The 57,084-nt window shown below is 73.7% G+C and carries 50 protein-coding genes and 3 pseudogenes (1 of these 53 only partly in view); 37 read left to right on the top strand and 16 right to left on the bottom strand.

The features are described from left to right. Together BFL37_RS04800 and BFL37_RS04805 are read right to left on the bottom strand one after the other, a co-directional pair. A pseudogene (locus tag BFL37_RS04800) lies at positions 1–208 on the bottom strand (hypothetical protein); the annotation flags it as partial. Positions 209–410: 202 nt separating this feature from the next. Further along, the gene (locus tag BFL37_RS04805) at positions 411–1,874 is read right to left on the bottom strand and encodes a PLP-dependent aminotransferase family protein (protein ID WP_086514022.1); all 1,464 of its coding nucleotides are present in this window, start codon (positions 1,872–1,874) and stop codon (positions 411–413) included. Between the two features lie 62 nt (positions 1,875–1,936). Here BFL37_RS04805 and BFL37_RS04810 point away from each other — a divergent pair, with 62 nt between their 5' ends. From BFL37_RS04810 to BFL37_RS04830, 5 genes are all read left to right on the top strand, one after another. Beyond that, positions 1,937–2,602 (top strand): YczE/YyaS/YitT family protein, encoded by a 666-nt coding sequence (locus BFL37_RS04810; RefSeq protein WP_086514023.1) that lies wholly within the window; start codon positions 1,937–1,939, stop codon positions 2,600–2,602. 88 nt (positions 2,603–2,690) lie between these two features. After that, positions 2,691–4,751, top strand: a complete 2,061-nt coding sequence (locus BFL37_RS04815) for an APC family permease (protein WP_086514024.1) — start codon at positions 2,691–2,693, stop codon at positions 4,749–4,751. A 157-nt stretch (positions 4,752–4,908) separates the two neighbouring features. After that, complete coding sequence (locus BFL37_RS04820) at positions 4,909–5,793, top strand: hypothetical protein (RefSeq protein ID WP_086514025.1); 885 nt, start codon at positions 4,909–4,911, stop codon at positions 5,791–5,793. Then, a complete protein-coding gene (locus tag BFL37_RS04825) occupies positions 5,790–6,209 on the top strand; it encodes a phage holin family protein (RefSeq protein ID WP_086514026.1) in 420 nt (139 codons plus the stop codon). The genes BFL37_RS04820 and BFL37_RS04825 overlap by 4 nt, the downstream gene beginning before the upstream one ends. After that, the gene (locus BFL37_RS04830; protein ID WP_086514027.1) at positions 6,206–6,769 is read left to right on the top strand and encodes a DUF3618 domain-containing protein; all 564 of its coding nucleotides are present in this window, start codon (positions 6,206–6,208) and stop codon (positions 6,767–6,769) included. The genes BFL37_RS04825 and BFL37_RS04830 overlap by 4 nt, the downstream gene beginning before the upstream one ends. Positions 6,770–7,075: 306 nt before the next feature. Here the strand turns inward: BFL37_RS04830 and BFL37_RS04835 are convergent, their stop codons facing one another. Next, positions 7,076–8,206, bottom strand: coding sequence for an FAD-dependent oxidoreductase (locus tag BFL37_RS04835; protein WP_086514028.1), 1,131 nt, complete (start codon positions 8,204–8,206; stop codon positions 7,076–7,078). 210 nt (positions 8,207–8,416) lie between these two features. On the opposite strand from BFL37_RS04835, the gene BFL37_RS04840 reads away from it, so the two are divergent. Next, on the top strand, positions 8,417–8,626 hold the full coding sequence (locus BFL37_RS04840) for a DUF3073 domain-containing protein (protein WP_086514029.1): 210 nt from the start codon (positions 8,417–8,419) through the stop codon (positions 8,624–8,626). 126 nt (positions 8,627–8,752) lie between these two features. On the opposite strand, the gene purM is transcribed toward BFL37_RS04840, so the two are convergent. Further along, a complete protein-coding gene (gene purM / locus BFL37_RS04845; RefSeq protein WP_086514030.1) occupies positions 8,753–9,862 on the bottom strand; it encodes a phosphoribosylformylglycinamidine cyclo-ligase in 1,110 nt (369 codons plus the stop codon). An 89-nt stretch (positions 9,863–9,951) separates the two neighbouring features. Between purM and purF the strand changes: the two genes are divergently transcribed. Further along, the gene (purF, locus tag BFL37_RS04850; protein WP_086514031.1) at positions 9,952–11,412 is read left to right on the top strand and encodes an amidophosphoribosyltransferase; all 1,461 of its coding nucleotides are present in this window, start codon (positions 9,952–9,954) and stop codon (positions 11,410–11,412) included. 42 nt (positions 11,413–11,454) lie between these two features. Here purF and BFL37_RS04855 read toward each other — a convergent pair whose 3' ends face one another. Both BFL37_RS04855 and BFL37_RS04860 read right to left on the bottom strand, forming a co-directional pair. After that, positions 11,455–11,763, bottom strand: a complete 309-nt coding sequence (locus tag BFL37_RS04855; protein WP_086514032.1) for a hypothetical protein — start codon at positions 11,761–11,763, stop codon at positions 11,455–11,457. A gap of 58 nt (positions 11,764–11,821) precedes the next feature. Next, positions 11,822–12,202: a sterol carrier family protein gene (locus BFL37_RS04860; RefSeq protein ID WP_086514033.1), complete on the bottom strand. Its 381-nt coding sequence runs from the start codon at positions 12,200–12,202 to the stop codon at positions 11,822–11,824. A gap of 388 nt (positions 12,203–12,590) precedes the next feature. On the opposite strand from BFL37_RS04860, the gene purD reads away from it, so the two are divergent. Both purD and BFL37_RS04870 read left to right on the top strand, forming a co-directional pair. Next, positions 12,591–13,841, top strand: a complete 1,251-nt coding sequence (gene purD / locus BFL37_RS04865; RefSeq protein ID WP_086514034.1) for a phosphoribosylamine--glycine ligase — start codon at positions 12,591–12,593, stop codon at positions 13,839–13,841. Further along, a complete protein-coding gene (locus tag BFL37_RS04870; RefSeq protein ID WP_086514035.1) occupies positions 13,838–14,758 on the top strand; it encodes a phosphoribosylaminoimidazolesuccinocarboxamide synthase in 921 nt (306 codons plus the stop codon). Before purD ends, BFL37_RS04870 begins: the two co-directional genes overlap by 4 nt. Before the next feature lie 76 nt (positions 14,759–14,834). On the opposite strand, the gene BFL37_RS04875 is transcribed toward BFL37_RS04870, so the two are convergent. Beyond that, positions 14,835–15,053, bottom strand: a complete 219-nt coding sequence (locus BFL37_RS04875) for a hypothetical protein (protein ID WP_086514036.1) — start codon at positions 15,051–15,053, stop codon at positions 14,835–14,837. Between the two features lie 345 nt (positions 15,054–15,398). Here BFL37_RS04875 and BFL37_RS04880 point away from each other — a divergent pair, with 345 nt between their 5' ends. From BFL37_RS04880 to BFL37_RS04895, 4 genes are all read left to right on the top strand, one after another. Then, the gene (locus BFL37_RS04880; protein WP_241533860.1) at positions 15,399–17,978 is read left to right on the top strand and encodes a PIG-L family deacetylase; all 2,580 of its coding nucleotides are present in this window, start codon (positions 15,399–15,401) and stop codon (positions 17,976–17,978) included. After that, positions 17,975–18,760, top strand: a complete 786-nt coding sequence (locus BFL37_RS04885; RefSeq protein WP_086514037.1) for a glycosyltransferase — start codon at positions 17,975–17,977, stop codon at positions 18,758–18,760. The genes BFL37_RS04880 and BFL37_RS04885 overlap by 4 nt, the downstream gene beginning before the upstream one ends. Positions 18,761–18,804: 44 nt before the next feature. Beyond that, complete coding sequence (locus BFL37_RS04890; protein ID WP_241533861.1) at positions 18,805–19,401, top strand: uridine kinase family protein; 597 nt, start codon at positions 18,805–18,807, stop codon at positions 19,399–19,401. 198 nt (positions 19,402–19,599) lie between these two features. Then, entirely contained in the window at positions 19,600–20,913 is a 1,314-nt protein-coding gene (locus BFL37_RS04895) for a hemolysin family protein (protein WP_086514038.1), read from the top strand. Between the two features lie 39 nt (positions 20,914–20,952). Here the strand turns inward: BFL37_RS04895 and BFL37_RS04900 are convergent, their stop codons facing one another. From BFL37_RS04900 to BFL37_RS04910, 3 genes are read right to left on the bottom strand one after another with little or no spacing between them, the layout of a single operon-like run. Beyond that, positions 20,953–21,693 carry a PhzF family phenazine biosynthesis protein gene (locus BFL37_RS04900; protein WP_241533862.1) on the bottom strand — a complete coding sequence of 247 codons (741 nt, stop codon included), beginning with the start codon at positions 21,691–21,693 and terminating at the stop codon, positions 20,953–20,955. Next, positions 21,690–22,487 (bottom strand): DUF1206 domain-containing protein, encoded by a 798-nt coding sequence (locus tag BFL37_RS04905; RefSeq protein ID WP_086514039.1) that lies wholly within the window; start codon positions 22,485–22,487, stop codon positions 21,690–21,692. Before BFL37_RS04905 ends, BFL37_RS04900 begins: the two co-directional genes overlap by 4 nt. After that, a complete protein-coding gene (locus BFL37_RS04910; protein ID WP_086514040.1) occupies positions 22,484–23,641 on the bottom strand; it encodes an AI-2E family transporter in 1,158 nt (385 codons plus the stop codon). Before BFL37_RS04910 ends, BFL37_RS04905 begins: the two co-directional genes overlap by 4 nt. 97 nt (positions 23,642–23,738) lie before the next feature. Here BFL37_RS04910 and BFL37_RS04915 point away from each other — a divergent pair, with 97 nt between their 5' ends. Then, positions 23,739–24,314 (top strand): GNAT family N-acetyltransferase, encoded by a 576-nt coding sequence (locus tag BFL37_RS04915; protein WP_086514041.1) that lies wholly within the window; start codon positions 23,739–23,741, stop codon positions 24,312–24,314. Then, positions 24,311–24,832 carry a GNAT family N-acetyltransferase gene (locus tag BFL37_RS04920; RefSeq protein WP_241533863.1) on the top strand — a complete coding sequence of 174 codons (522 nt, stop codon included), beginning with the start codon at positions 24,311–24,313 and terminating at the stop codon, positions 24,830–24,832. Before BFL37_RS04915 ends, BFL37_RS04920 begins: the two co-directional genes overlap by 4 nt. Before the next feature lie 43 nt (positions 24,833–24,875). On the opposite strand, the gene BFL37_RS04925 is transcribed toward BFL37_RS04920, so the two are convergent. From BFL37_RS04925 to BFL37_RS04935, 3 genes are all read right to left on the bottom strand, one after another. Further along, complete coding sequence (locus BFL37_RS04925) at positions 24,876–25,499, bottom strand: hypothetical protein (RefSeq protein WP_086514042.1); 624 nt, start codon at positions 25,497–25,499, stop codon at positions 24,876–24,878. Positions 25,500–25,666: 167 nt separating this feature from the next. Next, positions 25,667–27,196, bottom strand: a complete 1,530-nt coding sequence (locus tag BFL37_RS04930; protein ID WP_086514043.1) for a catalase — start codon at positions 27,194–27,196, stop codon at positions 25,667–25,669. Positions 27,197–27,273: 77 nt separating this feature from the next. Next, positions 27,274–27,759: a Fur family transcriptional regulator gene (locus BFL37_RS04935; protein ID WP_086514044.1), complete on the bottom strand. Its 486-nt coding sequence runs from the start codon at positions 27,757–27,759 to the stop codon at positions 27,274–27,276. 124 nt (positions 27,760–27,883) lie between these two features. On the opposite strand from BFL37_RS04935, the gene BFL37_RS04940 reads away from it, so the two are divergent. Together BFL37_RS04940 and BFL37_RS04945 are read left to right on the top strand one after the other, a co-directional pair. After that, on the top strand, positions 27,884–28,873 hold the full coding sequence (locus BFL37_RS04940; protein WP_086514045.1) for an aldo/keto reductase: 990 nt from the start codon (positions 27,884–27,886) through the stop codon (positions 28,871–28,873). Positions 28,874–29,025: 152 nt separating this feature from the next. Next, a complete protein-coding gene (locus BFL37_RS04945) occupies positions 29,026–29,502 on the top strand; it encodes a DUF2975 domain-containing protein (RefSeq protein WP_086514046.1) in 477 nt (158 codons plus the stop codon). 32 nt (positions 29,503–29,534) lie between these two features. Here BFL37_RS04945 and BFL37_RS04950 read toward each other — a convergent pair whose 3' ends face one another. Next, positions 29,535–30,374 (bottom strand): carbon-nitrogen hydrolase family protein, encoded by an 840-nt coding sequence (locus BFL37_RS04950; RefSeq protein WP_086514047.1) that lies wholly within the window; start codon positions 30,372–30,374, stop codon positions 29,535–29,537. Between the two features lie 27 nt (positions 30,375–30,401). Between BFL37_RS04950 and BFL37_RS04955 the strand changes: the two genes are divergently transcribed. Then, positions 30,402–31,076, top strand: a complete 675-nt coding sequence (locus BFL37_RS04955) for a GntR family transcriptional regulator (RefSeq protein ID WP_086514048.1) — start codon at positions 30,402–30,404, stop codon at positions 31,074–31,076. 83 nt (positions 31,077–31,159) lie between these two features. On the opposite strand, the gene BFL37_RS04960 is transcribed toward BFL37_RS04955, so the two are convergent. Beyond that, on the bottom strand, positions 31,160–32,557 hold the full coding sequence (locus BFL37_RS04960) for an MFS transporter (RefSeq protein WP_086514049.1): 1,398 nt from the start codon (positions 32,555–32,557) through the stop codon (positions 31,160–31,162). Between the two features lie 164 nt (positions 32,558–32,721). Between BFL37_RS04960 and BFL37_RS04965 the strand changes: the two genes are divergently transcribed. The 8 genes and pseudogenes from BFL37_RS04965 (at position 32,722) to BFL37_RS05000 (ending at position 41,127) form a co-directional block, all read left to right on the top strand. Further along, positions 32,722–33,405 carry a DUF2848 domain-containing protein gene (locus tag BFL37_RS04965; RefSeq protein ID WP_086514050.1) on the top strand — a complete coding sequence of 228 codons (684 nt, stop codon included), beginning with the start codon at positions 32,722–32,724 and terminating at the stop codon, positions 33,403–33,405. 134 nt (positions 33,406–33,539) lie between these two features. Beyond that, a pseudogene (gene purS / locus BFL37_RS14840) lies at positions 33,540–33,779 on the top strand (phosphoribosylformylglycinamidine synthase subunit PurS); the annotation flags it as partial. Between the two features lie 152 nt (positions 33,780–33,931). Then, the gene (gene purQ / locus BFL37_RS04975; RefSeq protein ID WP_086514052.1) at positions 33,932–34,627 is read left to right on the top strand and encodes a phosphoribosylformylglycinamidine synthase subunit PurQ; all 696 of its coding nucleotides are present in this window, start codon (positions 33,932–33,934) and stop codon (positions 34,625–34,627) included. Further along, positions 34,624–36,987, top strand: a complete 2,364-nt coding sequence (purL, locus tag BFL37_RS04980) for a phosphoribosylformylglycinamidine synthase subunit PurL (RefSeq protein ID WP_086514053.1) — start codon at positions 34,624–34,626, stop codon at positions 36,985–36,987. Before purQ ends, purL begins: the two co-directional genes overlap by 4 nt. Positions 36,988–36,989: 2 nt before the next feature. Continuing rightward, positions 36,990–37,787, top strand: coding sequence for a dienelactone hydrolase family protein (locus BFL37_RS04985; RefSeq protein ID WP_241533864.1), 798 nt, complete (start codon positions 36,990–36,992; stop codon positions 37,785–37,787). A 251-nt stretch (positions 37,788–38,038) separates the two neighbouring features. Beyond that, positions 38,039–39,091, top strand: coding sequence for an endonuclease/exonuclease/phosphatase family protein (locus BFL37_RS04990; protein WP_086514055.1), 1,053 nt, complete (start codon positions 38,039–38,041; stop codon positions 39,089–39,091). Between the two features lie 199 nt (positions 39,092–39,290). Further along, positions 39,291–40,001 (top strand): SGNH/GDSL hydrolase family protein, encoded by a 711-nt coding sequence (locus BFL37_RS04995; protein ID WP_086514056.1) that lies wholly within the window; start codon positions 39,291–39,293, stop codon positions 39,999–40,001. Between the two features lie 91 nt (positions 40,002–40,092). Beyond that, the gene (locus BFL37_RS05000; protein ID WP_086514057.1) at positions 40,093–41,127 is read left to right on the top strand and encodes an acyltransferase family protein; all 1,035 of its coding nucleotides are present in this window, start codon (positions 40,093–40,095) and stop codon (positions 41,125–41,127) included. A gap of 375 nt (positions 41,128–41,502) precedes the next feature. Here the strand turns inward: BFL37_RS05000 and BFL37_RS05005 are convergent, their stop codons facing one another. After that, a complete protein-coding gene (locus BFL37_RS05005; protein ID WP_241533865.1) occupies positions 41,503–43,671 on the bottom strand; it encodes an acyltransferase family protein in 2,169 nt (722 codons plus the stop codon). A 325-nt stretch (positions 43,672–43,996) separates the two neighbouring features. On the opposite strand from BFL37_RS05005, the gene BFL37_RS05010 reads away from it, so the two are divergent. The 11 genes and pseudogenes from BFL37_RS05010 to BFL37_RS05060 form a co-directional block, all read left to right on the top strand. Further along, complete coding sequence (locus BFL37_RS05010) at positions 43,997–45,409, top strand: polysaccharide biosynthesis tyrosine autokinase (RefSeq protein WP_086514059.1); 1,413 nt, start codon at positions 43,997–43,999, stop codon at positions 45,407–45,409. A 9-nt stretch (positions 45,410–45,418) separates the two neighbouring features. After that, the gene (locus tag BFL37_RS05015) at positions 45,419–46,138 is read left to right on the top strand and encodes a low molecular weight phosphatase family protein (RefSeq protein ID WP_086514060.1); all 720 of its coding nucleotides are present in this window, start codon (positions 45,419–45,421) and stop codon (positions 46,136–46,138) included. An 87-nt stretch (positions 46,139–46,225) separates the two neighbouring features. Next, positions 46,226–47,702: pseudogene (locus tag BFL37_RS14870) on the top strand (sugar transferase). Beyond that, a complete protein-coding gene (locus tag BFL37_RS05025) occupies positions 47,702–48,832 on the top strand; it encodes a glycosyltransferase (RefSeq protein WP_086514061.1) in 1,131 nt (376 codons plus the stop codon). The pseudogene BFL37_RS14870 and the gene BFL37_RS05025 overlap by 1 nt, the downstream one beginning before the upstream one ends. Continuing rightward, positions 48,832–49,878 carry a glycosyltransferase family 4 protein gene (locus BFL37_RS05030; protein ID WP_241533868.1) on the top strand — a complete coding sequence of 349 codons (1,047 nt, stop codon included), beginning with the start codon at positions 48,832–48,834 and terminating at the stop codon, positions 49,876–49,878. The genes BFL37_RS05025 and BFL37_RS05030 overlap by 1 nt, the downstream gene beginning before the upstream one ends. Continuing rightward, entirely contained in the window at positions 49,875–51,053 is a 1,179-nt protein-coding gene (locus BFL37_RS05035; protein WP_086514062.1) for a polysaccharide transporter, read from the top strand. The genes BFL37_RS05030 and BFL37_RS05035 overlap by 4 nt, the downstream gene beginning before the upstream one ends. Next, positions 51,050–52,099 (top strand): polysaccharide pyruvyl transferase family protein, encoded by a 1,050-nt coding sequence (locus BFL37_RS05040; RefSeq protein ID WP_086514063.1) that lies wholly within the window; start codon positions 51,050–51,052, stop codon positions 52,097–52,099. Before BFL37_RS05035 ends, BFL37_RS05040 begins: the two co-directional genes overlap by 4 nt. After that, on the top strand, positions 52,078–53,787 hold the full coding sequence (locus tag BFL37_RS05045) for an O-antigen polymerase (protein WP_086514064.1): 1,710 nt from the start codon (positions 52,078–52,080) through the stop codon (positions 53,785–53,787). Before BFL37_RS05040 ends, BFL37_RS05045 begins: the two co-directional genes overlap by 22 nt. Beyond that, entirely contained in the window at positions 53,784–55,646 is a 1,863-nt protein-coding gene (locus BFL37_RS05050) for a DUF4012 domain-containing protein (RefSeq protein WP_086514065.1), read from the top strand. The genes BFL37_RS05045 and BFL37_RS05050 overlap by 4 nt, the downstream gene beginning before the upstream one ends. A 155-nt stretch (positions 55,647–55,801) precedes the next feature. Continuing rightward, positions 55,802–56,389, top strand: coding sequence for a YdcF family protein (locus BFL37_RS05055; protein WP_086514066.1), 588 nt, complete (start codon positions 55,802–55,804; stop codon positions 56,387–56,389). A gap of 67 nt (positions 56,390–56,456) precedes the next feature. Next, positions 56,457–57,084, top strand: partial view of an endonuclease/exonuclease/phosphatase family protein gene (locus tag BFL37_RS05060; RefSeq protein WP_241533869.1) — the 5' portion only. 194 nt of this gene lie beyond the right edge of the window; 628 of the gene's 822 nt are visible here — the first part of the coding sequence; it begins with the start codon at positions 56,457–56,459; the stop codon falls past the right edge of the window.

A 57,084-nucleotide genomic window follows, 5' to 3' on the forward strand; every position in this document is an offset into this window, starting at 1 on the left:
GAATATGGTCGTCGGGCGCGGGCGCGACCACGACGCTGGCGCCAGCGTCACCCGCCGGCGCGGTGGCGGCGGACGCCGAGGCGGGCACGGCGAGCGCCGCCGAGGCGAGGCCGCCGGCGAGCGCCATCGCGGCGAGCGCGCGCCGACGGCGGGAGGCGGCGGGGGTCGAGGGGGTCGCGGCGGGGGTGGTTCGCGGATGGATGCGCATGGTCGTTCCTCCAGGCTCGTGCGGCTGGCGACCCCCGCAGGGACGGCGCTCGCGGGACGGACGGGAGCCCGGGCGGACAGCCCACCTGGAGGGGACGCGCGGATGCAGGGACGGTAGCGGGGTGCGGCGCACCGCCGTCGGCCGCGTCCCCAGGCGGCGGAGCGGTCGGGACCGGCGCCGGCCCGCGGGACCGGCGCCCGCCTCAGACCAGGATCGACCGGTCCACGACGTCGTGCTCCCGGCCCGCGACCGGCCGGCCCGCGTCGGGCGCGAGGCCGCGCCACGCGTCCTCCAGGATGTCGAGCGCGCGGTCGGTGGCGGCGGGCGGCGCGGTGATGGGGATCCGCAGGAACCGCTCGAACGCGCCGTCGTGCCCGAAGCGGCTCCCGCCGGAGATGGCGAGCCCCCGCGACCGGGCGGCGAGCGCGAGCTCGGTGCTCACGGGCGCGCCGATCCCGACCCACACCGCGAGCCCGCCGTCGACGTGCGGCACCTCCCACCCGGGGAAGCGCCGGGCGAGCGCCTCCTCGACGTGGTCGCGGGTCTCGCGCAGGCGCGCGCGGCGCTCGGCGAGGATCCCGTCCATCCCGCCCAGCACCTCCGCCACCACCAGCTGCTCGAGCACGGGCGTGCCGAGGTCCCGTGCCGAGCGCGCCCGGGCGAGCTCGCGGAGGAGCGGCCGGCCGGCGCGGATCCACCCGACCCGCAGCCCGCCCCACACCGTCTTCCCCACCGACCCGATGAGCACCACCGCGCCCGGCGACCCGTGCACGGCGAGCGGCGGATGCGCGGTCGCCCGGTCGATGTCGAGCTCGGCCGTCGTCTCGTCGGCGACCACGGTCACGCCGTGCGCCTCGGCGAGCGCGACGATCCGGGCACGCTGGTCCTCGGGCATCGTGCGGCCCGTCGGGTTGTGGAAGTCGGGCATGAGGTAGGCGAGCGCGGGCCGGGTCCGCCGGATGGTCTGCTCCAGCACGTCCTCGTCCCAGCCGTCGACGCCGACGCCCGCCCCGACCAGGCGCGCGCCCGCGTCGCGCAGCGCCTGGATCGCGTGCGGGTAGCTCGGCTGCTCGACGAGCGCGCGGTCGCCCCGGTGCACGAGGACGGAGGCGAGGAGTCCGATCGCGTGCTGCGCGCCGACCGTCACCATCACGTCCTCGGCCTCGGTCGGCAGGCCGCGCGCGCGGTAGCGGGCGGCGATCGCCTCGCGGAGCGCCGGCAGCCCGTCGACGTCGTAGCCGTGCCCGTCGAGGTGCGCGGGCAGCCGGGCGGCCGCGCGCATCGCCGCCTCCGCGAGCGCGGGCGCCGCGGGGACGGCGGCGCGGCTCATGTCCGCCACCTCGCGGCCGTCGCCCTCCGCGTGCGGGGCGCCGCGGGGGATCCGCGTCACGCTGCCCGAGCCGCGGCGGCTCGCGAGGTGGCCGGTCCCGCGGAGGGCCGCGAACGCCGCCGCGACCGTGGTGCGGCTGAGGCCGAGCGCGGCGGCGAGCTCCCGCTCGGCGGGGAGCCGCGCCCCCACGGGCACGCGGCCGTCGAGCACGAGCCGCCGGATCCCGTCGGCGAGCGCGGCGTACGCGGGGCTGCCCGGGCGGGTCCACTCCCCCAGCAGCGCCGTGAGCGCGGTCGGGCCGAGCACGGCGGAGGGAGCGGATCCTGCGGGGGTCATGAGGCCACAGCCTGGCGATTGGCCTCTTGTCCCGCAACCCCGACCGCGATTGGATCTCCCCCATGCTCCGTCGCTCAGTCCAGTTCGCCATCGGCATCTTCCTCTACGGCTTCGCGATCGGGATGATGCTGCAGGCCGCCGTCGGCGTCTCCCCGTGGGACGTCCTCAGCCAGGGCGTCACGCTGCGCACGGGACTCCCGTTCGGGCTGGTGACGAACATCATCGGCGCGCTCGTGCTGCTGCTCTGGATCCCCATCCGCCAGCGACCCGGCTGGGGCACCGTCCTCAACGTCCTCTTCGTCGGCTACAGCGCGCAGGTCGCTCTGGCGGTCGTGCCCGCCGTCGAGACGCTCTGGATCCGCGTCCCCCTCTTCGCCGCCGGCCTCGTGCTGCTCGGCATCGCGACGGGCCTCTACATCGGCGCGCACTTCGGGCCGGGCCCGCGCGACGGGCTGATGACCGGGATCCACCGCCGCACGGGCTGGCCGGTCTGGCGCGTGCGCGTCGGCATCGAGCTGGTCGTGCTCGCGATCGGCTGGGCCCTCGGCGGGGACGTGGGCCTCGGGACGCTCGCGTTCGCCCTGCTGATCGGGCCGATCGTGCAGCGCACGCTCCCCCTGTTCGACCTGCCCGTCCCCGCCCGCGCCCCCCGTCGTCGGGGACGCGCGGCCACCCCCGACGACGCACCGGGCACCCTCCCCACGGGCCCGGTCGCCACGGTCGGGTAGTCCGCGGGACGACGCGGATCCAGCCGCCGTACGGCCGGCTCCCGGGACCGTCGCGGCCCGGGCGCGTCGCCATGTATCGTGGCCGCTCGTGACTCCGGACCCCCAGGCTCCCGAGAGCAGTCCCGCCAAGCGGCTGCTCATCGGCGAGAAGCTCGCCAGCGACAAGCTCGAGGGCCAGCTGCTCCCCAAGCACCTCGCGCTCCCCATCTTCGCGAGCGACCCGCTCAGCTCCGTCGCCTACGCGCCGCAGGAGCTGCTGCTCATCCTCACGCTCGGCGGCCTCGCGTTCCTCAGCTTCGCGCCGTGGGTCGCGGCCTGCGTCGTGATCCTGCTGGTCGTCGTGGTGCTCAGCTACCGCCAGCTCATCAAGGCCTACCCGTCCGGCGGCGGCGACTACGAGGTCGCCCACAGGAACCTCGGCGAGAAGGCCGGCCTCGTCGTCGCGTCCGCCCTCCTCGTCGACTACATCCTCACGGTCGCCGTGTCGGTCGCGTCGGGCGTCGACAACATCATCAGCGCGGTCCCCGAGATCGCCCCGTTCCGCGTGGAGATCGCGGTCTTCTTCGTCGCGCTCCTCGCCGCCGTCAACCTCCGCGGCGTGCGCGAGTCGAGCAAGGCGTTCGCGGTCCCGACGTACCTCTTCATCGCCAGCGTCGGCGTGATGATCGTCGTGGGCCTCGCCCGCACGGCGCTCGGCGACCCGCCCGTCGCCGAGTCCGCGGCCTACACGGTCGACACCCCGAGCCTGTCGCAGGTCGCGTTCATCCTCCTGCTGCTGCGCGCCTTCTCGAGCGGCTGCTCCGCGCTCACGGGCGTCGAGGCCATCTCCAACGGCGTCCCGGCGTTCCGCACGCCCAAGGTCAAGAACGCGCAGGCGACCCTCGTGATCATGGGCGGCACCGCCATCGTGCTGTTCGTCGGCCTCACCACCCTCGCGCTCATCGCGCGCGTGCACTACGGCGAGCACCCGTGCGACCTCATCGGCTGGGCGGAGTGCGCCACCGAGCCGCAGAAGAGCCTCATGGCGCAGGTCGCGGCGGCCACCTTCGGGAACGGCAGCCTGATGTTCTACCTGCTGCAGGCCACCACGGCGGCCGTCCTCCTGCTCGCGGCCAACACCGCCTTCAACGGGTTCCCGCTGCTCGGATCCGTGCTCGCCAAGGACGCCTACGCGCCGAAGTCGCTGCTCACGCGCGGCGACCGCCTCGTGTACAGCAACGGCATGCTGCTCCTCGCGCTCGGCGCGACGCTGATCCTCGTCGTCTACCAGGCGAACCTCACGCAGCTCATCCAGCTCTACATCATCGGCGTCTTCGTCTCGTTCACCCTCGGGCAGACCGGCATGGTCGTGCACTGGACCCGCATGCTCCGCGAGGGCTGCGCCAACCGCGGCGAGGTGATCCGCGGCCTCTCGATCAACGCGTTCGGCGCGCTGCTCACGGCGCTCGTCCTCGTCGTCGTCACCATCACGAAGTTCACGCACGGCGCCTGGCTCGTGTTCGCGATCATGCCGGTGCTCTTCCTCCTCATGCTCGGCGTGAACCGCTACTACCGCGACGTCGAGAAGGAGATCGAGGTCGATCCCGTGACCGTCTTCGGCTCCACGGGCGACCACGCGGTCGTGCTCGTCGGCCGGATGCAGAAGCCCGTCCTCAAGGCCCTCGACTACGCCATCGCCGCCGACCACGACAGCATCGAGGCCGTGCACGTCTCCATCGACGACGAGGCGACGAAGCTGCTCGAGCGGCAGTGGATCGAGATGGAGATCGACATGCCGCTGCGCATCGTCGCGTCGCCGTACCGCGACATCAGCTTCCCGCTCATCAAGTACCTGAAGTCGCGGCGCGAGGAGCACGGCAGCGAGATCATCACGGTCTACACGCCCGTCTACATCGTCGGCCACTGGTGGGAGACGTTGCTGCACAACCACAAGGCCCGCCGGATCCGCCAGAAGCTCCTCCTCGTGCACGGCGTCACGCTCGCCCTGGTGCCGTGGCTGCTCGACTCGTCGGAGCTCATCTACGGCCGCCGGTCGCGCCCGGTGCCCGGACAGGACCGCCGCGGCGAGCCCGTGCGCCCCGTCTCGCGGCGCCCCGGCCCGCCGCCGACGACGCCCGTGAAGCACACGAGCGGCCGACGGACGCCGTAGCAGGCGTGCGCGCATAGCGCATCTGCGCGCGAATAGTTAGGGCCCCCCCTTTTTCGACGGGGGGCTATGCACTGCCCTCCACTCGGAGTTGCGTATGGATCCCCGGGGCCCCAGCCCTGCGGGAACTCGACCACCACGAGCACCGAGAGGGAACCACATGTCGAACGACCCCACACCGGCGACGCCCGCGGGCGGATCCATCGCCGACGACGCCTACGCCGCCGCCCCCGTGCCGGCCTCCACCGGCACGACCGGCGGCAGCACGACCAGCGGCAGCACGAAGGACACCGCGAAGGAGCAGGCCGCCGGCGTCGCGGGCGACGCGAAGGCCGGCACCCAGCACGTCGCCGGCGTCACGAAGGACGAGGCCTCGAAGGTCGCGTCCGAGGCGAAGGCGCAGGCGCAGGACCTCATCGCGCAGACCCGCGACCAGCTCCGCGAGCAGACGGGCGTCCAGCAGGAGCGGGCCGCGGGCAGCCTCCGCACGCTCAGCGACGAGCTGCGCGACATGGGCGACAGCTCGGAGAGCACGGGCCTCGCGAGCGAGCTCGTCGCGCAGGTCTCCCAGCGCGCCGGCAGCGCCGCCTCGTACCTCGAGGGCCGCGACCCGGGGACGCTCCTCCGCGACGTCACGGACTTCGCGCGCCGTCGACCGGGCCTGTTCGTCGGGCTCGCCGTCGTCGCGGGCGTCGCCGCGGGCCGCCTGACGCGCTCGCTCACGAGCGAGGCGCACGACGCGAAGGAGGCGGAGGAGGCCCCGGCCGCCACGACGACCGCCACGCCGTCCACCCCGACGACCACGGGCGGCACCGCGTCCGGGTACGTGGCGCCCGCCGCCCCGGCCGCGGCGGCCAGTGGCCTCCCGTCGACGCAGCTCGGCGCGGACGACCCGATGGGCGTCGGCCCCTACGACGACGCGGACGACACCGCGGCCGCCACCCGGACCACCGCGTCCACGCCGCTGTACGACCAGACGCGCCCCGTCGACCCGCTGACCGAGACCTTCGGCGCGGGCGGCACGTCCGACGGATCGCGCGCATGACCGACGGGCGCACCCCCTCCGAGGAGAAGGCCGCGACCACGAGTCTCGGCGACCTGCTCGGGAACGTGACGAAGGACGTCTCCACGCTCATGCGCCAGGAGATCGCCCTCGCCAAGGCCGAGATCGGCGACTCGGCGAAGAAGGCCGGGAAGGGCGCCGGCCTCCTGGGCGGCGCGGGATACGCGGGCCTCATGGCCGTGTTCTTCCTCTCCGTCGCCCTCATGGTCGGACTGTCCTACTGGTTCGACAACCTGGCCTGGGCCGCGGTCGTCGTGGCCGTGATCTGGGCCGTCATCGGCCTGGTCATGTACCTGCAGGGCCGCAAGCAGCTGAAGACCGTGCAGGGCGCGCCCCGCACGGCCGAGAGCGTCAAGAAGATCCCCGAAGCGATGAAGAGGAACGAGGCAGACCGATGAGCGACAACCCCGAGCAGATCCGTGCGGAGATCGAGCGCACGCGCAACGAGCTGAGCGTCGACGTGGATGCGGTGGCCGACAAGGTCACCCCCGCGAAGGTGGCCCAGCGCCAGACTGACAAGGTGCGCGGCGCCTTCTCGAACGTCAAGGACAGCGTCCTGGGCTCGGCGAGCGACGCGCGCGCGAACGTGGGCGACGCCGTCTCCGGCACCGCGGGCGGCGCGAAGGCGAAGGCGCAGGGCAACCCGCTGGGCCTCGGCCTCGTGGCCTTCGGCGCAGGGCTCCTGATCGCCTCGCTGATCCCGGCGAGCGACAAGGAGAAGGAGCTCGCCTCGACCGTGAAGGACAAGGCGCAGCCCCTCGTCGAGAAGGCGACCGACGCGGCCAAGGACGTGACGAGCGAGCTGAAGGAGCCGGCGCAGCAGGCCGCCGCCGCGGTCAAGGACACCGCGACGGACTCCGCGGGCACCGTGCGATCCGAGGCGCAGTCGACCGCGCAGGACGTCTCGACCTCCGCGCAGGACGCGAAGCAGGCCGTGCAGGACGACGCGCGGAGCTGATCCGCCCACCCCGGAGGGGAGCCGTGCCATGTGGCGCGGCTCCCCTCCGCCGTGCCGCCGGTCGACGCACCCGTGTCCTCGGAAAGGGGGACACGGCTGTAGACTCGTTTGCGCACGAACTCTTCCCCCGAGAGTCCGTGCAGGTCGACCAGGTCGCGGGGTGCGCCAGAGTCGGCCCACCCCGCGCCGGTCGGATCACGTCCGGACCGACCCGCAGGGTCCGGATGGACGTGGGGGCCCGCCGCGAGTTCCCGCGGACGGCGCCGGCCCCCACGCCCCCTCCCTACGCGCCGCGGCGCGACGCCCTCAGCCGAGGGCCGCGACGACCTGCCGGGCGACGCGGCGTCCCGCGCGGTTCGCGCCGATCGTCGACGCCTGCGGACCGTAGCCCGCGAGGAACACCCGCGGATCCCTGGCCGACACCCCCGACTCGACGCGCACCCCGCCCTCCTTCTCCCGGAGGCCGAGCGGCGCGAGGTGCCGGATCTCGGGGCGGAAGCCGGTGGCCCAGATCACCGCGTCCACCTGGTCGCGCCCGCCGTCCGCCCAGACGACGCCGTCCTCCTCGAAGCGCGCGATGGCGCCGCGGCTCTCGAGCACGCCGCGCCGGATCCCCGCCACGATGCGGCGCGTGCGCGGCACGCCCGTGCCGCTGACGATGCTCGGCAGCGCCTCGCCCGCGCGCGCGGCCTGGTCCTGCAGGTCCACCGCGCGCACCGCGGCCTCGACGTCGAGCTCGCCCGCCTCGAGGAAGTCGACGGGACGCCGCGTCGACCACATGGTGCGCACGGCCACCCCCTCCAGCTCGAGGAGGAAGCCGATGGCGGAGGTGCCGCCCCCCACCACGAGCACGCGGAGCCCGCGGAGGTCGGCGGCCGCCCGGTAGCCGGAGGTGTGCAGCTGCCTGCCGCGGAACGTGCCGAGGCCGGGGTACGACGGGATGAACGGCGATCCCCACGTGCCGGTGGCGTTGACGACCAGCCGGGCGACGCGGTCGCCGTCGGTGGCGCGCACCTGGAGCGGGCGCGCGGATTCGGAGGGGTGCGCGGCCCGGCGGCGCGACGCGGCGGGCGGCGGCACGTCCGCGTCGAGCACCGCGCGCACCTCGACGGGGCGCGCGACCCGCAGGTCGAAGTGCTCCTCGTACCTGGCGTAGTGGTCGCGGACGACGTCTCGGGCCGGGAGCCGCCGGTCCGCCGTCTCGAACGAGATGCCGAGCTGGGCCATGCCGGGGAGGTCGGCGACGCGGTGCGCGGATCCCAGCCGGAGCGCCGCCCACCGGTGCTGCCAGGCGCCGCCCGTCGAGGGCCCGCGGTCGAGCACGACGGCGTCGGTGCCCATGCGGAGGCCGAGTCGCTGCAGGTGGTACGCGACGGAGAGCCCGGCCTGTCCGGCACCGATGACCACGACCTGGGTCTCTGCCGGCTCGGAGGTCATGGGACGACCAGGCTAGCGCCCGCTCCCGGCCAGCAGGGGGATCCCCGGGGGAGGCCGTACGATGCGGATGCGCGCTCTCCGGACGGGGAGGACACGCCCGGGACGACGAGGGCCCCATGTTAGGGTAGCCCCTAGGTTTTCTCCAATCCCTGTCCGCTGCATCCAGCGTTGTCACCGCCCGTCGGGGCCTGAGTCGTGAGGGGGTCTCGCATGGGGCGCGGCCGTCAAAAAGCTAAGCACACCAAGATCGCGCGAGAGCTGAAGTCGTTCAGTCCCAATGTGGACTACACGCAGCTGGAGCGTGAGCTGACCGCACATGAGGCGGTCGACGAGCAGTACGCGGCGGAGGCCGCGAAGTGGGACGAGTACGCCGACGAGCCGGACGCCTACGTCCCGGGCGACGAGCAGAAGCGCGCCTGATCCCGCCGCCGGCCCCGGCCGGATGGGCATCGGACCCGTCTCCTCGTGAGGCGGGTCCGCTCATGTGCGCCCGCATCCCGCGCGGCGGACAGGGCACGGCATCCGCCGCGCGGGGCGCGACGCGGATCAGTCGCGGTAGCGGCCGGTGAGGCGCACGGCCCCGCCGTCGACGCCCTTGGCGCCCTGCTCGAAGCCGGCGCCCGCGGGAGCCTCGCCGACCGTCACGCGGCCCGCCTCCCACGTCGGGATGCCCGCGGCGGTGAGCGCGCGCGCGATGCCGTCCGCGGCGGCGGCGTCGACCACGGCGATCATGCCGATGCCGAGGTTCCAGGTGCCCTCCGCGCTCTCGAGCGTGGACCCGGCGATGCCGGCGAGCGCCCGGAACACCGCGGGCGGCGACCACGTGGAGCGCTCGAGCTCGCTGAAGGCCCCGCGGGGCAGCACGCGCGCGAGGTTCGCCGCGATGCCGCCGCCCGTGACGTGGCTGATGGAGTGCACGCCCGGGCCGAGGTCCGGCTGGCCGAGCACGTCGAGCAGCGGCGTCGTGTAGAGGCGGGTCGGCTCGAGGAGCACCTCGCCGACCACGCCGCCGAGCTCGGCCGACGTGTCGCCGAAGCCGATGCCGGCGACGCTCAGGATGTGGCGGACGAGCGAGAAGCCGTTGCTGTGCAGGCCGCTGGAGGCGAGGGCCAGCACGACGTCGCCGTCGCGCACGCGCTCGGATCCGAGCACGGAGTCGGCCTCGACCGCGCCGACCGCGGCGCCGGCCACGTCGTAGTCGTCGGGCCCGAGGAGGCCGGGGTGCTCGGCCGTCTCGCCGCCGACCAGCGCGGTGCCGGTGTCGGAGCAGGCGCGGGCGATGCCGGCGACGATGTCGGCGATGCGCACCGGCACGACCTTGCCGCAGGCGATGTAGTCGGTCATGAAGAGGGGACGCGCGCCCACCACGACGATGTCGTCGACGACCATGCCGACGAGGTCCTGGCCGATGGTGTCGTGCTTGTCGATCGCCTGCGCGATGGCGACCTTGGTGCCCACGCCGTCGGTGGAGGTGGCGAGCAGCGGGTGGCGGAACCGGGTGAGGGCGCTCGCGTCGAACAGGCCCGCGAACCCGCCGAAGCCGCCGATGACCTCGGGGCCGTGCGTGCGGGACACGGCCTCCTTCATCAGCTGGACCGCGAGATCGCCGGCCTCCGTGTCGACGCCGGCCTCTGCATACGAGCTCTTGGTGGTCACGCGTACAGGGTAGCGGCCGGGCGCGTCGCTCCCGTGTGGGAGACTGGCCGCTCCCCCACCTCTTCTACTCTTCAGGAGTCAGCCGAAGCATGTGCGGCATCGTCGGCGTCGTATCGTCCGAACCCGTCAACCAACTCGTCTACGACAGCCTCCTGCTCCTGCAGCACCGCGGTCAGGACTCCACCGGCATCGCCACCGCCGAGGGCAACACCTTCCACGTGAAGAAGCTCAGCGGCCAGGTCCGCGAGGCCTTCCGCACCCGGGACATGCGCTCGCTGCTCGGCACCATGGGCCTCGGCCACGTGCGGTACGCGACCCGCGGCAGCGCCGCCGACGAGGACGAGGCGCAGCCGTTCTACGTGAACGCGCCCTACGGCATCGTGCTGGTGCACAACGGCAACCTCACGAACACGCGGGAGCTCGCGCAGGAGCTCTTCCACGTGGATCGCCGCCACACCAACACGAGCTCCGACACCGAGCTGCTCGTCAACGTGCTGGCGCACGAGCTGCAGTCGCAGGTGTCGGGCCTGGCGCTCGATCCCGAGCAGGTCTTCACCGCCGTCGAGCGGGTGCACGAGCGCGTGCAGGGCTCGTACGCGTCCATCGCGATGATCGCCGGGCACGGGATGCTCGCGTTCCGCGACCCGTTCGGGATCCGCCCGCTCACCCTCGGCCGCCGCGAGCTCGCCGGGGGCCGCATGGAGTGGGTCGTGGCGAGCGAGTCGCTCGTGATGGAGTCGCTCGGCTACGAGATCGTGCGCGACGTCCGCCCCGGCGAGGCCGTCTTCATCACGATGGACGGCGAGATGCACTCGCGCCAGTGCCACCCGGCGCCGCGCCTCATCCCCTGCGCGTTCGAGTTCGTGTACCTGGCGCGGCCCGACTCGGTCATGTCCGGCATCGGCGTCTACGACGCGCGGCTGCGCATGGGCAACCGGCTCGCGGCCACCATCGCGGAGCACAGCCCCGCGGGCGACATCGACGTGGTCATGCCGATCCCCGACTCCTCCCGCCCGTCGGCCATGCAGGTCGCGCAGACGCTCGGCATCGAGTACCGCGAGGGGTTCTACAAGAACCGCTACGTCGGCCGGACGTTCATCATGCCGGGGCAGGCGCAGCGCAAGAAGTCGGTGCGCCAGAAGCTCAACGCCATGAGCTCCGAGTTCAAGGGCAAGAACATCCTCATCGTCGACGACTCCATCGTGCGCGGCACGACGAGCCGCGAGATCGTCGACATGGCCCGACAGGCCGGCGCCAACAAGGTGACGTTCACCTCGGCGGCTCCCCCCGTGCGCTACCCGCACGTGTACGGGATCAACATGCCGTCGCGGCAGGAGCTCATCGCGCACGGGCGGAAGATCCCGGAGATCGCGCAGGAGCTCGGGGCGGACCACCTCATCTACCAGGAGGTGGCGGACATGCGCGACGCGATCCTCGAGGGATCCACCGGCGTGGAGGACCTCGAGATGAGCTGCTTCACGGGCGAGTACATCACCGGCAACGTGACGCCGGAGTACCTGTCCTGGCTGGAGCGCACGCAGCTGAGCTGACCGGGCGGCGGGGCCGGGGCGACGCGGTCCGCGGGGCGCGGATCAGGCGCCCGGCTCGCCCCGCTCGCGCTCGGCCGTCAGCACGCGGGAGCGGCGCGAGGCCGCGCGGTCGAGCACGAGCGCGAGCAGGGCCGCCAGCCCGCCGAAGAGCACGACCGCGAACAGCGCGAGGAACGCCAGCACCTGGGCCTCCGAGAACTCGGGGTTCGACGGGAAGGTGAGCGTGAGGACCATCGCCACGATGATCCCGAGGACCGCTCCGACGCCCATGAAGCGGAAGTAGCGGGGGGACCGCCGCACGAGGACCTCGGTGCGGCGCTCGTCGTCGGGCTGGGGTCGGGCGTCGGTCATGCCTCCATCATCCCCCGCCCCACCGTCACGGGGCGAACCGCGGCCCGGGTCGTCCGGCTCAGCGGTCGGCGGGGAGCTCCCACGGCACGGGGAGGAGTCCGCGGAGGTCGGCGCGCAGGCCGGAGGCGCGCACGGCGCCCGCCTCGACGCCCGCCTCCCAGCTCGTGCCGCCCGTGGCGAGGGCGATCCACGTGGCCGGGTCGGTCTCGATGACGTTCGGCGGCGTGCCGCGCGTGTGACCCGGGCCCTCGATGCACTGCACGGCGCCGAACGGCGGCACGCGCACCTCCACGGTGCCGCCGGGCGCGAGGTCCGCCAGCGCCTGCAGCAGGAAGCGGACCGCGGTGGCCCGCGTCTCCCGGTCGGCGTCCGCGCCCCGGGCGAGCGCGGCGCGCACGGCGGGCTGTCCGACGGTGGGGTGGATGCGCGCCTTGGCCATCGCCCCAGGATGCCAGAGCGGCGCCGTCCGGGCGTCCGCCGCCGGCCGCCGCACCCCTCCTACTGGGGCGTCGCGACGTGTCCGTCCTTTGGGGGACATCCATTACCGTGTATGGAAGTGCCCCGCGGTGACGCGACCCGCCCGGCACCGCACGACGTCCTCCCTCCCACCGTCTCCCCGGGCGACGGGAGGGGCCGGACGACATGCCCGTCGGCGGACCCGAAGAACGCCGGCGAGGCAGGGGGCCGACCCATCCCGTTCCCGCGGCGGGTCGGCTCCCGCCCTCCGCTCCCCCTCGCCGGGGCGCGGATCCGGCGCGTCCGGCGGCGCGCCCGGCAGCCCTCCACGGGCCCCCGTCCGGCGGGGTCCGCGTCGATAGGGTGGGGGCGTGAAGATCCTGGTACTCGGTTCCGGTGCGCGCGAGCACGCCATCGTCACGGCCCTGCTCCGGGAGGACGCGGGTCACATGATCGTCGCGGCCCCGGGCAACGCCGGGATCGCGCGCGTCGTGCCCGTCGTCAAGATGGACATCGACGACCCGGTCGTGGTCGCGGAGCACGCGCTCGCGGAGGGCTTCGAGCTGGTCGTCGTGGGGCCCGAGGCGCCGCTCGTCGCCGGGGTCGCGGACGCGCTGCGCACGCGCGGCGTCCCGGTGTTCGGGCCGGGCCGGGCGGCCGCCGCGCTCGAGGGATCCAAGACCTTCGCCAAGCGCATCATGGAGGAGGCGGGCGTCCCCACGGGCCGCGCCGCCCAGGCCGGCACCGTCGAGGAGGTCGAGGCCGCGCTCGACGAGTACGGCGCCCCCTACGTCATCAAGGCCGACGGCCTCGCCGCGGGCAAGGGCGTGCTGGTCACGGCCGATCGCACGCTCGCGCTCGCGCACGCGCGGCACTACCTCGGCCAGGGCACGGTGCTCGTCGAGGAGTTCCTCGCCGGGCAGGAGGTGTCCCTCTTCCTCCTCTCCGACGGCCACGACGTGGTGCCCCTCTCCCCCGCGCAGGACTACAAGCGCCTGGGCGACGGCGACGCGGGGCCGAACACGGGCGGCATGGGGGCGTACTCGCCGCTGCCCTGGCTCCCGGCCGGCTTCGTCGACGAGGTCATCGACACCATCGCGCTGCCCACCGTGCGGAAGCTCGCGGAGGAGCAGACGCCGTTCATCGGGCTGCTGTACTGCGGGCTCATCCTCACCGCGGACGGGATCCGCGTCATCGAGTTCAACGCGCGCTTCGGGGATCCGGAGACGCAGGTCGTGCTGCCCCGCCTCGTCACGCCGCTCTCGCAGCTGCTGCTCGCCGCCGCGTCCGGCGAGCTCGGCGGCGTCGCGCGGCCGGAGTTCTCGGACGACGTCGCCGTAACCGTGGTCGTCGCGAGCGAGGGCTACCCGGAGGCGCCGCGCACGGGACGCCTCATCTCGGGCGTCGAGGAGGCCGAGGCCGTCGCGGGCGTGAGCATCGCGCACGCCGCCACCGCGGAGTCGGACGCCGGCCTGGTCGCCACGGGCGGTCGGGTGCTGAGCGTCGTCGCCACGGGCCACGGGTTCGAGGAGGCGAGGTCGCGCGTGTACGAGGCCGTGGGGCGGCTGTCGCTCGACGGGTCGCAGCACCGCACGGACATCGCCGCGCAGGTCATCCGATGAGCGCGCCCGTCCCCGCGGGCCACGCGGCCGAGTGGGACCTGCCCGGCTGGGACCACGCGTACTCGGGCAAGGTGCGCGAGCTCTTCAGTCCCGCCGTCGACGACACCGACGACCGCGCCCTCGAGGGAGAGCCGCACGTGCTCGTGGTGGCGACCGACCGCGTCAGCGCCTACGACTTCGCGCTCGAGCCGGGGATCCCGCAGAAGGGCGAGCTCCTCACGCGGCTGAGCCTGTGGTGGTTCGACCGCCTCGAGGTGCCGAACCACCTCGTCGACGGCGCGACCCTCGAGCGCATCGGGATCCCCGAGGCCGTCGCCGGGCGCGCGATGCTCTGCCGGGTGCTCGAGATGCTGCCCATCGAGTGCGTAGTGCGCGGCTACCTCGCGGGATCCGGCTGGGAGGAGTACCGCGAGCACGGCACGGTGTGCGGCATCCCGTTGCCGGCCGGCCTCCAGCAGGGCGACCGCCTCCCCGAGCCGATCTACACGCCCGCCTGGAAGGCGCCGCAGGGCGAGCACGACGAGAACATCACCTTCGCGCGCACCGAGAAGCTCGTGGGCCACGAGGAGGCGGCCCGGCTGCGCGACCTCTCGCTCGACGTGTACCGCCGCGCGTCGGCCATCGCCGAGGAGCGCGGCGTGATCCTCGCGGACACCAAGTTCGAGTTCGGGATCGACCCGCGGACGGGGATCACGACGCTGGCGGACGAGGTGCTCACCAGCGACTCGTCCAGGTACTGGGACGCGGAGGCGTACGCGACGGGCAACCGCACGGACAGCTTCGACAAGCAGATCGTGCGCGACTGGCTGGCGGCGAACTGGGATCGCACCGGCACCCCGCCCGTGCTGCCGCAGGAGATCGTGGAGCGGACGGCGGAGCGCTACCGGGAGCTCATCGCCCGGCTCACGGGGCGGTAGGCGCGAGGGACCGGTCCTCGTCGCCGGGCGGCCGGGTGACGGCCCCGTCCTGCTGACGGGGGCTGGCGCGGATCGGCTAGAGGTTCTCGTAGCCGCGGACGACGCGGTCGATGGCCACCTCGGCCACGTCGCGTGCGTCCGTCTCGGGCAGCTCGTCGATCGCGCCCTCGATGTCGTGGCCGCCCATGCGCAGGACGGCGAGGCGCTCGAACTCCTCGACGGCCTCGGGCGCGGGCTGGTCGGCCGGGCCCTGGGCGGCGGCCTCGTCGGCGTGCTGGTCGGCGTGCTGGTCCATGTGGATCCCCTCTGTCGTGCGTGGGCGGTGCGGATCGCGCCCCAGCCCTGTCGTCAGGGTCCCACACCCGCGTGGCCGGGGGATCCGAGGCGGCCAGACTGCCACAATCGCGCGCGGACACGCCCGCACGGATCCGGCACGAGAGCGGCACCCGCATGCACGCCGGGGCGGATCGCCGGGCCCGGGTGCCACGGGCCCCGGACGCTTGTAGGTTCGGAGGACGGCCCCGCCTCGCCCGGCCGTACCCTCGACGATTTGGCGCCCCTCCCCGTGACATCCGGTCCCCTGCCCGCTTCCCCCCTCGACGCGAACGCCCCGGCGCGCGTCCGACTGACATCCGGCGCCGTGCCGCCAGGCGACGACGCTCCCGGTGCGGCCGTCTCGCTCGTGCGCGCGACGCTCGCGGCGACGCCCGCGGGGTCCGGCTGGACGACGGAGCGCGCGCTGGCCCTGGGCGTGCGGCTCGGCGACGCCGGGGCGCGTCCCGGCACCGGCGCGACCGCGGACCTCTGGGAGGCGCTCGCGACGCTCGCCGCGGCCGACCTCGGGATCGCCCGCGCGGTCGAGCCGCACCTCGACGCGCTCGCCATCCTCGACCAGGAGCGCGCCGCCGCGGGCGCCGGCGGGCTGCCCGCCGGCTCGGGCGTCGACGACGGGGCCGAGCCGCGCACGTGGGGCGTCTTCGCGGCGGAGGGCGGCGGGGATCCGCTCGTGGCCGCCGCCGCTCCCGGCTCCGACGCCGTGCGCCTGTCCGGGACGAAGCCGTGGTGCTCGCTCGCCGGATCGCTGACGGACGCGCTCATCACCGCCGCCGACCCCGACGGCACGCGCGGGCTGTTCGCGGTGGACCTCCGGCATCCCGGCGTCGAGGTCGTGCCCGGCGCCTGGGTCGCCCGCGGGCTCGTGGAGGTCCCGAGCGGGCCGCTGCGCATGCGGGACGTGCCGGCGCGGCGCGTGGGCGAGCCCGGCTGGTACCTCGAGCGGCCCGGGTTCCACTGGGGCGGGATCCAGGTCGCGGCCTGCTGGTACGGCGGCGCGGTCGGGCTGGCGCGCACGCTGATCCGGGCCGCGTCCCGCGAGGGCGCCGACCGCCTGCTCCTCATGCACCTGGGCGCCGTGGACGCGGCGCTCGACGGCGCCCGCGCCTCCCTCGCCGAGGCCGCCGCCCTGGTCGACCGCGGGCGAGCCTCGGGCGAGCAGGGTCGCCTGCTCGCGAAGCGGGTGCGGGCCGTCGTCGCCCGGGCGGTGGAGGAGACGCTGACGCACGTCGCGCACGCGCTCGGGCCGGCCCCGCTCGCGCAGGACGCGGATCACGCCAAGCGCGTCGCCGACCTCGGCCTCTACGTGCGGCAGCACCACGCCGAGCGCGACGACGCGTCGCTCGGCGGGGCGCTCGCGGAGGCGGCCAGGCGGCGGGCGGCGGATGCGGAGGCCGCGGTCTCGGCCGCGGCGGACGCCGACGTGACCACGGCGGCCGCGGATCCGGCGACCCCGACGGATCCGGCTGCTCCGACGGATCCGGCTGCTCCGACGGATCCGGCTGCTCCTACGCGCGTCGCCTTCGACGCGCGCGAGCCCGGCACCGACGCGGATGCGTGGGACGCGGATCCGCGCTGGGACGCGCTCGCCGCCCCCGACCTCACGGGACTGGCAGGGCTCCTCGTGGTGTCCGCGCACGCCGACGACGAGTCGATCGGCGCCGCGGGGCTGATGGCGACGGCGGCCGCGCGCGGCGTGCCGGTGACCCTCGTGATCGTGACGGACGGCGCCGCCTCGCACCCCGGATCCCCGACGCGCACGCCGGACGAGCTCGTCGCCGTCCGCCGCGACGAGGCCCGCGCGGCCCTCGACGCGGTCGCGCCCGACGCCCGGCTCGTGCTCCTCGGCCACCCCGACGGCGGCGTCCGCGAGCGGCGCGACGCCGTGCGCGACGACCTCGCCGCGCTCCTCGCCGACGCCGCCCCGGGCACCTGGGTCGCGGCGCCCTGGCGCGGCGACGGGCACCGCGACCACCGCGTCACGGGCGAGGTGGTCGCCGAGCTGGTGGGCGCGCTGCCGGCCGAGCGCGGGATCCGGCTCGTCGAGTACCCGGTCTGGATGTGGCACTGGGCGACGCCCGACGACCCGCGCGTGCCGTGGTCCGCGATGCGCGCGCTGCCGCTCGACGCGGGCGTGCGGGAGGCGAAGGGCGCCGCGATCCGCGCGCACGCCAGCCAGGTGGATCCGCTCTCCGACGCCCCCGAGGACCGCGCGGTGCTGCTGCCCGGGTTCCTCCGGCACGCGGACCGCGACCGGGAGGTGCTGATCGTGGGCGACGCCGACGCCACACCCACCGCCGCCGAGCGCTTCGACGCCGCCTACGCGCGCACCGAGGATCCGTGGCGCGTCACCACCCGCTGGTACGAGCGCCGCAAGCGCCTCGCGACCCTCGCGGCCCTGCCCGACGAGCGCTACGGCCAGGCGCTCGAGATCGGCTGCTCCATCGGCGTGACCACCGCGGGCCTCGCCGAGCGCGTCGACGAGCTGCTGGCCGTGGACGTCGCGCCGACCGCGGTCGAGCGGGCGCGCACGCGCCTCGCCGACACGCCGCACGTGCGGCTCGAGGTGCGCGACGTCGGCGCCGACTGGCCGGCCGGAGCCTTCGACCTCGTCGTGATGAGCGAGGTCGGCTACTACCTCGACGACGCCGCGTTCGACCGCGTGCTCGCCGCCCTGCCCGACGCCCTCGGCGCCACCGGCACGCTGGTCGCCTGCCACTGGCGGCACCCCGAGGGCGACTTCCGCCGGACGGGCGACGAGGTGCACGCGCGGCTCGCCGCGATCCCCGGCCTGCACGTGCTGGCGCGGCACGAGGAGGACGACTTCCTGCTCGAGGTGCTGTCGGCGGATCCGCGCTCGGTCGCGACCCGCACGGGCCTCCGGTGACGGGCACGGCGGCCGCGGCGGCCGAGGCCGAGCCGGCCCCGCGGATCCGGGCGGTGACGGTCGTCATCCCGGCGCGCGACGAGGAGGAGCTCGTGGGGCGCTGCCTCGCCTCGGTCGAGGTCGCCGCCGCGCGCGCCCGGGCCGCGGGGGTCCGCGTGCGCGTGATCCTCGTGGCCGACGACTGCCGGGATCGCACGGCCGAGGTCGCGCGCGCCGCCGGCGTCGAGGTGATCGAGAGCGCCGCCGGTCGCGTGGGCGCCGCGCGCGCCCGCGGGGTCGACGCGGCCCGCGCCGGCTGGGACGGCGGGGACGCCGAGCACTGGATCGCGTGCACCGACGCCGACTCGGCGGTGCCGCCCGCGTGGATCACGAGCCAGCTGGAGCTCGCGGACGCGGGCGCCGACGTGGTCGTGGGCACCGTGCGCCCCGAGCTCGCGGACCTCAGCCCCGCGCAGGTCGCGGCCTGGCGTGCCACCCGCGTGCCCGGCGAGGCCAACGGGCACGTGCACGGCGCGAACCTCGGCGTGCGCGCCGACGCGTACGTCGCCGCCGGCGGGTTCCCGGCGGTCGCGGAGCACGAGGACGTGGACCTCGTGGCCCGGCTCCGCGACCGCGGGGCGGCGATCACGGCGTCCGCGGCGGGTGAGGTGCTCACCTCGAGCCGACGCGAGGGGCGCACGCCCGGCGGGTACGCGGGGTACCTCCACGTGTCGCTGCTCGAGCGGGCGCGGGAGCGGGAGCGCGCCGCGCGCTGCGGCACCGGCTGCGTCCCGGCCGGCTGACCCGGCCCGCGCGCGTCGGCGGTCCGGCCCCCTACGCTCGCCGGATGGACGCGACCGAGCTCACCCGCCACGCGGCCGCCCTGCGCGCGGAGGCCGACCGGCCGGTCGTCGTCGGCGTCTCGGGCTACGGCGGATCCGGCACGTCGACGCTCGCCCGGCGACTCGCCGCCGCGCTCCCCGGCTCCGTCCGCCTGCGCGGAGACGACTTCCTCGACCCGTCGCGCTCGCACCGCAGATCCTCCGACTGGGACGGCGTCGACCGACTCCGGCTCGTGGAGCAGGTGCTGGATCCGCTCCGCTCCGGGCGCCGCGCCGCCTTCCGCCGCTACGACTGGACCCGACGAGAGCTGGGCGCACCCGAGCCGCTGCCCGCGACGGACCTCCTGGTGGTCGACCTCATCGGCCTGCTGCACCCCGAGGCGCGGCCGTGGATCGACCTCGCCGTGTGGTGCGACGTGGACCTCGGGACGGCGTCGGCCCGCGGGATGGCGCGGGATGCCCGTCTGGGCCGCGACCACGCCGCCCTGTTTCGCGACGTCTGGATCCCGAACGAGCGCGACTTCGACGCCGGCTTCGCCCCGAGGCGGTCGGCCGACGTCCTCCTGGCGGACGCGCCCGCCCCGCCGCCCGTCCGCCCCTGAGTTCCCGGCCCGGCTATTTCCCCACCCGCTCCGCTACCATCTCCGCATGCACAGAACCGCGCGGGAGCCCGCTCCCGACAGCCACAGTCCCGGCGCCCGGACGACCCCGGGCACGCCCCGAACCCTCCGCGCCACCGCTCCCCTCCGCACCATCGCCCACGGGGACCGTCGCACCACCCGCCCGACCGGCGCCCGCTCGTGAACGGCGACCTCCTCCTCAACATCGTCCTGGTCGTGGTGTTCGTCCTCGTCGGCGGCGTGTTCGCCGCCACCGAGATGGCGCTCGTCACCCTCCGCGAGGGCCAGCTGAACGCCCTCGCCGCCCGCGGCCGCCGCGGCGAGAAGGTCGCCGCGCTCGCCCGGAACCCCAACACCTTCCTCGCGGCGGTGCAGATCGGCGTGACCGTCGCCGGGTTCGCCTCCGCCGCGTACGGCGCGTCGTCGATCGCCCCGTCCGTCGTGCCGCTGCTCGAGTCATGGGGCCTCGAGGCCGGCTTCGCCTCCACGCTGGCGACGCTCCTGCTCACGCTGATGATCGCCTACCTCTCCCTCGTGCTCGGCGAGCTCGCGCCCAAGCGGCTCGCGATCCAGCGGAACGCGGGCTTCGCGTACGCGGTCGCGCCCGTCCTCAACGGCTTCGCGATCCTCATGCGCCCGGTCATCTGGCTGCTGTCCGTCTCGACGAACGTGGTCGTGCGCCTGCTCGGCGGCGACCCGAACAAGACCGGCGAGGAGATGAGCGAGGAGGAGCTCCGCGACATCGTCTCCAGCCACGAGGGCCTCCCGGACGACGAGCGCAGGATCCTCGACGACGTCCTCTCCCTCCGCCACCGCCAGCTCAGCGAGGTGATGAAGCCGCGGCCCGAGATCGCCGCGCTCGACGGCACCGGCACCGTCCGCGAGGCGGGCATCGACGTGCAGGACCGGCCGTACTCGCGCTACCCGGTGGTCGACAAGACCATCGACGACGTCATCGGCTTCGTGCACGTGCGCGACCTGTACCAGGCGATCGCAGCGGATCCGGACCGGCCCGTGTCCGAGATCCTGCGCCCCATCCCGTACCTCCCCGCCACCGCGCGCGTGCTGCCGACGCTCACGATGATGCGCGCCCAGGGCCACCAGATCGCCGTGATCGTGGACGAGTACGGCGGCACCGACGGCATCGTGACGCTCGAGGACCTCGTGGAGGAGGTCGTGGGCGAGATCTTCGACGAGTACGACACCGACTCCGCCACGCGCGACCTCGCGGAGGACGGCGGCACGATCGACGGACGCCTCAACTTCCAGGACTTCGAGGAGGCGACGGGCGTCAAGCTGCCCGACTCCGCGTCGGACACGGTCGCGGGCTTCGTCATCGAGAACCTCGGCCGGCTCGCGCAGGTCGGCGACACGGTCGAGGTCGACGGCGTGACCCTGCAGGTGACGGCGCTCGACCGGCGGCGGATCTCCGAGATCCTGGTCATCCCGCGCGAGGAGCCGACGGTCGAGGACGCGGAGACCGAGACGGCGTAGCCGCGCGACGGTCCATACGGGCGACGGCGGCCGGGCGGGTCAGGGCAGCGGGATCACGCGGTCCGGCACCGTGCGGCCGCCGACCTCCGCCCGGTCGTCGGCGAGCAGCCGCGTGACCAGCTCGCTGCCGCGGCCCTGCGTGATGCGGAGGTCGCGGCCGAGGTGGGCGGTGACGCGGAGCGCGGCGGATCCGGTCGCCTCGTCCTCGGGCACGCCGAGCGCGGGAGCGGACATGCGCGCCCGGATCGCGCCCGCGGCCTCGTCGATCCACGCCCACGCGTAGAGGTGGTCGACGCCGGACGCCCCCGCGAGGGCCGGCAGGTCGAGGGCTGCGAGCTCGGCGACGGATCCCACGGGAAGCCACGCGAACTCGGGCCCCCACGCGGGATCGGCGGTCACGCGCACCTCGTCGCCCGCGCGGTCCACGCGCACGATCCCGGCGGGCACCCGCAGGTGGTCGACGGGCGCTCCGCGCGACCCGAGCCACCACGCGGTGCCGACGGTCGGGTGCCCGGCGAACGGCAGCTCGCGCGCGGGCGTGAGGATGCGGATCGACGCCCCGAGCGGATCCGCGCCCGGCGCGTCGACCCGGTCGACGAACACCGTCTCGCTGAACCCGAGCGCGCGGGCGATCGCCGGTTCGCGCCCGTCGGTGCGCGGTGACGCGAGCACGATGCCGAGCTCGTTGCCCTGGCGTCCGTCCGTGTCCGCGAAGACGCGCACGACGTGCACCTCGTCCGGCCGCACGCCGTCGAGGGCCGCGGGCGGACCCGGCGTCACAGCTTGGCGTAGCGCGCGCGGGCGCCGCAGTACAGGCCGTAGGCGATGAGCCCGAGGCCCGTGATCGCGAGCACGGCCACGCCCGCGGGCAGGCCGGCGAGCGCCTGGAGGGCGCCGTCGAGGCCGGTGGCGCGGCTCGGGTCGGCCGTGACCGCGCCGATGACGAACAGCACGCCGACCGCGACGAGCGCGACGCCCTTGGCGACGTACCCCGCGACGCCGAGCGCGGTGATCCCCCGCCCGAGCGATCCCGGCGGCACGGCCAGGTCCTCGCGGAAGCGCTGGGTCGCGCCCTTGAAGCCGAAGTAGACGCCGACCGCGACGACGGCGAGGCCGAGGATCACGAGCAGCGCGACGCCGCCGGGCGCGGCGAGCAGCCGGGCGCTGATCGACTGCGTCTGCTCGGACGAGTCGGCGGATCCGCCGGTCGCGAAGCGCAGCGCGGTGACGGCGATCGCGAGGTAGGCGATGGCCTTGCCGAGCTCCTTCGCGCGCGCCGCCCAGGTGCGCTTGGCGTCCTCGCCGCGCGCGAGCACGGTCTCGACGAGCTGCCAGAGGCCGAGCCCGAGGAGGCCCACCACGACGACCCAGAGCAGCACGCGACCGCCGGGCGATCCCGCGATGGAGCCGAGCGCGCCGGACTGGTCGGCCTCGCCGCCGCCGCCCGTGGCGAGGCGGAACGCGATCACGCCGATGAGGAGGTGGAGCAGGCCGTTGACCGCGTGCCCGAGGCGCGCGGCGACGGCGAAGCCGGGCGAGCGCTGGAGGCTCGACGCGGCGCCGGTGGCGCTCATCGGTCGGCCCGGGTGGTCGCGGCGGAGCGGCCCGTGAGCCTGGCCGTGAGGCCGCGCGCGACCTTGGCCACGGGTTCGAGGGGCGCGGGTGCCGGCGGCTCCGGCTCCTCCTCGTCGGGCTCCATGACGATCTTCCAGGCGGTCCAGGCGACGGCTGTGAGCGGCACGGAGAGGATCGCGCCGACGATGCCGCCGAGGATCGTGCCGGCCGTCAGGGCCAGCAGCACGACGAGGCCGTGCAGCTTGAGCGCGTTGCCGAGCACGACCGGCTGCAGCAGGTTGCCCTCGAGCTGGTTCACGGCGACGACGATGATGATCACGATGATCGCGGTGGTGAGGTCGTTGGTCACCAGCGCGACGAGCGCCGCGAGGATGCCCGCGACGGTCGCGCCGACGATCGGCACGAACGCACCGATGAACACCACGAGCGACAGCGGCAGCGCGAGCGGCACGCCGAGGATGAAGAGGCCGGCGCCGATGAACACGGTGTCGACGAGCGCGACCGTCGCGGTGCCGCGGATGTAGCCGCCGAGCACCTTGGATCCCTCGTGGCCCACGCGCACGGCGCGCTTGCGGCCGCGACCGCGGAACGGGCGGATGAAGAAGGCCCAGATCTGCGGCCCGTCCTTGACGAAGAAGAAGAACACGACGAGCCCGAGCACCGCGCCCGTGACGACCTCGGCGGCGGCGGAGACGCCCGCGATGGCACCGGATCCGAACTGGCTGCTGGTGAGGAAGTCCACGGCCGACTGGCGGAGCGAGTCGATCTGCGCCGAGTCGATGGGCAGGCCGCCCTCCTCGATGAACGCCTGCAGCTGGTCGACGCCCTCGCTGGTGGCCTTCACGAGCGTCGGCCACTGGCTCTGCACGCCGAAGACGACGGCCGTGATGGCGCCGCCGAACAGCACCAGCCCGGTGAGGAGCGCGATGACCGCGGCGAGGCCGTCGGGGACGCCGCGGCGCTCCATCCAGAGCACCATCGGGCGCACGGCGCAGGCGAGGATGAGCGCGATGATCACCGGGATCACGACGAGCTTGAGCGAGATGGCGGCGTACACGATCGCGATGGCGACCACGAGGACCGCGAGGATCTGCATGCAGCGGATGGAGAGGCGGCCGAGCTTGTCCTGCCATACGGACTGCGGGGTGGTCATGCGCTCCACCCTACGGGCGGTCGGGCCGCGTGACCGGGCCGCGTCGGGCGCGGTCCCGTGCCCGGACAGCCGCGTGACCGGCCGCTAGCCTCGACCCATGGGACCCCGCCTCTCCGTCGTCCGCGAGGGCGCGCTCGACCTCGCCTGTCACACGTCGATCGCGGCGCTGCTCGCGCTCGCGTTCCCCGACTTCCGCGAGGGCTACGCGGGCGCGCGCAGCTGGGCGGGCGCGCAGCCCGAGCTGCGGATCCTCGTGCACGACGGCGACGAGCTCGTGGCGCACGCGGGCATCCGGCGCCTCTTCGTCGAGGCGGGCGACGGCGAGGGCGACCCGGCGGACGACCTGCTCGTGGGATCCACCGGCATGGTCGCCGTGCACCCCGAGCGGCAGGGGCAGGGCCTCGGCACGCTGCTCGCCGACGGGATCCGCGGTGCGCTCGCCCGCCTCGCCGTCCCGTTCGGCCTGCTCGAGACGAGCGCGGAGACGACCGGCTACTACGCGCGGCACGGCTGGATCCCGCTCGACGGCCGCACCGGCCACTACAACGGCTTCACGCTCCTCGGCGCCGCGGAGGTCGTGCACCAGGACCACGGCTGGATGGTGCTGCCCGTCACCTCCCCCGCCGACGCGTTCCCGGCCGGAGACCTGCACGTCAACGGGCAGCTGGTGTGAGCGCGCCCGGTGCCGTGATCCGCCGCGTGCGCGCCGAGGACTGGCGCGAGTACCGCACGCTCCGCCTCGAGATGCTCGAGGACACCCCGCTCGCGTACCTCGAGACACTGGAGAGCGCGCTGACCCGGCCCGACTCCGACTGGCAGGGCCGCACCCTCCGCTCGGCGCGGCCGGGGAACACGGCGTACGCCGCGGTGGATCCCGCGACCGGCCGCTGGCTCGGCGCGATGAACGCGTACGTCTCGACCGACCCCACCCGCGTGATGCTCGTGAGCGTCTACATCACGCCGTCGGCCCGGGGTCGCGCCGCGGGCGTCACCGACATGCTGCTCGACGCCGTGATCGCCTGGGCCCGCGACCGGCCGAACGCGGCGGCGCTCCGACTGGAGGTGCACGAGGACAACCCGCGCGCCCGCGCCTACTACGAGCGCCGCGGCTTCCGCCTCACGGGCCGCAGCGTGCCGTACGCGCTGGACCGCACGCAGAAGGACCTGGAGATGGAGCTGCCGCTGGACTGACCGGCGCTCGGCGGTGCCGGTCGTCAGCGCTGCGGACGGGGCGTCAGCTCTGCGGGCCGCCGCCGATCGGTGCGGTGAGCGCCCGGCGGTACAGCTCCGGATCGTGTCGTGCCGCGCGCGACACGACGAGCGTCGCCGGATCCCGGCGCTCGGCGTGGTACCCCGCGTACGGCAGCTGCACGATGCTCTCGAGCCCGTCCCGCCAGGCGTCGGCGAGCGCCGTCACGCAGACGCGCTCGGGGTGCTCGGCGACCGGCAGCCGGTGGTCGTCGCGGAGGGTGACGTGCCAGGCCTCGAAGGCCTCGCGATCGACGCCCGCCTCGTCGAAGAGGGTCCCGGCGTCCTGCTCGTCGGCCGCGATCCCGCGGAGCAGGCGCATCGCCTCCTCCTCCGGAGCGCGCATCACCTGGCGGAGCACGGCGAAGCGCGGCCAGACCCGCGCCCACTCGGTCCGCCAGCGCTCCACGGCCTCCGCCTCGCCGAGTCCCGCCGGCCGCGCCGACGTCCCGACGTCGGGCTCCCCCTCGAGCCCGGGCACGTCGGGGATCGGCAACCGCCACGCCTCGCGAACGAACAGGAGAGACGTGAGCTCGCGGGGCTCGTCGTCGATCCGGAGCACCATGTCGTGCGGCCACGGGTCGCCGGGGATCGGGCGGGTGCTGCGCATGCGATGTCCTCCGGTCAGGATGCGGCGTCGATCGGTCCACGGTCCCATGGGCGGCGCCCCGGCGTCGCGGGTCGGAGCCGCCGCGCAGGTCCCGCACGCGACGACGCCCGCCCCCTCGTCGAGGGGACGGGCGTCGTGTCACGCGATCAGCGGATCACCGCCGCGGCTCAGTGGGCCGCGACCGAGACCTCCTCGGCGTCGCGCGTCGGGCCGGGGGTGGCCTCGGCGACGGGCGCGTCACCCGCGAGCGGCGGCAGGCCCGCGGCGACGGCCGCACCGAGCCAGCCGTCCACGTTCGTCCAGTACTGGATGACGCGGGCGCGCAGCTCGGCCGTGGTGACCTTGCTCACGTGGCCGACGATGTTGCCGACGAGGCGCTCGCGCTGGGCGTCGTCCATCGACTCGTTGACGAGCATGCGCGCCTGGACGAAGTCGTCGTCCTCCGCGTGCAGGGTCGCGGCCGAGCGGACGAGCTCGCCGTCCTGCTCCCAGCCGGCGCTCTCGGCGGCGCGGGCGGGGTCGGCGTGCGCGCCGCCGTGCGAGTTGGGCGCGTAGACGGGCGTGCCGGCGTCCTGGAACGTGTAGCGGCCCTGGCCGTCCTTCGAGTAGCTGTGCACGGGCGACTTCGGCGCGTTCACCGGCAGCTGCGCGTGGTTGGTGCCCACGCGGTAGCGGTGCGCGTCGGCGTAGCTGAAGATGCGCGCGAGGAGCATCTTGTCGGGGCTGGCCTGGATCCCGGGCACGAAGTTCGAGGGCGCGAACGCGGCCTGCTCGATCTGCGCGAAGTAGTTCTCCGGGTTGCGGTTCAGGGTCATGGTGCCGACCTCGATGCGCGGGTAGTCCTTCTGCGACCACACCTTCGTGAGGTCGAACGGGTTGAACCGGTACGACTTGGCGTCCTCGTAGGGCATGATCTGCACCTCGAGCTTCCACTCCGGGTAGTCGCCGCGGTCGATGGCCTCGGTGAGGTCGCGGATGTGGAAGTCGGCGTCCTCGCCCGCGATCTGGTCGGCCTGCTCCTGCTTGAGGATCTCGATGCCCTGCTGGGTCTTGAAGTGGTACTTCACCCAGAAGCGCTCGCCGGCCGCGTTGATCCACTGGTAGGTGTGCGAGCCGAAGCCGTCCATGTGGCGCCAGGAGCTCGGCAGGCCGCGGTCGCCCATGAGCCACGTGACCTGGTGGGCGGACTCGGGCGAGAGCGTCCAGAAGTCCCACTGCATGTCGTGGTCGCGGAGGTGCGAGCCCGGGAGGCGCTTCTGCGAGCGGATGAAGTCGGGGAACTTGATCCCGTCGCGGATGAAGAAGACGGGCGTGTTGTTGCCGACGAGGTCGTAGTTGCCCTCGTCCGTGTAGAACTTCAGCGCGAAGCCGCGGGGGTCGCGCCACGTGTCGGGGCTGCCCTGCTCGCCGGCGACGGTGCTGAAGCGCGCGAGCATCTCGACCTCGGCGCCGGGCTGGAAGAGGGAGGCGCGGGTGTACGCGCTCACGTCGCCCGTGACGCGGAAGGTGCCGAACGCGCCGCCGCCCTTGGCGTGCACGACGCGCTCCGGGATGCGCTCGCGGTTGAACTGCGCGAGCTTCTCGACGAGGTAGTGGTCGTGGAGGGGGATGGAGCCGTCGGGCCCGACGGACAGCGAGTGCTCGTCGCTGGCGACCGGAGCTCCGGAGTCGGTGGTGGTGTACTTCTGGTCGGTCATGGTGTTTCTCCTGTCAGCGGTGGAACGGGGAGGTGCTGGCTCGGGTAGTCGGCCGTGGGGACGGCCGGTGGCGACGGTCAGGTCGCGGGCGTGGCACCGGGATCCGCGGCTGCGGTCCGGCATTCGGGGCACAGGCCCCAGTACGTCACCTCGGCGCTCGCCACGAGGAACCCCGCCGAGTCGGACGGCGCGAGGCAGGGGGACTCCCCCACCGCGCAGTCCACGTCGACGATCGTCCGGCAGGACGTGCACACGAGGTGATGGTGATTGTCGCCCGTCCGGCGCTCGTAGCGCGCGGATGATCCCGCGGGCTCGATGCGACGCACGAGCCCCGCGGCCGCGAGCGCGCCGAGCACGCCGTAGACCGCCTGGATGCTCGTGCCGGGCAGTTCGCCCTTGACCGCGCGGAGCACCTCGTCGGCGTCCGAGTGCGGGTGCGCGTCGACAGCCTCGAGGACGGCCACGCGCGGTCGGGTCACGCGCAGTCCCGCTTCCCGGAGCGCGACGCGCAGGGCGTCGGCGTCGAGGGGCGGCACGTGGTGGTGCGCGTGATCGGTGGGCATCGCCGCAGTCAAGCACACTTCCCTTGAGTGGTTCAAAACAACGCGTGAACGCGGCGCGTCGCGGACAGGAGCGTGCCTAGGCTCGAGAGGCGGCCCATCCGGCCGCGGGAGATCGGAGCATCGCATGAAGCACATCCACACCGGCACGGGCCTCGACGTCGGCCGCATCGGCCTCGGCTGCATGGGCATGAGCGCGTTCTACGACGGGCACGGCGAGGACGAGGCGGAGTCGATCCGCACCCTCCACCGCGCCGTCGACCAGGGCGTCACGCTCTTCGACACGGCCGAGGCGTACGGGCCGTTCACGAACGAGCGGCTCGTCGGATCCGCGTTGAAGGACCGCCGCGACGACGTCGTCATCGCCACCAAGTTCGGCCTGCTGAAGCACGCGCCGGGCAGGGACGCCGAGGACTACGAGCGCGGCATGGACAGCTCGCCCACCAGCATCCGCATCGCCGTCGAGGCCTCGCTGCAGCGCCTCGGGACCGACCGCATCGACGTGCTCTACCAGCACCGCGTCGACCCGGCCGTGCCCATCGAGGAGACCGTCGGCGCGATGAAGGAGCTCGTCGAGGAGGGCAAGGTCCTGCGCCTGGGGCTCTCCGAGGCCGGACCCGACACGATCCGCCGCGCGCACGCCGTGCACCCCATCTCGGTGCTGCAGAGCGAGTACTCCATCTGGACCCGCGACCCCGAGGGCCCCGTCCTCGAGGTGCTGCGCGAGCTCGGCATCGGCCTGGTCGCGTACTCGCCGCTCGGCCGCGGCTTCCTCACGGGCGCGATCTCGAGCGCGGCCGACCTGTCCGAGACCGACTACCGCTCGTCGTCGCCGCGCTTCGCGGAGGAGGCGTTCGCGCAGAACATGCGCATCGTCGACGCCGTGAAGGACGTGGCGGGCGAGCTCGACGCGACGCCCGCCCAGGTGGCGCTCGCGTGGATCCTGGCGCAGGGCGACGACATCGCCGCGATCCCCGGCACGAAGCGCGTCGCCCGACTCGACGAGAACGTGGCCGCCGACGCCGTGACGCTCTCGGCCGACCAGCTGTCGCGCCTGTCGTCGCTGCCCACGCCCGTCGGCGACCGCTACGCGGACATGGGCCCCGTCGGGCGCTGATCCCGTCGCCTGCCACGCGGGTCCGCCTCCCTCGCGAGGCGGACCCGCGGTCCGCGTGATGCGACCCGCGCCCGACGCGCGCCCGCCACGGCCCGACGTAGCGTTCCCCCGAGGGCCGGATCCCGCCGGCCGCACGGCGAGGAGGAGACGGCATGGCGAGGATCACGAGGCTCGGTGCGAAGACGCTGCTGGCGGTGCTGATCGCGCTCGCCGCCGTCGTGCAGGCGCTCATGGTCGCCGCGGCGGCCGGCCCGCTGGGCGACAGCGAGGCTGACCTCGACGGGCTCGTCGTGCCGGTCGCCGCGTGGATCGTCGCGGTCGCCCTGTGCGCCCAGGTGGTGTGCGTGCTCGTCTGGCGCCTGACGACCCTGGCCGGAGGTGACGGGATCTACGAGGCGCGCGCGTTCCGCTTCGTCCGCGGCATCATCGCCGCCACCGCCGTCGCCACGGCTCTCGGCGTCGCCGCCTTCTGCGCCCTGGCGCTCGCGGCCATCACCCCGCCCGCCGTCATGATCGCGCTCCTCGGCGCCGTCGCCCTCGGCGGCGCCGCCTGCCTGGTGCTCGTGATCATGCTCGCGCTGCTGCGTCGCGCGGCCGAGGACCACGCCGCGGTGATGCGGCTCGCCTGAGGCCCGGCGCGCGCGGCCCGGCTCGGCTCGGCTCAGGCCTGCTGCTCGAGCCCGCGGCGCCGGTTCGCGAGCACGGGCAGCGTGCCGCGCGCCCGCTCGACCGCGGCCGGGTCGATGTCGGCCACGAGCAGCTCCTCCTCGCCGCCGAGGCGGTGCAGCACCTCGCCGAGCGGGGAGACGACCGCGCTGCGGCCGATGCCCGTGGGCGCGCCGCTCGCGGGGTCGTGGCCGCGGGATCCGGCCTCGAGCGTCGTGGGGTCGCCCTGGCCGACCGCGACCACGAACGTGGTGGAGTCGAGCGCGCGGGCCCGCAGCAGGAGGTCCCACTGGTCGGCCTTGCCGGGGCCGGCGCCCCAGCTCGCGCACACGACGCTGACGACGGCGCCGCGGTCGGCGCCCGCGAGGAACAGCGCGGGGAACCGCACGTCGTAGCAGGTGGCGAGGGACGCGTGGGTGCCGTCGACCTCGATCACAGCGACGTCCTCGCCCGGGTCGACGGCGTCGGACTCGCGGAAGCCGAACGCGTCGAAGAGGTGGATCTTGTCGTAGGACGAGGCGCCGTCGGCCGGGGCGCCCTCCGGCCGCGCGACGAGGAGCGTGTTGCGCACGCGACCCTCGGCGCCGGGCGTGAACATCCCCGCGACGATCACGACCCCGAGCCGGTCGGCGACGGCGCGGACGCCGGACGCCCACGGCCCGTCGAGGGGCTCCGCGACCTCCGGCAGGGGATTCCCGAACGCGCGCTGCGCCGCCTCGGGGAACACCACGAGCTCGGCGCCCTGCCGCGCGGCGTCCTCGGCGAACGCGGCGATGCGTGCGAGGTTCTCCGCGGGATCCGGGGAGCTGATGATCTGGGCGAGCGCGATTCTCATGGTCCTCCTGTGATGTATACATAGCGTATGCGAGAACGGGCGGGCGATCCAGGGTCAGCGGCGAGCGCCCTCTCCGGCCGCGAGCGGGCCTACGAGTTCCTGCACGCGCACGTGCTCACCGACCCGGATCAGCAGGGCGCCTTCCTCAACGAGCAGGAGCTCGCGGAGCGCATCGGCGTCTCCCGCACGCCCGTCCGCGAGGCCCTGCTGCTGCTCGCCGCCGACGACCTGGTGGAGATGATCCCGAAGCGCGGCGCGCGGATCCCCGTCATCACCGGCCGCCAGATCGCCGAGCTGATGGAGCTCCGCGGCGTCCTCGAGCGGCACGCGGCCACGAGCGCCGTGGAGCACGACCGCACGCCGCTCGACGCGATGCGCGAGGTGCTCGAGCAGCAGCGCGCCATGGTCGAGACGCCGCCGCGCGAGAGCGGCCGGGAGTTCATCGAGCACGACCGCCGCTTCCACCAGCTGCTCGTCGACGCCGCGGGCAGCGAGCTCATGAGCCGCACCTACGCGAAGCTCCGCGCCCGGCAGATCCTCGTGGGCGTCGAGGCGCTCTACCGCGCGACCGATCGGCAGGACCGGGTCTGCGAGGAGCACGGCGGCATCGTCGACGCGCTGGCCGCGGGCGACGCCGAGGCGGCGCGCGACGCGATCGACCGTCACCTCGCCGTCACGCTCGACGTGCTGCTGCGCGCCTGACGAGCTCCCGCCGCTCCCCTCTCCCGACGACGGCGCCCGGACCCCGCGACGGGGATCCGGGCGCCGGCCGGTCGGGATGCGCGTCAGCCGCGCGGTGCCGCCACGCCCTCGGCGCCGGTGCGCACGTACTCCTCGTCCTCGGACACGTCCGAGTCCCGGCCCATCGCGAGGCCCACGAGCGTGAGCACGACGGCGGCCGTGAGGTACAGCGCGATGCCGACCCAGCTGCCGGTCTCCTCGTAGATGATCGTGAACATCAGCGGCGCTATGGCCCCGCCGATGACGCCGGCGATCGTGTACGCCAGCGACGCCCCCGTGTAGCGGAGCCGCGGCGAGAACTGCTCGATGATGTACGCCGCCTGCGGCCCGTACATGAAGGAGTGGAAGAACAGCCCGAGCACGATGCCCACGCCGAGCACGAAGGTCGACGAGCCGTCGGTGATCGCGAAGAACACGTACGACCACACGGCCGCGCCCACCGCGGCGGCCGCGTACAGCGCGCGGCGGTTGATCCGGTCGCTCACGGCGCCGGCGAACGGGATCGTGAACAGCTGCACGGCGGATCCCACGAGCACCGCCACGAGCACCTGGCTGCGGTCGAAGCCGAGCGTGTTCACGCCGTACGTGAGCGTGAAGACGGTGAAGAGCGCGTAGAGGACGTCGGGTCCGACGCGGGACAGGATCGCCGCGACGAGCGGGCGGCCCTGCGTGCGGAAGATCTCCGAGATGGGCGCGCTCGGCCGGTCGCCGCGCTCCTGCAGCGCCTTGAAGACGGGGGTGTCCTCGAGCTTCAGGCGGATCCAGAGGCCGAACGCCACGAGCAGCGCCGAGAGGAGGAAGGCCACGCGCCAGCCCCAGTCGAGGAAGTCCTCCTCGGTGAGCAGCACGGTGAGCAGCGCGAGGGCGCCGTTGGCGAGCAGGTTGCCCGCGGGCGGGCCGACCTGGGCGGCGGACGACCAGAACCCGCGCTTGCGTGGATCCCCGAACTCGCTCGAGAGCAGCACCGCGCCGCCCCACTCGCCGCCGACCCCCACGCCCTGCGCGAAGCGGAGGAGCACCAGGATGATCGGCGCCGCGAGCCCGATGCTCGCGTAGCCCGGCAGGACGCCGATGAGGAACGTCGCGATGCCGATGAGCAGCAGCGTGAGCACGAGGACGGGCTTCCGGCCGATCTTGTCGCCGAGCCGCCCGAAGACGAACCCGCCGACCGGGCGCGACACGTAGCCGACCGCGTAGGTGGAGAACGCGAGGATCGTCGCCGTGTACGGATCCGACGCGGGGAAGAAGACGACGGGGAACACGACGGCGCTGGCCGCCGAGTAGACGGCGAAGTCGTACCACTCGAGCGAGGTGCCGGTGAGGCTCGCGGTGAACGCCTTCACGAGCTCGCGGCGGGTGGGCTTCTCGGTCGCGGCGGGTGCCGCGTGCGCGCCGGATGCGGGCGCGGTCGCCGCCGGGGAGGCGGTGGGGTCGTCGGCCATGGGGCTCCTCGGGTGAGGGAGCCGGGCTGGAGGATCCGGCGATCGGATCCCGCCCGGCGTCCGGTCGGTGTGCTGTATACAGTATACATACCGGAGGCCCGGCACCACGGCCGAGGCGCCGGATCCGCATTTCTTCACACGCTCGAAACACCACCGGAGGACCGATGACCACCCTGCGCTTCCAGCTGCCCGACGGATCCACCCCGAGCGTCGAGGTGGTGTCGCTCCTCAACGCCGGATACGCCGGCCGCGACCAGGCCGAGGTGCAGGCGCACATCGACGAGCTGGCCGAGCTCGGCGTGCCCGGACCCGAGACCACGCCCGCGCTCTACCCCGTCGCCCCGTACCTCGCCTCGCAGGCCGACACGGTGCCCGCGCAGCACGGCCGCACCTCGGGCGAGGCCGAGTGGGCGCTCGTCATCACCGACGACGACGTGCTCCTCACCGTCGCGTGCGACCACACCGACCGCGCGCTCGAGGTGCACGGCGTCGCGTGGAGCAAGAACGCGGGGCCGGACATGCTGGGACGGAAGGCCTGGCGCCTCGCCGACGTGCGCGACCGCCTCGACGCGATCCGCCTGCGCGGCTGGGTCGGCGAGGAGGGCGCCGAGGAGCTGATCCAGGACGCCACGCTCGCCGCGCTCCTCACCCCCGACCACTGGCTCGAGGTGCTCGAGCAGCGCGGCCTCCGCGTCCCCGGCACGGTGCTCATCTCGGGCACCGTCGCGATGGTCCCGGGTGTCGACCAGTTCGCGTCGCGCTGGCGCGTGCAGCTCGAGGATCCCGCCACCGGCGAGACCATCGACGCCGCCTACCGCGTGGAGCTGCTGCCCGAGGCGATCGGCTGATCCGCCCGACGGCCCGCCGCGCTCCCGCCCCGCGCTCCCGCCCCGCGCTCCCGCCCTGCCGACCCGCTCGGCGGGGCGCGGCCGTCCGGTACGCTGAGCGCATCCACCCGCCTCCAGGAAGCCGGAGATCCATCGTGCCCACGATCGTCGTCGAAGTGATGCCCAAGGCCGAGCTGCTCGACCCCCAGGGGAAGGCCGTGGCCGGCGCCCTCGCCCGTCTCGGGAAGGACCGCTTCACCGGCGTCCGCATCGGGAAGCGCTTCGAGCTGACCGTCGAGGGCGAGGTGGACGACGCGCTGCTCGCCGACGTCCAGACCCTCGCCGCCGACATGCTCTCCAACTCCGTCATCGAGGACGTCATCAGCGTCCACGTCGCCGGGCTCGACGGGTTCGGCATCTCCGCCGAGGCCGACATGGCCACCGGCAACGTCACCGACGACCACACGGTCGCCGACGGCGGCACGGCGGACACCGACGTCGCCGCGCACCCGCTCCCCCACGGTTCCGCCGCGGCGGAGCAGCGCTGATGCGCGTCGGGGTCATCACCTTCCCGGGATCCCTCGACGACCGCGACGCGCAGCGCGCCGTCCGCCTCGCGGGCGCCACCCCGGTCGCGCTCTGGCACGGCGACCACGACCTCCAGGGCGTCGACGCGGTCGTGCTCCCCGGGGGCTTCAGCTACGGCGACTACATGCGCGCCGGCGCCATAGCGGCGTTCGCGCCGATCATGCGCGAGGTCGTGGACGCGGCCGAGCGCGGCGTCCCCGTCCTCGGCATCTGCAACGGATTCCAGATGCTCACCGAGGCGCACCTGCTGCCCGGCGGGCTGATCCGCAACGAGGCCGGCAACTTCGTCTGCCGCGACCAGCGCCTCCGCGTCGAGGCCACCGGCACCGCGTGGACGAGCGCCTTCGCCGAGGGCGAGGAGATCACCATCCCGCTGAAGAACGGCGAGGGCGGCTTCATCGCCGACGCCGACACGCTCGACCGCCTCGAGGGCGAGGGCCGCGTGGCCTTCCGCTACCTCGGCGGCAACCCGAACGGATCCCTGCGCGACATCGCCGGGATCACCAACGCCCGCGGCAACGTCGTCGGCCTCATGCCCCACCCCGAGCACGCCGTCGAGGAGGGCTTCGGACCGGACACCCCGGCCGCCATGCGCTCCGGTGTCGACGGCCTCCGTCTCTTCACGTCCGTCCTCGAAGGAGTCCTCGCGCAGTGAGCGTCCACCCCGATCCCGCATCCGTCCCCACCGAGACCCCCGCGGGAGAGGGACGCAGCGCACGCCGCCACGTCGCCGACACCGTCGAGATGGCCGAGCGCACCCCCGAGAAGGAGCAGCCCTACGCGGCGCTCGGGCTCACCGAGGGCGAGTACCTGAGGATCCGCGAGATCCTCGGCCGCCGCCCCACGAGCGGCGAGCTCGCCATGTACTCGGTCATGTGGAGCGAGCACTGCTCCTACAAGTCCTCGAAGAAGTACCTGCGCCAGTTCGGGCAGAAGGTGTCCGAGTCCATGAAGAAGGACCTCATGGTCGGCATGGGCGAGAACGCCGGCGTCGTCGACGTGGGCGAGGGCTGGGCCGTCACCTTCAAGATCGAGAGCCACAACCACCCCTCCTACATCGAGCCGTTCCAGGGCGCGGCCACGGGCGTCGGCGGCATCGTCCGCGACATCATCTCGATGGGCGCGCGCCCCGTGGCCGTGATGGACGCGCTGCGCTTCGGCGACATCGACGACCCGGACACCGCGCGCGTCGTGCACGGCGTGGTCGCGGGCATCAGCTTCTACGGCAACTGCCTCGGCCTGCCGAACATCGGCGGCGAGACCTACTTCGACCGCGTGTACCAGGGCAACCCGCTCGTGAACGCGCTCGCGGTCGGCGTCCTCCGCCACGAGGACCTCCACCTCGCCAACGCGCGCGGCGTCGGCAACAAGGTCGTGCTGTTCGGCGCCCGCACGGGCGGCGACGGCATCGGCGGCGCCTCCATCCTCGCGAGCGACACCTTCGCCGACGGCGGTCCCACCAAGCGGCCCGCCGTGCAGGTCGGCGACCCGTTCGCCGAGAAGGTGCTCATCGAGTGCTGCCTCGAGCTCTTCGCCGAGGACCTCGTCGAGGGGATCCAGGACCTGGGAGCCGCGGGCATCTCCTGCGCCACGAGCGAGCTGGCCTCGAACGGCGACGGCGGCATGCACATCCGGCTCGAGGAGGTGCTGCTGCGCGACCCGTCGCTCACGGCGGAGGAGATCCTCATGTCGGAGAGCCAGGAGCGCATGATGGCGGTCGTGAGCCCCGAGAAGCTCGAGGGGTTCCTCGCGGTCGTCGCGAAGTGGGACGTCGAGACCAGCGTGCTCGGCGAGGTCACCGACACCGGCCGCCTCGTCATCGACCACCACGGCGAGCGCATCGTCGACGTCGAGCCGCGCACGGTCGCGGTCGACGGCCCCGTCTACGACCGGCCCGTCGCCTACCCCACGTGGATCGACGCCCTCCAGGCCGACTCCGCGTCGCGCCTCGCGCGCCCCACCGCGCCCGACGACATCCGCGACCAGTTCCTGCAGCTGCTCGGCAGCCCGAACCTCGCCGACGCGTCGTGGATCACCGACCAGTACGACCGCTACGTCATGGGCAACACGGCGCTCTCCTTCCCCGACGACGCCGGCATGGTCCGCGTCGACGAGGAGAGCGGCCTCGGCTTCTCGGTCGCGACCGACGCGAACGGCCGCTTCTGCCAGCTCGACCCCTACGCCGGCGCGCAGCTCGCCCTCGCGGAGGCGTACCGCAACGTCGCCGCGTCCGGCGCCACGCCCGTCGCCGTGAGCGACTGCCTCAACTTCGGCAGCCCCGAGGACCCGGAGGTCATGTGGCAGTTCAGCCGCACGGTCGAGGGCCTGGCGGACGGCTGCCTCGCGCTCGAGATCCCCGTCACGGGCGGCAACGTCTCCCTCTACAACCAGACGGGCACGCAGGCCATCCACCCGACGCCCGTCGTGGGCGTGCTCGGCGTGATCGACGACGTCGCGCGCCGCATCCCGTCCGGGTGGCAGGACGAGGGCGACAACATCTACCTCCTCGGCGTCACGCGCGAGGAGCTCGACGGATCCGCATGGGCCGGCACCGTGCACGACCACCTCGGCGGCGTCCCGCCCGTGGTCGACCTCCAGGCCGAGCGCGACCTCGCGTCGCTCATCGCGGCCGGCGCCACGCAGTCGCTCATCGCGAGCGCGCACGACCTCTCGGACGGCGGCCTCGGCCAGGCGCTCGCGGAGTCCGTGATGCGCTTCGGCGTCGGCGCGCGCGTCTGGCTCGACGGCATCGTCCAGCGCGACGGCGTCGACCAGGCGACCGCGCTGTTCTCCGAGTCGACCGGCCGCATGATCGTCACGGTCCCGCGCGAGGACGACGTGAAGTTCCAGGGCCTCTGCGAGGGCCGCGGCTACCCGGTGCTGCGCATCGGCGTCACGGACGCGCAGGCGCCCGGACTCGAGCTGCAGGGCCTGTTCACCCTGTCCGTGGACGAGCTCCGCGGGATACACCGCGCCACGCTCCCCGCCCGCTTCGGCACCGCCGTGGAGGCATGAGCATGACCGACCCCGCATCGACCCCCGTCTGGTCGCCGTCGCTCGCCGAGCTCACCGAGCGCGTGCCGCTGCCCGCGGGCGCCGACATCCAGATGGGTCCCGTGCTGTACGAGCACGAGGGCACCGAGCTCGAGGGGCTCCTCGCGCGCGACGCGTCGCAGGGCGGCCACCGCCCGGCCGTCCTCGTGATCCACGACTGGTTCGGCGTCGGCGGGCACGTGGCCGCACGCATCCAGATGCTCGCGCGCCTCGGCTACGTCGCCTTCGCGGCCGACGTCTACGGCCGCGACGTGCGCCCCGGCCCCGAGGAGGCCGGCCAGGTCGCCGGGTCCTTCTACGCCGACCTGCCGCTCATGCGCGCCCGCGTGCAGGCCGGCATCGACCGGCTCGCGGCCGAGCCGGACGTCGACCCGTCCCGCATCGCCGTCATGGGCTACTGCTTCGGCGGCAGCGCGTCGCTGGAGGTCGCCCGCGCGGGTGCCGAGATCAAGGCCGCTATCTCGCTGCACGGCAGCCTCGTGGTGCACGAGCCGGCCGACGTCGCCGACGTGAAGGCGGCGATCCTCGTCCTCACCGGCGCGGACGACCCCATGGTCCCCGACGAGAAGGTCGCCGCGTTCCAGGACGAGATGCGCACGCGTCCCGCGATCGACTGGCAGGTCGTCTCCTACAGCGGCGCCATGCACGCCTTCTCGGTGCCGGGCGTCGACTCCCCCGACCACGGCGCGCAGTACCAGGACCGCGCCGAGCGCCGCTCGTGGCGCGCCCTCACGGACTTCCTCGCCGAGCACCTGGGCTGACCGACCCCACCCGCACGGATCCGCGCGCCGCCGGCACCCGCCCGCGGCGCGCGCGTCTGTCCGCGGGCCATGCTCCGCCTGGCGGAACCCTCCGCTCCCGGCCGACACGCCGACCCCGGGTTGCCATCCCCGCACCCCTCGCGTAGACCTGTGCGTGCAGTTCACGCATCCGCCATGCGCCGTTGGTGCCCCGCAGGGGCACGCGCGCGCAGGCTGATCATGCGAGACACGTGCGACCCGAGGAGATCTCCATGATGGCCAGCGGCGGATTCAGCCGACGCGACCTGTTCGACGGTGCCGGATCCTCGGATCCCGGCGTCGGGCGGCCCACCCGCGGTTCCGGCACGGCGCTCCTCGAGCGACCGCGCGCGGACGAGACGACCACCACGACGGACGGCCCGGACGGCACCGCGGAGGCCGACCCCCCTCCGTCTCGTCAGGCGGCAGCGGCTCCCGTCGCTCCCGCCCCGCCCCAGCAGGCGACCATCGGCTCCGCCGAGGGCGACCTCGTGCACGTCATGACCTGCAACATCCGCCTGGCCCGCCCCTCCACCGAGCCGGGCGATCCCGACCACTGGGCCGACCGCGAGCCCGTGCTCGCCCGCTTCCTCCAGCTCGAGCAGCCCACCGTCCTCGGCGTGCAGGAGGCCCTCTCGGCCCAGCTGCCCGCCATCGCCCGCGCGCTCCCCCACCACCGCATGCTCGGCTACGGCCGCGACGGCGGATCCGGCGGCGAGTACAGCGCGATCTTCTACGACGAGCGCCGCCTCGACGTGGTCGCGTGGGACCAGTTCTGGCTGTCCGACCTGCCGGAGCTCATCGGATCCCGCTCCTGGGGCTGCAGCACCACGCGCATCGCGACGTGGGCGCGCTTCCGCGACCGCCGCAGCGGCGCCGAGTTCGTGCACCTCAACACGCACCTCGACCACGAGTCCGAGCTCGCGCGCGTCAAGAGCGCCGACCTCATCACCGAGCGACTGCAGGAGGTCGCGTCCGGCGCGCCCGTCGTGGTCACGGGCGACTTCAACGCTCCCGCCGAGGAGTCCGCGGCGTACGACATCCTCACGCGCGACGCCGGCCTCGCCGACACCTGGACCACGGCCGCGCACCACGCGACCCCCGGGATCGGCACGTTCACGGCCTACGGCGACCCGGTGCCCGAGGGCGAGCGCATCGACTGGATCCTCGCGGGCAGCGGCGTCGAGGTGGTCGACTCGGCCATCAACCCGTACACGTTCGAGGGCCGCTCCCCCTCGGATCACGCGGCCGTGCAGGCGCTCGTCCGTCTCGCGCGCACCGCCTGAGCCGCGCGGACGAGCTCCCCGGCACCACGCGGCCGGGCGCGCGAACGCGCCCCCCGCGGATCGGCGGCGCGCCACGCCGCCATCGAGCCGACGGAAACCGCATGTCACAATGGTTTCCGAGCGGCCCCGTGATCGCAGCGGCTGACGGGGTCACCGGCTCGCCGCTGCCGCGGACCCCTCCACGATCGGATGAACACCTATGCCCGCACGTCGCATGGCCCGGGGCGCCGTCAGCGCCCTCGCCGCCGTCCTCCTGCTCGCCGGGTGCACCAGCGCGCCGCAGCCCGCCCCCACCGCGACCGAGGGGGAGCCCGCGCCCAGCGCGTCCGCCCCGACGGCGCCCGAGGACATGGTCCGCATCGTCGTCATGGGCGACTCGAACACGAACGGCTTCGTCGGCACGCTGCCCCAGGGCATCGACCAGGGCATGGCCTACGTCGACTACGTCGTGGGCGACCCGCTGACCTTCGCGGGCGGCTGGGGCACCGACGGCGCGACCAGCACCGTCATGGCGGCGAACACGCCCACCGTCGAGGACGTCGACGTGGCGCTCATCATGATCGGCACGAACAACCGCATCGCCGGCGTGCCGGACACGCAGCTCGACGCGGACATCACCCAGACCGTGGAGAAGCTCGCCCCGAAGGAGACGGTGATCCTCGGGATCCCGCCGCAGAACGCCTCGCCCGAGACGCCGCCCGAGGTCAATGCGCACCTCGAGGAGTTCGCGGACGCGCAGGGGTACCACTACTTCAACCCGTGGGTGAACCTCACGAACAAGGACATGAAGTGGCGGACCGAGTTCTTCCGCGACGGGATCCACACCAACATGACGGGCTACAAGCTCATGGGCTCCGAGGTGCGCCGGTTCGTCCGCACCGAGGTCCTCGCCGACAGCGCCCAGAAGTAGGGGCATCCCCCCGCCCTCCCGCGTGCAGCCCGGCGGTTAGGGTCGAAGCGGTGCCTCGGGAGCGTCGCGCCCGCACCAGAGGAGAGCCCGCGTGACCAGCACCGTGACAGTGAAGAGCGAGACCGGTCGGAAGATCGAGTTCCTCGAGGCGGTCCGCGGCGTCGCGTCGTTCATCGTGGTGCTCCAGCACCTCATCGCCGCGGAGTACCCCGCGTTCGAGGACTTCAGCCGGCAGTGGGTCGACGCCGGGCGCGTGGGCGTCGTCGCGTTCTTCTTGGTCAGCGGCTACGTCATCCCGCTGAGCCTCCAGCGCCAGGACACCCGCACCTTCCTCGTGCGCCGCCTGTACCGCCTCTTCCCGCTCTACTGGCTCGTGCTCGGCCTCATGATGCTGTGGGTCGCGACCACCGGCGAGGGCGAGCTCGGCGGGCCCCTCGTGATCATGGCGAACGTGCTCATGGTGCAGGGCGCCGTGGGGATCTACACGATCGTGCCGACCGCCTGGACCCTCGGCATCGAGCTGATCTTCTACGGGCAGTCGCTCGTCGCCAAGCTCATCGGCCGCCTCGACCGCAGCGTCGCCCTGGGCTACGTCTGGCTCGCCGGCTTCGTCGCCGCCGCGATCGCCGGCCGCGTGCTGGAGCGGGAGCTGCCGTGGACGCTGCCGCTGCTGCTGTACACGGCCTCGCTCGGGCACGCGATCCACCTGCGCGACCGCGACGGATCCACCGCCTGGCGCGGACTCCTCGTCGCCGGCGTCGTGGGCGTGCCGCTGTTCACCTACCTCAACGGCGGGCAGGACGCGGACTGGCCGCCCTTCGACTACTCCGTGTCGTTCCTCCTCGGCCTCGGCCTGTTCTTCGCGTTCTACGCGACGCGGCGGGCGGCCCACTCGCGCGTGCTGATCTGGCTCGGCGCGATCTCGTACGCCGCGTACCTCCTGCACCCGCTCGCCTACCGCGTGATGCGGGCCGTCGACGTGCCCGAGGGGATCGTGCGGGTCGTGGTCGCCATCGCCGTCACGCTCGTCGTCTCCTGGCTCGTGCACCGGTTCGTGGAGCTGCCGTTCATCGGCGTCGCCCGGCGCCTCACGAGCTCCTCGGGCGCGAAGGCCCCGCGGGGCTAGCACCCGGCTGGATCCCCGCCGGCCCCTCCGCGTCGCCCCAGAGCCGGGCGCGCGCCGAGTCGGGGGCCAGCGCGCGGAGACGCGTGCCGGGGCGACTGCCCGCCGTCCGCGGCTCGCGCACACCCCGGGAGCACGGCCACGTGCCTCGCGGCCCCGGCCCCGGCCCCGCCCGGCCCCGGGGACGCGCTCCCGTTCCTCCGCTCCCACCCGTACGGCGGGCGCTCACCGCACACGTGCTCACCCTGCGCGACCTCCCTCCGTGCGTCTCCCTCGCCGCGTGCCCCCTCGGCCCGCGCCCGCCCGCCGGGCGCACGACGACGGGCGCCCCTCCCGTGAGGAGGAGCGCCCGTCGTGGCGTGCGGTGGTGCGGTGCGGTCAGCCGGCGGCCGGGGCCGCGCCGATGCCGAGCGGCGCGAGGATGTCCGACATGATCGGCGCGAGGTCCTGCGACTGGCGGGCCGTGAGGTGCGACGTGTCGCCGCGCACGGGGATCCCGTTCACGAACGCCGGGCACGTGCCCTGGCTGCAGAACCAGCCCTGCGTGTTGATGAACTGGACGGGCGCCCCGACCTCCGTCGCCGCGGCCTCCATGGTGCGCGCGTGGCTGATGAAGGACGGCGACACCGTGGACTGGCAGTCGTTCGGCGAGCTCGTCGGCGTCTTGCACTCCACGAGGGCCGTGGCCGCCGGCGGGCGGGACAGGACGATGACGTTGGCCGCGGCGGTCTTCAGCGCGTTCATGGTGGTGAGCGCACCGGCCTGCCACTCGCGGTCGGCGGCGCCGCCCGTGGCCCCGCTCGACAGGTAGGAGTTGTCGACGGCCTCGCTCATCAGGACGAGCGCGGGCTTGGTCTCGTTCATCTCGTTCAGCGCCCAGGTGCGGAAGTCCGTGCACTCCGTGTACTCGGATCCATCGGTGTCCGTGCTCGTGACGGTCGACGCGGGGCAGCGCGCCATCGTGAGCACGCGCACCTTCCATTCGTCGCCGAGGCTCGCGCGGAGCATGGGGGCGTAGCTGATGGCGAGCGAGTCGCCGAAGATCACGGCGGTCCTGTCGGCGCCCGCCTCGGCGTTCCCGTAGACGCAGTGCTCGGTGTTCTCGATCGCGTCCCGCTCCTCGGCGAGGTCGGCGCCGAGGCAGCCCTCCTTCGCCCACTCGGGCGCGATGACGTCGCGGCCGAAGTCGCCGAACGACTCGACGGCGGGATCCAGCGCGGGCCACTCGTCCGCGGCCAGCGCGGCGGTGATCTGCTCGCCGCGGGTCTCGAGCGCGGTGCCCGTCGCCTCGACGGGGGCGGCCGTGCCTCCCGTGCTCGGGGTGCCGCTGCCGAGCTGGCTCTGCCCGCCGGGCTCGTCGCGCACGACGGCCACGGCGACGACGCCGACCACGGCGACCGCGACGACGGACAGCGCCGCGACGGTCATCTTCAGCTGCGCGCCCGAGGACCGGCGGCCGGCCTTCTTCGGGTCGAGCCAGCTGGAGCGGCGGATCGGGTCCTCGACGAGGTGGAACGAGGCGATGGCGAGCACGAGCGTCGCGGCGATCGCGGCGCCGTAGTACTCGAGCGTGCCGGTGCCGAGCACCGACGCCAGCAGGATGATCGCCGGGAAGTGCCAGAGGTACAGCGAGAACGACAGCCGGCCGATGTAGGTGGTGACCGGGTTGGTGATCGGCACCATGGCCTTCGACACGCCGCCGATGCCCGACGCGATGACGAGAGCGGTCGCGACGACCGGCAGGAGGCCGGAGGGCACCGGGAAGGCGCGGTCGCCGGCGATGAGGAAGAAGGAGGCGACGATGCCCGCGAGGCCCACGTAGCCGAGGACGGGGCGGATCGCGGCGGGCAGCGTGGCTATCCGTGCGGCGAAGATCGCGAGGAGCGCGCCGATGCCGAGCTCCCACGCGCGGGAGAAGGTGGAGAAGTAGGCGACCGTCGGGCGGGCCGAGGTCTCGTAGAAGCCCCAGGCGAGCGACGCGACGATCAGCACGCCGACCGTGATGCCGATCGCCTGCGTGAAGAGGCGCGCGCGCTTGACGCGGTTCTTCGGGGTGCGGCGGCGGGCGAACGTGATCACGAGGAAGATCAGCACGGGCCAGACGAGGTAGAACTGCTCCTCGACCGAGAGCGACCAGTAGTGGCGGAACGGCGAGATGGGGCCGTCGGCCGCGAAGTAGTCGGTGCCGGCGCTCGCGAAGTGCCAGTTGGAGACGAAGAGGGCCGACCAGATGGCGTCCCACAGGCTGGCCTGCGCGCGCACCACGTTGAAGACGAGGAACGAGACGGCCGTGGTGACCACGAGCACGAGGAGCGCGGCCGGCATGATGCGACGGACGCGGCGCTTGTAGAAGTCGAGGAACGAGATCGTCTTCGTGCGCTCGTACTCCTTCAGCAGGAGCCCGGTGATGAGGAACCCGCTGATGACGAAGAAGACGTCGACGCCCACGAAGCCCCCGGAGGGCCAGTCGAAGAGGTGGTCGACGATGACGGCCACGACCGCCAGGGCGCGCAGGCCCTCGACGTCCGGCCGGAAGCCGCGGTTCACCGTGGCGGGCGAATCCCCCTCGGGTGGCGGGTTCTCACTGCCGGGTGCTGAGCGGAGCTCCGACGGATCCGGGAGCGCGGGAGTACCCCGGCGAAATGTCTGCGAGCTCATGGCCCAGGTCCCTACTCACTCGTGTACCGCCGTGCAGCACTGCTGTCTGAGCGACCCTAACAGGGCGTCACGGGGCCTACCATGCCCCGGACGGGGGCGTTCCGGGCTGCTGGCGCCGCTCGTGAGCTGTGTGATGATAGACAGCCGAGGCTGTGGATATCCCACGTATGCGGACACTCCGCGCCTGTGTGCTTTTGGGGAAGGGTTCTAAGTTATGGCGCTCCGTGACTTCATTCGGATGCTGCGTAGGGGCGCGGTGCTCATCATCCTGACGCTCCTGGTCGGGGTGGGCGCCGCAGCGGCCTTCTCCCTCCTCCAGACCCCCGAGTACGAGGCGTCGACCAAGATGTACGTCGCCCAGAGCAGCTCGGGCAGCGTCTCCGACCTGCAGCAGGGCAACAACTTCATCACCCAGGCGGTGAAGAGCTACGCGGACGTCGTCACGACCCGCGCCGTGCTCCAGCCCGTCATCGACGAGTTCGGCCTCGACATCACGTCGCGCGAGCTCGCCGAGTCGGTCACGGCCTCCGCGCCGCTCGACACGACGATCATCGACATCACGGTCAAGGACCAGAACCGCCAGGACGCCGCGACCCTCGCCGACGCCATCGGCGCCAGCCTCACCACGGTCGTCGGCAACCTCGTGCCCGAGACGATCGAGGGCACCCCGCAGGTGCAGATCACGCAGCTCGAGGAGGCGGAGATCCCCGAGTCGCCGTCGTCGCCGAACCTGCCCGTCAACATCATCGTCGGCGCGATCATCGGCCTCCTCATCGGCGTCGGCGTCAGCTTCCTCCGCGAGACGCTCGACAACCGCATCCGCGGGGAGCGCGACGTCGAGCTCGTCACGACGAAGCCCATCCTCGGCGGCATCGCGTACGACCCGAAGGCCACCGAGCGCCCGCTCATCGTCCAGGACGACCCGCGGAGCCCCCGCGCCGAGTCCTTCCGCAGCCTCCGCACGAACCTCCAGTTCCTGGAGTTCGGCGGCCGCTCGCGCAGCTTCGTCATCACCTCCTCCATCCAGGGCGAGGGCAAGTCGACCACCAGCTCGAACCTCGCGCTGGCGCTGGCCGACTCCGGCATCAAGGTCGTCCTCATCGACGCCGACCTCCGCCGTCCGCGCCTCGCGTCCTACATGGGCCTCGAAGGCGCCGTGGGCCTCACCGACATCCTCATCGGCCGCGCCGAGATCGAGGACGTCATCCAGCCCTGGGGCTCGGGCATGCTCTCGATCCTCCCCGCCGGCCAGATCCCGCCGAACCCGTCCGAGCTGCTCGGCTCGCAGGGCATGGCGCGACTGCTGCAGGACCTCGAGGCGCGCTACGACGTGGTGCTCATCGACGCCCCGCCGCTGCTGCCCGTCACCGACGCGGCGATCCTGTCCAAGAACGCCGGCGGCGCGATCGTCGTCGTCGCCGCGGGCCGCACGCACCGCACCCAGCTGAAGAGCGCCATCGCCAACCTCACCAACGTGGGCGCGGACGTGCTCGGCCTCGTGATCACCATGCTCCCCACCAAGGGCCCGGACGCGTACGGCTACGGCCACTACGGCTACGGGTACGGGTACACGGAGGACGAGGACGGCCAGAAGACCAAGGCGCCCATCGAGAAGATCAAGGCGTAGCTCCCCTCCATGTCGGAACTCCCCCCCACGAGCCGCAGGGCCGCACGCGCGGCCCTCGGCGACGCATCCACCGAGGGCGTCGACGACGGCTCGTTCCGCGTCCTGTTCGTCTGCTCGGGCAACATCTGCCGATCCGCGCTCGCCGAGCAGGTCCTCCGGGCCCGCGTGCGGGCGATCTTCGGCGGCCACGCCGCCGAGGCCGACTCGGTCGTGCGCTTCTCGAGCGCCGGCACGATCGCGGCCGAGGGCCAGCGCATGCCCGAGCAGGCGGCGGAGCTCTCGGTCCGCTACGGCGGGGACCCGAGCGAGCACCAGGCGCGCTTCCTGACGCCCGGCATCATCCAGGGCGTCGACCTGGTGCTGACCATGGCGCGCGAGCACCGCAGCGCCGTCGTGCGCGCGGTGCCCCGCGCCAACCGCTTCACCTTCACGATCCGCGAGTTCGCCGCGCTCTTCGAGCACCTCGTCGAGGTCACCGGGGACGAGAAGCACATCGCGTGCGACGGCGACGTGCCGGAGCAGCTGCGTGCGCTCATCCCGCTCGTCGCGGCGCAGCGGGGAGTGACCCTGCCGCCCGCCCAGGAGGACGACTACGACGTGGTCGACCCGTACCGCCGCTCCCAGGCCACCTACGACGCCTCGGGCGAGCAGGCCGGCGGCGCCATCGAGTCCATCCTCGAGTCGGTGCGGGCCGTGACCCGCACCGACGCGCCCCGCCTACGGGGCTGACCGCCCGCCCGCCACCGCATTCGGGAGCGCACGCCGCTCCATCAGACACCACAGGCTCCCGAACGGAGCCGCCTGCCCGGGGGACCAGTGGACACGCAACAGACACGACGCACGGACGAGGCCCAGGAAGGCTCGCGCTGGCGGGTCGTCTACGCCCGGCGCCTGGCGATGAGCGACGCGATCGTCATCGTCCTCACGACCTTCGGCGTGCAGTTCCTGTGGTTCGGCACGACGGCCGGCACGGTCGACCTCGGCGGCAACGCGCGCGGCGTCGCCGTGACCTACACGATGGTCTCGGTCGTGCTGATCCTCTCGTGGCTCTTCGTGCTCAGCGTGTACAGCACGCGCGACTACCGCATCGTCGGCACCGGCACCGCGGAGTACAAGCAGGTCGCCGACGCGACGCTGCGGCTGTTCGGGATCATCGCGATCGTCGCGTTCCTCGTGAAGATCGACCTGGCGCGCGGCTACATCATCACGGGCCTGCCGCTCGGCCTCGTGCTGCTGCTGCTCTCCCGCGCGCTCTGGCGCGTGTGGCTCTCGGCCCAGCGCCGCCGCGGCGAGTTCTCCTCGCTGATCCTCCTGGTCGGATCCCTCGAGAGCACCACCCACACCGCCACCACGCTGGCCCGCGCCCCCCAAGGCCGGCTACCGCGTGGTGGGCGCGTGCCTCACGGGAGACGCGCGGCCCTCGCGCCTGCCGGGCCTCGACGTGCCCGTGGTCGGGAACGCCGACGACGCGCTGGCGGAGCTGGAGCGCCTCGGCGCCGACACCCTCGTGCTCACCTCGAGCGACCAGCTGCCGCCCGAGCGGATCCGCGAGCTCAGCTGGGCGCTCGAGCCCGGCCGCCACCACCTCGTCATGGCGCCCGGCCTCACCGACATCGGGGGCCCGCGCATCCACACCCGACCGGTCGCCGGCCTGCCGCTCATCCACGTGGAGACCCCGCGCTTCGAGGGGCGGAAGCTGCTCTCCAAGCGCCTGTTCGACATCGTGGTCTCGGGGATCACGCTCATCGTGCTGAGCCCCGTGTTCCTGGTCCTCGCGATCCTCATCAAGTCCACGAGCAAGGGCGACGTCTTCTACAAGCAGGAGCGCATCGGCCTGAACGGCGAGCCGTTCCACATGCTCAAGTTCCGCTCGATGCGCATGAACGCCGACGCCGAGCTGTTCGCGCTGCTGGAGCAGCAGGGCACCGCAGACACCCCGCTGTTCAAGGTCACGGACGACCCGCGCATCACCAAGGTCGGCGCGGTGCTCCGGCGGTACTCGCTGGACGAGCTGCCGCAGTTCCTCAACGTGCTGCTCGGATCCATGAGCCTCATCGGCCCGCGCCCGCAGCGCGAGGGCGAGGTGGCCCTGTACGACAGCGCCGCGCGCCGCCGCCTGCTCATCAAGCCCGGCATGTCCGGCCTCTGGCAGGTCTCCGGCCGCTCCTCGCTCTCATGGGAGGACGCCATCCGCCTCGACCTCTACTACGTGGAGAACTGGTCGCTCACGGGTGACATCATCATCCTCGCGCGCACGTTCAAGGCCGTCTTCGGCGCGGACGGGGCCGTCTGATGGCGGGGCTGGTGGTCCAGGAGTGGATCGAGAAGTCCGGCGGATCCGAGAAGGTGTTCGACGCCTTCGCGCACGCCTTCCCCGACGCCGACCTCTTCACGCTCTGGAACGACGACCCGGGCCGCTTCGGCGACCGCCCGGTGCGGGAGAGCTGGATCGCCCGCACGCCGCTCCGCCGGAAGAAGCCGCTGGCGCTGCCCTTCATGCCGCTCACCTGGAGCTCGGTCGACCTCGACGCCTACGAGTGGACCCTCGCGAGCTCGCACCTGTTCGCCCACCACCTCGGCCACGGGGGCCACGGCACCCGCCGCCACGTCTACGTGCACAGCCCGGCGCGCTACCTCTGGACGCCCGACCTCGACCGACGCGGCGCGAACCCGCTCGTGAAGGCCGCCGCTCCCCCGCTGCGCGCCCTCGACCGTCGCCGCGCGCAGGCCTCGCGCGCCGAGGTCGCCGCGAACAGCGCCTTCGTGCGCGACCGCATCCGCACCGCGTGGGACGTCGACGCGCAGGTCATCCACCCGCCCGTCGACGCGACCGCGATCCGCGACACCGCGTCGTGGGAGGGCGAGCTCACCGGATCCGACGCGGCCCTCGCCGCCTCGCTGCCCGACCGCTTCCTCCTCGGCGCCAGCCGCTTCGTGCCGTACAAGCGCCTCGACCTCGTGATCCGCGCGGGCGAGGCGGCCGACGTGCCCGTCGTGCTCGCCGGATCCGGCCCGCTCGCCGAGGAGCTGCAGGCGCAGGCCGACGCCGCGCGCGTGCCCGTCACGATCGTGCCGCGCCCCTCGGACGCCCTGCTCTACACGCTGTACCAGCGCTCCCTCGCGTACGTGTTCCCGGCCGTCGAGGACTTCGGGATCATGCCCGTCGAGGCGATGGCCGCCGGCGCGCGCGTGCTCGTGAGCGACGTGGGCGGCGCCACCGAGAGCGTCGTCGACGGCGTCACCGGGGTGCACGTGCACGACTGGGAGGGCGCCGGCCTCGCCGACGCCGTCGCGCGCGCCGCGGCGCTCGATCCCGCCGCGAGCGTCCGCCGCTCCGCCGACTTCGACGCGGCCGTGTTCGAGCGCCGCATCGCCTCCTGGGTCCGCCACGACGGATCCCGCCTCGACGGGGCGGCCGCCTGATGCGCCGGCTCGTCGTCAACGAGGCCTACGCGGGGCAGCGGGTCACCGGCCAGCAGCGCTACGCGACGGAGATCGCCCGCGCGCTCGAGGGCAAGCAGGGCGTCACGCGCGCCACGCCGTCCGCGGGCATCGCGTCCTCCGGCGCCCGCAGCTGGCTCTGGGTGCAGACGACCCTGCCGTGGATCACGCGCCAGGACGTGCTGCTGTCGCTCACGAGCCGCGCGCCGCTCGTGCACCGCCGGCACATCGTGGTCGTCCACGACCTCTTCGTGCTCACGAACCCCGAGTGGTACAGCCGCGAGTACGTCGTGACCCACGTGCCGCTGCTGAAGGCGAACCTGCGCGACGCGCGCGTGATCGTCACCGTGAGCGAGCCCGTCGCCGAGCAGGTGCGCGAGCTCGGCCTGTCCAGCGCGCCGGTCGTGGTCGCGCCCAACGCGCCGAGCCCCGTGTTCGGCGAGCCGCGCGGCGCCGAGGAGCGCGCCCGCGTGCTCGCCAAGTTCGGCGTGACCGACGGCGGGTACCTGCTCGCGGTCGGCAGCATGGATCCCCGCAAGAACCTCCAGCGCCTCACCGAGGCCTACCTCGCGCTGCCCGCCGAGACCCGCGCCCAGGCGCCGCTCGTGCTCGTGGGCGCGAAGAGCGCCGTGTTCGGCGACGTCGACATGGCCGAGTCCGACGACATCAAGCTGGCCGGCTACGTGACCGACGACGAGCTCGCCGTGCTCTACGCGGCGTCCCGCGGCGTCGTGTTCCCGAGCCTCGCGGAGGGCTTCGGCCTGCCGCTCGTCGAGGCGATGGTCGCGGGCGCGCGCCTCGCCGTGTCCGACATCCCCGTCTTCCACTGGATCTGCGAGGACGACGCCACGTACTTCTCCCCGGCCGACACGTCCGCCATCACCGGCGCGCTCGCCCGGCTGGCCGCCGCGGCGCCGCTCGACGAGGAGGAGGCCGCGCGCATCCGCCGCGCCGTCATGCGCCGCTTCGACTGGCGCACCTCCGCGCAGACCGTCCACGACGCCTACCAGAGCATCGGGACGCGATGATCCGTCGTCTCGGGCTGCTGCTCCCCACGGGAGCCGCAGGGCTCACGCGCGTGCTCCAGCTGGTGCTGCTCGTCGTGCTCACGCAGCTGTCGGACGGGTCGGCGCAGGCCGCCCTCGTCACGGGGTTCGCCCTGCTCAGCTCGTTCGCGATCATCACCGACTCGGGTGCCGCCAACTTCCTGCTGTCGCTGCCGCGCACGCGCCTGACGCGCGGGGTGCACGCGCGTGCCGTCGCGTTCCACGCGGGGCTCGGCTCGCTGGGCGCCGCCATCGCGATCGTGCTGACGGTCGCCGCGGCGGCGTCGATCCCCGGCGAGGCCCTGCTGCTGCTCGTCGCGCTCGGCGTCAGCCAGGTGCTCGACTCGCTCACCCGCACGATCCGCGCGCCCCTGCTCGTCGGCCGCCGCGACGCCTCCTACGCCTTCCCCGACCTCGCGCTCGTGGTCCTCAAGGCCGTGCCGCTCGCGATCGCCGTCGTCGCGCCCGAGCTCCTCGTGCTGCTGGCCTTCCCGGTCGTGTCGCTCGTCGTGACCGCCGGCACCTGGATCGCCGTCCGTCGCGGCCTCGCGACGACGAGCGACGAGCCGGTGCGCGTCTTCCCGCAGATCCTCGAGTTCGGCCTCTCGGGATCGCTCAGCGCCCTCTACTCGCAGGCGCCGCTCGTGCTCGGCACGGCGATCCTCGGGGTCGCCGCGGTCGTGCCGCTCGCCCTCGCCTACCGCATCGTGCAGCCGCTCGAGGTGCTGCCGGCCACGCTCTCGCAGCAGCTGATCCCCCGCATCCGCGCCGCCGGCCGCCCCGCGCGCGCCTACTGGTGGCGGTTCGCGCTCGGCGGCCTCGTGCTCGCCGGGATCATCGCCCTGATCCGCGAGCCCGTCGAGCAGGTCTTCGGCGGCGACGCGTTCGACCAGGTCGTCTTCCTCGTGATCCTGCTCTCCGTCGCCCCCAAGTTCGGCAACTACGCGCTCATGGCCTACGCGATGGGCTCCGGCCTCGTCCGCGTGCGGCTCACCGCGACCATCGTCACGGGCGTCGTCGCCGTGGTCCTCACGCTCATCGCCTGCCTCACCGCCGGTCCCGCCCTCCTCGCCGGCGTCACGCTCGCCAGCGAGCTCGTCCTGAGCGCCGCCATCGCCGCGCTCCTCATCCGCAACCGCAGGAAGGAGGACGCATGAGGACCCTCATCGTCTCCGCCGACCGCACCCTCGCGTCCGGCCACCCGCAGAACCTCGGGGACGCCTTCCTCACCGACGCGCTCTCCGAGCGCCTCCGCCGGGCCGGGCACGAGACCGTGATCGCCGACTTCGGCCAGGCCGGGCGCCTCGACTCCACCGAGCAGCGCGCCCGCGTCTCCGGCGTCCGCGCGCTCGCCGACCTCGTGCGCCAGGTCGACGCGGTCGTCGTCGGCGGCGGCACGCTGCTCGCCGACGACCAGCCGACCCGCCCCTTCGCGGGCCTCCCCCGCCTCATGGCCGTCACCGGGCTCATCGCCCGCACCAGCCGCACCCCGCTCGCCGTGTTCGGCGTGGGCGCGGATCCCGTCACGCGCCGCCGCGCCCGCCTCGCCCTCCGCAGCGGCCTCGACGCCGCCCGCGTCTGGACCCGCGACCCCGACTCCGCCGGCCGCGCGGCCGGCTACTCGAAGGCGCCGGTCGAGGTCGCCGCCGACGTCAGCCTCTTCGCCGCCCCCGAGCTCGCCGAGCTGGCCGCCCCGGCGGACCGTCGCCGCGGCGCCGTCGTCGCGCTCAACGCGAAGCACTCCCCGCAGGTCACCCTCGCGCACGTGCAGGCCCTCGAGGAGCGCTTCGGCGAGGTCGTCTTCGTCTCGATGGACCAGGGCGACGACTCCGACGCCGGCGCCCTCGCCCCCGAGGTCCGCGACCGGCTCACGACCGAGCCCGGCGACCACGGCTGGCGTCGCGCGGCGGGGATCATGGCCGACCGCGAGGTCGTCGTCGCCTCTCGCATGCACGCCATGTACCTCGGTACGATGCTGTCGACGCCCGTGCTCGCCGTCGGCGGAGCCACCAAGGTCGGGGCGTTCACCACCGAGTTCGGCACCCGCACGGAGCCCGCGTTCGACCGGGCGGTCCGCACCGCCATCGCGGCACCGGCCGACGCCGGCGCCGCATCCACCACCGCCGCGGCGCTCGTCGCCGCCACCGCCCGCCTGGACGCGGCATTCGAGGAGATGACTTCATGGGTCCGACGTACCGCCTAGCGACCCCGGCGGTCTTCGCGGCCGCCGTGGTCCTCACGATCCTCGCCGCGCTCGGCGGCGTCGCGCTCCTCGGCAACGAGCTCTCCTACCCGTTCATGATCGCGGTGCTCGCGATCCTGCTGGTGGGCGTGCTCGTCAAGGAGACGGTCTCCAACGGGGATCCGCTGACCCCCGGCGGCATCGTCGCCGCCACCGGCCTCCTCCTGTTCGTGCTGCGCCCGCTCACGGTCGCCAACAGCATGGAGACGAGCCCCGGCGCCATCGCCGACACGCGCTTCTTCTCCCCCACGCTGCAGCTCGCCGCGAGCTCGGCGCTCATCGAGGCGCTGATCTTCTTCTCGGCGTTCTTCGTCGTCTACTACTACTCCGTCGCCCGCGAGGCGAAGCGCATCAGCATGGGCGGCGAGGACGCCGAGGCCCTCGAGCGCAACGCCATCGCCGGCGGACCCGCCGTCGTCGACCCCGACACCCAGGTGCGCTGGCAGCGCGTGTTCAACACGTCGGTGTCGCAGGCGCTCGTGGTGATCTCCGCCGTCGTGGCGCTCGGCCTCCTCGTGTACCTGGTGGTCTCGTCCGGCGGGATCCAGGCCTACACGACGGGCCTCGCCAACCGGAGCGACTTCCTCTCCGGCAAGTCGTTCATCGGCCTGTCCTACATCCCCGTGCAGATCGCCATCGTCTACAACGTGCTCGCGCGTCGGCAGAAGGGCCTCGAGGGCTGGAACTGGGTCAACCTGGTCGCCGTCGTGGTGCTCGTGATCTGCGCCGGTTCCGCCGGCGGCCGCGGCCCGCTCATCATCGGCGTGTTCCTGCCGTTCCTGATCCTCAAGCAGATCGGCCCGAAGCCGTTCCGCTTCCGCAGCATCGCCCTCATCGGCGGCGTCACGGCCGTGGTCGCGATGGTCTACTCGATCGTCATCCGCGAGTCCACCTTCGACAACGGCCGCTCGCTCGACCGCCTCACGCAGGACCCGCTGGGCGTGCTCCTCGACCGCCTCACCAGCGGCATCGAGACCCGCCCGTTCGACGTGCTGATCCGCCTCAACGAGGTCGCGTCGCTTCCCGACTTCGTCTACCAGTGGGGCGCCACCTACGCGGCCGTGCCTGCCTGGTTCGTCCCCCGCGGGCTCTGGGAGGACAAGCCGTTCGGCGGCGGCAACACGTGGTTCACGTCCACGTACGTGCCCCGGTTCTACGGCGTCAACCGCGTCGAGACGAGCCTGTCGGCCATCGGCGAGGCGTTCGCCAACTTCGGCATCCCCGGGGTCGTCGCCGTCGGCGCGCTCCTCGGCCTCGTCGCGAGCCTGTTCATCCGGGCCCGGATGCGCCGCCGCGGGCTCCTCGGCGCCGCCATCGCGGTCGTCGTCACGCCGTACCTCTTCTCCCTCATCCGCGGCGACGCGTACCAGGGCATGTCAACGAGCATCGCCTCGCTCGTGATCCTCGTGGTGTTCTTCTGGATCGCCTCCACCCGCAAGCAGGTCACCGGCCCGCTCAGCGCGCCCGAGCCCCTGCCCGACGAGACCGCGACCGCCGCCGTGCGCGAGCAGGCGCTCATCGGAGCGGGTGCCGCCGGCCTCGGCGCCGTCGGCGGATCCGCCTCCGCGGACGACGCCCGCCCGGCGGTCGGGAACGGCCGCGCCTTCCCGGCCGGCCGCCCGGCCGTGACCGGGACGCGCGACCGGTGAGCGGCATCGACGACATCCTGCCCCCGGCCGACGGCTCGGACGGCGGCCGCAGCCGTCGCGACGACCGCGCGGACCGCGACGCGTCCCGCACCCGGCGACCCGTCTGGAAGCGCAAGCGCCTCTGGATCCCCGTCGGCGTCCTCGGCGTCCTCCTGATCGGCACCGCGGTCTCGGCCGCGCTGATCCTGCCCCGCGTCGACACGGTCCAGGGCGAGCTGCGCGAGGCGCTGCCGCTCTCCGACCAGGTGCAGACGGCGCTCCTCGCGGGCGACGTCGACACCGCGAAGGCCGGCGCCGCCGAGCTCCGCGACCACACCGCGAAGGCCGCGGAGGCCGCCGACGACGGCGTGCTCGCCGCGTACGAGTGGATCCCGTTCGTCGGCCCGAACCTCCACGCGGCCCGCGTGCTGGCCGCCACCAGCGACCGGCTCGCCACCGACGTCGTCACGCCCGCCACCGAGGTCTCGCTCTCGGCGTTCACGCCCGTGCTCGGCCGCATCGACCTCGACGGGATCCGCTCCCTCGGCCAGACGGTCGACACCGCGAGCGACGGCCTCGCCGGCGCCCGCGCCGAGCTCGACACCGTCGACCGCGACAGCCTCTGGGCGCAGGTCGCCGACGACGTCGAGCTCATGGACGACACGCTCACGAGCACCGAGGAGACCGCGAGCACGTTCCGCGAGGTGACGGGCGTGCTGCCCGACCTCCTCGGGGCCGAGGGCGCGCGGAACTACCTGCTGATGTTCCAGAACAACGCGGAGGTGCGCTCCACCGGCGGCAACCCGGCCGCGCTCGTGCTGCTGACCGTCGAGGACGGCAGCGTGCGCATCGCCGAGCAGGCCTCCAGCAACGACTTCCCCCGCAACGTCCGCCAGGGCGACGTGCCCGACGAGACCGTGCGCCTCGTCGAGCCGCGCTCGGACCGGTTCGAGCAGAACATCACGATGTTCCCCGACTTCCCCACCTCCGGTGCCCTCGCCAAGTCGTACTGGGAGCGCTACATCGGCGACCGGGTCGACGGCGTGCTGTCGTTCGACCCCATCGCCCTCAGCTACCTGCTCGAGGCGACCGGCCCCATCACGCTGGCCACGGGCGACGTGCTGGACGCGGAGAACGCGGTGCCCACGCTCCTCGGCGCGGTCTACAGCCAGTACCCCGACTACCTCGCGCAGGACCGCTACTTCGCGAGCGCGGCCAGCACGATCTTCGCGAAGCTCGTCACCGACACCCCGCCCGTCGTCCCGCTGGTCACGGCGATCGACCGCGCCATCGACGAGCGCCGCCTCCTCATGTGGAGCACGGTGCCCGAGGAGCAGGCGCTCATCGAGGACGGGCCGCTGAGCGGCGCGCTGCCGGACGACAACTCGGACGCGACCGCAATCGGCCTGTTCTTCAACGACATCGGCTCCGGATCCAAGATGAGCTACTACCTGCGCTCCGGATCCCGCGTCCAGGCCGAGACCTGCGGCGACACCACCACGTACACGGTCTCGGTCGACATGACGAGCATCGCCCCGCTCGACGCCGCCACGAGCCTGCCGCGCTACGTCACGGGCCTCGACGGCCAGGCCAAGGGCCGCCAGTTCGACGACCTCCTCGTGTACGGCCCCGTCGGATCCACCGTCACGGGCTGGGAGACCGACGCCGACCTCACCACGGAGGAGGCGCGCGGCACCGACATGGGGCGCGGCATGATCCGCATCCGCACCGAGCTCGCGCCCCAGGACACCAAGACCGTCGACGTGACCTTCACCATGCCGACGTCCGACGACCAGGGGCCCCTCGAGGTGCGGAACACGCCGCTCGTGCGGCCGCTGGAGTCCGAGATCACGCAGGTCCCCTGCTCGACGGGCGGCTGATCCGCCGATCCGACGCCGCCGCGCCGCCCGCCCCGGATGGGGGCATGGCAGCCGCCATCGGTCCGCCCTAGGCTCGACGAGCCGCCGGGGGACGCATCCGCCCCCGCACGCCCGCACGCCGCGCCCCCGCGGATCCTCCAGGCCGAGAGCACACGTTGACACCCAGCACCATCACCACACCCGCACGCCGGTCCGGACGCGTCCGTCGCTGGATCGTCCGCACCCTCCTGGCGCTCCTCGTGCTCCTGCTCGCGTGGCTCCTCGCCGGGATCCCGCTCTTCGTGTTCCCGCCGGCCAGCCAGCCAGACAAGGCCGACGTGATCTACGTCATCGGCCCGCCGAACCCCACCCGCCGCGACCTCGCGGCGAAGCTCGTCGACGAGGGCTACTCCAACACGGTCGTGTTCTCGGTGCCGACCACCGGCCCGCAGTCGGCCGCGGAGCTCGCGGCCTGCAACGGCGAGTTCCCCTACGCCGTCACGTGCGACACCCCGTCGCCGTTCACGACGCAGGGCGAGGCGCGCTACCTCCGCGACAAGTCGGAGGAGAACGGCTGGACGAGCGCCATCGTCATCACCTGGACCCCGCACGTCACCCGCACGCAGCTGATCTTCGACCGCTGCTTCGAGGGCGACCTCATGGTGGTCGAGGACCCGGTGGACTTCGACCTCCGCCAGTGGGTCTCGCAGTACACGTACCAGACCGGCGCCTTCGTCAAGGCGCTCGCGACGCCCGGCTGCTGACGCCCCGGTCGCACCCGATCGAGGCCACGCGGCCGGTCGGTCAGCCGCACGGGGTTGAATGGTCGTCATGACCACCGCGATCGGCCCGACGACCGGCGACGACATCCACCTGATCTCCCTCAACGTGCGCATGCCCTGGCACGGCACCCGGGAGGGCGAGGCCGACCACTGGCCCGAGCGCCAGGAGGTGCTCACGCGCTTCCTGCAGCAGGAGCGGCCCACGGTGCTCGGCGTGCAGGAGGCGCTGTGGCCGCAGATCCAGGCCATCGAGAAGGCGCTGCCGCCCTCGTACCGCATGGTCGGGCAGGGCCGCGAGGGCGGCAGCCACGGAGAGCACGGCGCGATCTTCTACCAGGCGTCCCGGCTGACGCTCCTCGAGCACGACGTGATGTGGCTCTCCGACACCCCGGACGTGATCGGCAGCATGACGTGGGGCAACCCCATGCCGCGGATCCTCACCTGGGCCCGCTTCCAGGACGAGGCCACCGGCCACCCGCTCGTGGTGCTCGACACGCACCTCGACCACGACGTCGCCGAGGCCCGCGACCGCGCCGCCGAGGCCATCGCCGAGCTCGTGCGCACGCGCTTCGCCGGGCTGCCGCTCGTGCTCATGGGCGACTTCAACGCGCCCGTCGACTCGTTCCCCTACGACGCGCTGACCCGCCGGGCCGGCCTCCGCGACTCGTGGCTCGACA

It is taken from the genome of Clavibacter michiganensis, from assembly GCF_002151125.1.
Lineage (GTDB): Bacteria > Actinomycetota > Actinomycetes > Actinomycetales > Microbacteriaceae > Clavibacter > Clavibacter michiganensis_C.

Coding starts and splice junctions, on each gene's coding strand:
- BFL37_RS04805 (WP_086514022.1), bottom strand. CDS start 1,874: ATGACCCCCGCAGGATCCGCTCCCTCCGCCGTGCTCGGCCCGACCGCG.
- BFL37_RS04810 (WP_086514023.1), top strand. CDS start 1,937: ATGCTCCGTCGCTCAGTCCAGTTCGCCATCGGCATCTTCCTCTACGGC.
- BFL37_RS04820 (WP_086514025.1), top strand. CDS start 4,909: ATGTCGAACGACCCCACACCGGCGACGCCCGCGGGCGGATCCATCGCC.
- BFL37_RS04825 (WP_086514026.1), top strand. CDS start 5,790: ATGACCGACGGGCGCACCCCCTCCGAGGAGAAGGCCGCGACCACGAGT.
- BFL37_RS04830 (WP_086514027.1), top strand. CDS start 6,206: ATGAGCGACAACCCCGAGCAGATCCGTGCGGAGATCGAGCGCACGCGC.
- BFL37_RS04835 (WP_086514028.1), bottom strand. CDS start 8,206: ATGACCTCCGAGCCGGCAGAGACCCAGGTCGTGGTCATCGGTGCCGGA.
- BFL37_RS04840 (WP_086514029.1), top strand. CDS start 8,417: ATGGGGCGCGGCCGTCAAAAAGCTAAGCACACCAAGATCGCGCGAGAG.
- purF (WP_086514031.1), top strand. CDS start 9,952: ATGTGCGGCATCGTCGGCGTCGTATCGTCCGAACCCGTCAACCAACTC.
- BFL37_RS04855 (WP_086514032.1), bottom strand. CDS start 11,763: ATGACCGACGCCCGACCCCAGCCCGACGACGAGCGCCGCACCGAGGTC.
- BFL37_RS04860 (WP_086514033.1), bottom strand. CDS start 12,202: ATGGCCAAGGCGCGCATCCACCCCACCGTCGGACAGCCCGCCGTGCGC.
- BFL37_RS04870 (WP_086514035.1), top strand. CDS start 13,838: ATGAGCGCGCCCGTCCCCGCGGGCCACGCGGCCGAGTGGGACCTGCCC.
- BFL37_RS04875 (WP_086514036.1), bottom strand. CDS start 15,053: ATGGACCAGCACGCCGACCAGCACGCCGACGAGGCCGCCGCCCAGGGC.
- BFL37_RS04890 (WP_241533861.1), top strand. CDS start 18,805: ATGGACGCGACCGAGCTCACCCGCCACGCGGCCGCCCTGCGCGCGGAG.
- BFL37_RS04905 (WP_086514039.1), bottom strand. CDS start 22,487: ATGAGCGCCACCGGCGCCGCGTCGAGCCTCCAGCGCTCGCCCGGCTTC.
- BFL37_RS04910 (WP_086514040.1), bottom strand. CDS start 23,641: ATGACCACCCCGCAGTCCGTATGGCAGGACAAGCTCGGCCGCCTCTCC.
- BFL37_RS04915 (WP_086514041.1), top strand. CDS start 23,739: ATGGGACCCCGCCTCTCCGTCGTCCGCGAGGGCGCGCTCGACCTCGCC.
- BFL37_RS04925 (WP_086514042.1), bottom strand. CDS start 25,499: ATGCGCAGCACCCGCCCGATCCCCGGCGACCCGTGGCCGCACGACATG.
- BFL37_RS04930 (WP_086514043.1), bottom strand. CDS start 27,196: ATGACCGACCAGAAGTACACCACCACCGACTCCGGAGCTCCGGTCGCC.
- BFL37_RS04935 (WP_086514044.1), bottom strand. CDS start 27,759: ATGCCCACCGATCACGCGCACCACCACGTGCCGCCCCTCGACGCCGAC.
- BFL37_RS04940 (WP_086514045.1), top strand. CDS start 27,884: ATGAAGCACATCCACACCGGCACGGGCCTCGACGTCGGCCGCATCGGC.
- BFL37_RS04945 (WP_086514046.1), top strand. CDS start 29,026: ATGGCGAGGATCACGAGGCTCGGTGCGAAGACGCTGCTGGCGGTGCTG.
- BFL37_RS04950 (WP_086514047.1), bottom strand. CDS start 30,374: ATGAGAATCGCGCTCGCCCAGATCATCAGCTCCCCGGATCCCGCGGAG.
- BFL37_RS04955 (WP_086514048.1), top strand. CDS start 30,402: ATGCGAGAACGGGCGGGCGATCCAGGGTCAGCGGCGAGCGCCCTCTCC.
- BFL37_RS04960 (WP_086514049.1), bottom strand. CDS start 32,557: ATGGCCGACGACCCCACCGCCTCCCCGGCGGCGACCGCGCCCGCATCC.
- BFL37_RS04965 (WP_086514050.1), top strand. CDS start 32,722: ATGACCACCCTGCGCTTCCAGCTGCCCGACGGATCCACCCCGAGCGTC.
- purQ (WP_086514052.1), top strand. CDS start 33,932: ATGCGCGTCGGGGTCATCACCTTCCCGGGATCCCTCGACGACCGCGAC.
- BFL37_RS04985 (WP_241533864.1), top strand. CDS start 36,990: ATGACCGACCCCGCATCGACCCCCGTCTGGTCGCCGTCGCTCGCCGAG.
- BFL37_RS04990 (WP_086514055.1), top strand. CDS start 38,039: ATGATGGCCAGCGGCGGATTCAGCCGACGCGACCTGTTCGACGGTGCC.
- BFL37_RS04995 (WP_086514056.1), top strand. CDS start 39,291: ATGCCCGCACGTCGCATGGCCCGGGGCGCCGTCAGCGCCCTCGCCGCC.
- BFL37_RS05010 (WP_086514059.1), top strand. CDS start 43,997: ATGGCGCTCCGTGACTTCATTCGGATGCTGCGTAGGGGCGCGGTGCTC.
- BFL37_RS05015 (WP_086514060.1), top strand. CDS start 45,419: ATGTCGGAACTCCCCCCCACGAGCCGCAGGGCCGCACGCGCGGCCCTC.
- BFL37_RS05025 (WP_086514061.1), top strand. CDS start 47,702: ATGGCGGGGCTGGTGGTCCAGGAGTGGATCGAGAAGTCCGGCGGATCC.
- BFL37_RS05030 (WP_241533868.1), top strand. CDS start 48,832: ATGCGCCGGCTCGTCGTCAACGAGGCCTACGCGGGGCAGCGGGTCACC.
- BFL37_RS05035 (WP_086514062.1), top strand. CDS start 49,875: ATGATCCGTCGTCTCGGGCTGCTGCTCCCCACGGGAGCCGCAGGGCTC.
- BFL37_RS05040 (WP_086514063.1), top strand. CDS start 51,050: ATGAGGACCCTCATCGTCTCCGCCGACCGCACCCTCGCGTCCGGCCAC.
- BFL37_RS05045 (WP_086514064.1), top strand. CDS start 52,078: ATGGGTCCGACGTACCGCCTAGCGACCCCGGCGGTCTTCGCGGCCGCC.